Origin of the sequence: Streptomyces sp. (genome assembly GCF_036524955.1) — a bacterium.
In the GTDB taxonomy this organism is placed as follows: Bacteria; Actinomycetota; Actinomycetes; order Streptomycetales; family Streptomycetaceae; genus Actinacidiphila.
This window is the reverse complement of the sequence record NZ_DATDBG010000173.1, coordinates 54,070-100,436: the sequence shown is the minus strand read 5'-3', so window position 1 is coordinate 100,436 and position 46,367 is coordinate 54,070. Positions and strand designations below refer to the sequence as shown.

Annotated in this window: 71 protein-coding genes (1 of these 71 running past the window's edge); 46 read left to right on the top strand and 25 right to left on the bottom strand. The window is 70.9% G+C overall.

From position 1 onward, the window contains the following. The 4 genes from VIW71_RS14270 to VIW71_RS14255 form a co-directional block, all read left to right on the top strand. The coding region (locus tag VIW71_RS14270) for a hypothetical protein (protein ID WP_331622583.1) at positions 1-418 on the top strand (418 nt) is incomplete at its 5' end. Beyond that, positions 415-636 (top strand): hypothetical protein, encoded by a 222-nt coding sequence (locus tag VIW71_RS14265; RefSeq protein ID WP_331622580.1) that lies wholly within the window; start codon positions 415-417, stop codon positions 634-636. The genes VIW71_RS14270 and VIW71_RS14265, both read left to right, overlap by 4 nt. Positions 637-713: 77 nt before the next feature. Further along, positions 714-908 carry a hypothetical protein gene (locus VIW71_RS14260; RefSeq protein ID WP_331622578.1) on the top strand — a complete coding sequence of 65 codons (195 nt, stop codon included), beginning with the start codon at positions 714-716 and terminating at the stop codon, positions 906-908. A gap of 260 nt (positions 909-1,168) precedes the next feature. Beyond that, entirely contained in the window at positions 1,169-1,996 is an 828-nt protein-coding gene (locus VIW71_RS14255) for a Ku protein (RefSeq protein ID WP_331622577.1), read from the top strand. A gap of 93 nt (positions 1,997-2,089) precedes the next feature. Here the strand turns inward: VIW71_RS14255 and VIW71_RS14250 are convergent, their stop codons facing one another. The 14 genes from VIW71_RS14250 to VIW71_RS14185 form a co-directional block, all read right to left on the bottom strand. Further along, a complete protein-coding gene (locus VIW71_RS14250) occupies positions 2,090-2,602 on the bottom strand; it encodes a hypothetical protein (RefSeq protein ID WP_331622576.1) in 513 nt (170 codons plus the stop codon). Next, positions 2,599-3,282 (bottom strand): hypothetical protein, encoded by a 684-nt coding sequence (locus tag VIW71_RS14245; protein WP_331622575.1) that lies wholly within the window; start codon positions 3,280-3,282, stop codon positions 2,599-2,601. Before VIW71_RS14245 ends, VIW71_RS14250 begins: the two co-directional genes overlap by 4 nt. A 103-nt stretch (positions 3,283-3,385) precedes the next feature. Next, a complete protein-coding gene (locus VIW71_RS14240; protein ID WP_331622574.1) occupies positions 3,386-4,075 on the bottom strand; it encodes a hypothetical protein in 690 nt (229 codons plus the stop codon). A 2-nt stretch (positions 4,076-4,077) separates the two neighbouring features. Further along, a complete protein-coding gene (locus VIW71_RS14235) occupies positions 4,078-4,440 on the bottom strand; it encodes a hypothetical protein (RefSeq protein ID WP_331622573.1) in 363 nt (120 codons plus the stop codon). Between the two features lie 43 nt (positions 4,441-4,483). Then, positions 4,484-4,789 (bottom strand): hypothetical protein, encoded by a 306-nt coding sequence (locus VIW71_RS14230; protein ID WP_331622571.1) that lies wholly within the window; start codon positions 4,787-4,789, stop codon positions 4,484-4,486. Then, a complete protein-coding gene (locus VIW71_RS14225; RefSeq protein ID WP_331622570.1) occupies positions 4,786-5,487 on the bottom strand; it encodes a hypothetical protein in 702 nt (233 codons plus the stop codon). Before VIW71_RS14225 ends, VIW71_RS14230 begins: the two co-directional genes overlap by 4 nt. Then, a complete protein-coding gene (locus tag VIW71_RS14220; RefSeq protein ID WP_331622568.1) occupies positions 5,484-6,089 on the bottom strand; it encodes a hypothetical protein in 606 nt (201 codons plus the stop codon). The genes VIW71_RS14225 and VIW71_RS14220 overlap by 4 nt, the downstream gene beginning before the upstream one ends. Continuing rightward, the gene (locus VIW71_RS14215; RefSeq protein WP_331622567.1) at positions 6,086-6,331 is read right to left on the bottom strand and encodes a hypothetical protein; all 246 of its coding nucleotides are present in this window, start codon (positions 6,329-6,331) and stop codon (positions 6,086-6,088) included. The genes VIW71_RS14220 and VIW71_RS14215 overlap by 4 nt, the downstream gene beginning before the upstream one ends. 119 nt (positions 6,332-6,450) lie before the next feature. Then, complete coding sequence (locus VIW71_RS14210) at positions 6,451-6,966, bottom strand: hypothetical protein (RefSeq protein ID WP_331622566.1); 516 nt, start codon at positions 6,964-6,966, stop codon at positions 6,451-6,453. A 20-nt stretch (positions 6,967-6,986) separates the two neighbouring features. Next, positions 6,987-7,373: a hypothetical protein gene (locus VIW71_RS14205; RefSeq protein WP_331622565.1), complete on the bottom strand. Its 387-nt coding sequence runs from the start codon at positions 7,371-7,373 to the stop codon at positions 6,987-6,989. A gap of 173 nt (positions 7,374-7,546) precedes the next feature. Next, positions 7,547-8,929, bottom strand: coding sequence for a 3'-5' exonuclease (locus VIW71_RS14200; RefSeq protein WP_331622563.1), 1,383 nt, complete (start codon positions 8,927-8,929; stop codon positions 7,547-7,549). 51 nt (positions 8,930-8,980) lie between these two features. Beyond that, positions 8,981-10,213, bottom strand: coding sequence for a hypothetical protein (locus tag VIW71_RS14195; RefSeq protein ID WP_331622562.1), 1,233 nt, complete (start codon positions 10,211-10,213; stop codon positions 8,981-8,983). A 236-nt stretch (positions 10,214-10,449) separates the two neighbouring features. Beyond that, a complete protein-coding gene (locus VIW71_RS14190) occupies positions 10,450-11,274 on the bottom strand; it encodes an SAM-dependent methyltransferase (protein WP_331622561.1) in 825 nt (274 codons plus the stop codon). Between the two features lie 14 nt (positions 11,275-11,288). After that, on the bottom strand, positions 11,289-12,137 hold the full coding sequence (locus tag VIW71_RS14185; RefSeq protein WP_331622560.1) for a helix-turn-helix domain-containing protein: 849 nt from the start codon (positions 12,135-12,137) through the stop codon (positions 11,289-11,291). 462 nt (positions 12,138-12,599) lie between these two features. Here VIW71_RS14185 and VIW71_RS14180 point away from each other — a divergent pair, with 462 nt between their 5' ends. Next, positions 12,600-13,280, top strand: coding sequence for a hypothetical protein (locus VIW71_RS14180; protein ID WP_331622559.1), 681 nt, complete (start codon positions 12,600-12,602; stop codon positions 13,278-13,280). 105 nt (positions 13,281-13,385) lie between these two features. Here VIW71_RS14180 and VIW71_RS14175 read toward each other — a convergent pair whose 3' ends face one another. The 10 genes from VIW71_RS14175 to VIW71_RS14130 all read right to left on the bottom strand — a co-directional run bounded on the left by VIW71_RS14175 (position 13,386) and on the right by VIW71_RS14130 (position 20,601). Next, positions 13,386-13,679 carry a hypothetical protein gene (locus tag VIW71_RS14175; protein WP_331622557.1) on the bottom strand — a complete coding sequence of 98 codons (294 nt, stop codon included), beginning with the start codon at positions 13,677-13,679 and terminating at the stop codon, positions 13,386-13,388. Further along, positions 13,676-13,975 carry a hypothetical protein gene (locus tag VIW71_RS14170; RefSeq protein ID WP_331622555.1) on the bottom strand — a complete coding sequence of 100 codons (300 nt, stop codon included), beginning with the start codon at positions 13,973-13,975 and terminating at the stop codon, positions 13,676-13,678. Before VIW71_RS14170 ends, VIW71_RS14175 begins: the two co-directional genes overlap by 4 nt. Continuing rightward, positions 13,972-14,361, bottom strand: a complete 390-nt coding sequence (locus VIW71_RS14165; RefSeq protein WP_331622554.1) for a fic family toxin-antitoxin system, toxin component — start codon at positions 14,359-14,361, stop codon at positions 13,972-13,974. Before VIW71_RS14165 ends, VIW71_RS14170 begins: the two co-directional genes overlap by 4 nt. Next, complete coding sequence (locus VIW71_RS14160) at positions 14,358-14,630, bottom strand: plasmid mobilization protein (RefSeq protein WP_331622553.1); 273 nt, start codon at positions 14,628-14,630, stop codon at positions 14,358-14,360. The genes VIW71_RS14165 and VIW71_RS14160 overlap by 4 nt, the downstream gene beginning before the upstream one ends. A gap of 199 nt (positions 14,631-14,829) precedes the next feature. Beyond that, on the bottom strand, positions 14,830-15,396 hold the full coding sequence (locus tag VIW71_RS14155; RefSeq protein WP_331622551.1) for a hypothetical protein: 567 nt from the start codon (positions 15,394-15,396) through the stop codon (positions 14,830-14,832). Between the two features lie 149 nt (positions 15,397-15,545). After that, positions 15,546-16,580 carry a hypothetical protein gene (locus VIW71_RS14150; protein WP_331622550.1) on the bottom strand — a complete coding sequence of 345 codons (1,035 nt, stop codon included), beginning with the start codon at positions 16,578-16,580 and terminating at the stop codon, positions 15,546-15,548. Positions 16,581-17,241: 661 nt separating this feature from the next. Continuing rightward, entirely contained in the window at positions 17,242-18,555 is a 1,314-nt protein-coding gene (locus VIW71_RS14145; RefSeq protein WP_331622549.1) for a hypothetical protein, read from the bottom strand. A gap of 204 nt (positions 18,556-18,759) precedes the next feature. After that, the gene (locus VIW71_RS14140) at positions 18,760-19,356 is read right to left on the bottom strand and encodes a GIY-YIG nuclease family protein (protein WP_331622548.1); all 597 of its coding nucleotides are present in this window, start codon (positions 19,354-19,356) and stop codon (positions 18,760-18,762) included. Further along, positions 19,353-19,655, bottom strand: a complete 303-nt coding sequence (locus VIW71_RS14135) for a hypothetical protein (protein ID WP_331622547.1) — start codon at positions 19,653-19,655, stop codon at positions 19,353-19,355. The genes VIW71_RS14140 and VIW71_RS14135 overlap by 4 nt, the downstream gene beginning before the upstream one ends. A 157-nt stretch (positions 19,656-19,812) precedes the next feature. Further along, a complete protein-coding gene (locus tag VIW71_RS14130; RefSeq protein ID WP_331622546.1) occupies positions 19,813-20,601 on the bottom strand; it encodes a GntR family transcriptional regulator in 789 nt (262 codons plus the stop codon). 292 nt (positions 20,602-20,893) lie between these two features. Here VIW71_RS14130 and VIW71_RS14125 point away from each other — a divergent pair, with 292 nt between their 5' ends. The 29 genes from VIW71_RS14125 (at position 20,894) to VIW71_RS13985 (ending at position 39,643) form a co-directional block, all read left to right on the top strand. After that, positions 20,894-21,238 (top strand): hypothetical protein, encoded by a 345-nt coding sequence (locus VIW71_RS14125; RefSeq protein WP_331622544.1) that lies wholly within the window; start codon positions 20,894-20,896, stop codon positions 21,236-21,238. Then, entirely contained in the window at positions 21,235-21,381 is a 147-nt protein-coding gene (locus tag VIW71_RS14120; RefSeq protein WP_331622543.1) for a hypothetical protein, read from the top strand. Before VIW71_RS14125 ends, VIW71_RS14120 begins: the two co-directional genes overlap by 4 nt. Positions 21,382-21,410: 29 nt before the next feature. Then, complete coding sequence (locus tag VIW71_RS14115) at positions 21,411-21,800, top strand: hypothetical protein (RefSeq protein ID WP_331622541.1); 390 nt, start codon at positions 21,411-21,413, stop codon at positions 21,798-21,800. 5 nt (positions 21,801-21,805) lie between these two features. Beyond that, the gene (locus VIW71_RS14110) at positions 21,806-21,982 is read left to right on the top strand and encodes a hypothetical protein (protein ID WP_331622540.1); all 177 of its coding nucleotides are present in this window, start codon (positions 21,806-21,808) and stop codon (positions 21,980-21,982) included. 138 nt (positions 21,983-22,120) lie between these two features. Continuing rightward, positions 22,121-22,426, top strand: a complete 306-nt coding sequence (locus tag VIW71_RS14105) for a hypothetical protein (RefSeq protein WP_331622539.1) — start codon at positions 22,121-22,123, stop codon at positions 22,424-22,426. Positions 22,427-22,470: 44 nt separating this feature from the next. Continuing rightward, the gene (locus tag VIW71_RS14100) at positions 22,471-23,019 is read left to right on the top strand and encodes a hypothetical protein (RefSeq protein ID WP_331622538.1); all 549 of its coding nucleotides are present in this window, start codon (positions 22,471-22,473) and stop codon (positions 23,017-23,019) included. Beyond that, positions 23,019-23,396: a RapZ C-terminal domain-containing protein gene (locus VIW71_RS14095; RefSeq protein ID WP_331622537.1), complete on the top strand. Its 378-nt coding sequence runs from the start codon at positions 23,019-23,021 to the stop codon at positions 23,394-23,396. The genes VIW71_RS14100 and VIW71_RS14095 overlap by 1 nt, the downstream gene beginning before the upstream one ends. Next, positions 23,393-23,614 (top strand): hypothetical protein, encoded by a 222-nt coding sequence (locus VIW71_RS14090; protein WP_331622536.1) that lies wholly within the window; start codon positions 23,393-23,395, stop codon positions 23,612-23,614. Before VIW71_RS14095 ends, VIW71_RS14090 begins: the two co-directional genes overlap by 4 nt. A gap of 112 nt (positions 23,615-23,726) precedes the next feature. Then, entirely contained in the window at positions 23,727-25,055 is a 1,329-nt protein-coding gene (locus VIW71_RS14085; protein WP_331622535.1) for a DUF2637 domain-containing protein, read from the top strand. A gap of 11 nt (positions 25,056-25,066) precedes the next feature. Then, complete coding sequence (gene traA / locus VIW71_RS14080; protein WP_331622533.1) at positions 25,067-25,699, top strand: plasmid transfer protein TraA; 633 nt, start codon at positions 25,067-25,069, stop codon at positions 25,697-25,699. 79 nt (positions 25,700-25,778) lie between these two features. Next, a complete protein-coding gene (traB, locus tag VIW71_RS14075; protein WP_331622532.1) occupies positions 25,779-27,755 on the top strand; it encodes a plasmid transfer protein TraB in 1,977 nt (658 codons plus the stop codon). A gap of 189 nt (positions 27,756-27,944) precedes the next feature. Beyond that, the gene (locus VIW71_RS14070) at positions 27,945-28,364 is read left to right on the top strand and encodes a hypothetical protein (protein WP_331622531.1); all 420 of its coding nucleotides are present in this window, start codon (positions 27,945-27,947) and stop codon (positions 28,362-28,364) included. Positions 28,365-28,380: 16 nt separating this feature from the next. Further along, complete coding sequence (locus VIW71_RS14065) at positions 28,381-28,581, top strand: DUF4236 domain-containing protein (protein ID WP_331622530.1); 201 nt, start codon at positions 28,381-28,383, stop codon at positions 28,579-28,581. A gap of 11 nt (positions 28,582-28,592) precedes the next feature. After that, entirely contained in the window at positions 28,593-28,781 is a 189-nt protein-coding gene (locus VIW71_RS14060) for a hypothetical protein (RefSeq protein ID WP_331622529.1), read from the top strand. 6 nt (positions 28,782-28,787) lie between these two features. Continuing rightward, positions 28,788-29,444 carry a DUF6197 family protein gene (locus VIW71_RS14055; protein WP_331622528.1) on the top strand — a complete coding sequence of 219 codons (657 nt, stop codon included), beginning with the start codon at positions 28,788-28,790 and terminating at the stop codon, positions 29,442-29,444. Positions 29,445-30,213: 769 nt separating this feature from the next. Next, on the top strand, positions 30,214-30,564 hold the full coding sequence (locus VIW71_RS14050; RefSeq protein WP_331622527.1) for a hypothetical protein: 351 nt from the start codon (positions 30,214-30,216) through the stop codon (positions 30,562-30,564). 115 nt (positions 30,565-30,679) lie between these two features. Beyond that, the gene (locus VIW71_RS14045; protein WP_331622526.1) at positions 30,680-31,321 is read left to right on the top strand and encodes a hypothetical protein; all 642 of its coding nucleotides are present in this window, start codon (positions 30,680-30,682) and stop codon (positions 31,319-31,321) included. Positions 31,322-31,388: 67 nt separating this feature from the next. Then, entirely contained in the window at positions 31,389-31,610 is a 222-nt protein-coding gene (locus VIW71_RS14040) for a MerR family transcriptional regulator (protein WP_331622525.1), read from the top strand. Between the two features lie 253 nt (positions 31,611-31,863). After that, positions 31,864-32,328 (top strand): hypothetical protein, encoded by a 465-nt coding sequence (locus tag VIW71_RS14035; protein ID WP_331622524.1) that lies wholly within the window; start codon positions 31,864-31,866, stop codon positions 32,326-32,328. 27 nt (positions 32,329-32,355) lie between these two features. Beyond that, a complete protein-coding gene (locus VIW71_RS14030; RefSeq protein WP_331622523.1) occupies positions 32,356-32,616 on the top strand; it encodes a hypothetical protein in 261 nt (86 codons plus the stop codon). 61 nt (positions 32,617-32,677) lie between these two features. Next, positions 32,678-33,061 (top strand): holin, encoded by a 384-nt coding sequence (locus VIW71_RS14025; RefSeq protein WP_331622521.1) that lies wholly within the window; start codon positions 32,678-32,680, stop codon positions 33,059-33,061. After that, positions 33,058-33,630: a 3'-5' exoribonuclease domain-containing protein gene (locus VIW71_RS14020; protein WP_331622520.1), complete on the top strand. Its 573-nt coding sequence runs from the start codon at positions 33,058-33,060 to the stop codon at positions 33,628-33,630. Before VIW71_RS14025 ends, VIW71_RS14020 begins: the two co-directional genes overlap by 4 nt. Continuing rightward, entirely contained in the window at positions 33,627-33,896 is a 270-nt protein-coding gene (locus VIW71_RS14015; protein ID WP_331622519.1) for a hypothetical protein, read from the top strand. Before VIW71_RS14020 ends, VIW71_RS14015 begins: the two co-directional genes overlap by 4 nt. Further along, the gene (locus VIW71_RS14010; protein WP_331622518.1) at positions 33,896-34,111 is read left to right on the top strand and encodes a hypothetical protein; all 216 of its coding nucleotides are present in this window, start codon (positions 33,896-33,898) and stop codon (positions 34,109-34,111) included. The genes VIW71_RS14015 and VIW71_RS14010 overlap by 1 nt, the downstream gene beginning before the upstream one ends. A gap of 148 nt (positions 34,112-34,259) precedes the next feature. After that, a complete protein-coding gene (locus VIW71_RS14005) occupies positions 34,260-34,736 on the top strand; it encodes a hypothetical protein (protein WP_414720745.1) in 477 nt (158 codons plus the stop codon). Continuing rightward, positions 34,723-36,354: a hypothetical protein gene (locus VIW71_RS14000; protein ID WP_331622517.1), complete on the top strand. Its 1,632-nt coding sequence runs from the start codon at positions 34,723-34,725 to the stop codon at positions 36,352-36,354. The genes VIW71_RS14005 and VIW71_RS14000 overlap by 14 nt, the downstream gene beginning before the upstream one ends. 13 nt (positions 36,355-36,367) lie before the next feature. Beyond that, positions 36,368-37,834 carry a phage portal protein gene (locus VIW71_RS13995; RefSeq protein ID WP_331622516.1) on the top strand — a complete coding sequence of 489 codons (1,467 nt, stop codon included), beginning with the start codon at positions 36,368-36,370 and terminating at the stop codon, positions 37,832-37,834. After that, positions 37,831-38,817, top strand: a complete 987-nt coding sequence (locus tag VIW71_RS13990; protein ID WP_331622515.1) for a hypothetical protein — start codon at positions 37,831-37,833, stop codon at positions 38,815-38,817. The genes VIW71_RS13995 and VIW71_RS13990 overlap by 4 nt, the downstream gene beginning before the upstream one ends. A gap of 46 nt (positions 38,818-38,863) precedes the next feature. After that, positions 38,864-39,643 (top strand): hypothetical protein, encoded by a 780-nt coding sequence (locus VIW71_RS13985; protein WP_331622513.1) that lies wholly within the window; start codon positions 38,864-38,866, stop codon positions 39,641-39,643. 32 nt (positions 39,644-39,675) lie between these two features. On the opposite strand, the gene VIW71_RS13980 is transcribed toward VIW71_RS13985, so the two are convergent. Further along, positions 39,676-40,866, bottom strand: a complete 1,191-nt coding sequence (locus tag VIW71_RS13980; RefSeq protein ID WP_331622511.1) for an RNA-guided endonuclease InsQ/TnpB family protein — start codon at positions 40,864-40,866, stop codon at positions 39,676-39,678. 172 nt (positions 40,867-41,038) lie between these two features. Here VIW71_RS13980 and VIW71_RS13975 point away from each other — a divergent pair, with 172 nt between their 5' ends. The 12 genes from VIW71_RS13975 to VIW71_RS13920 all read left to right on the top strand — a co-directional run. Next, complete coding sequence (locus VIW71_RS13975) at positions 41,039-41,893, top strand: P22 coat protein - protein 5 domain protein (protein WP_331622510.1); 855 nt, start codon at positions 41,039-41,041, stop codon at positions 41,891-41,893. A 16-nt stretch (positions 41,894-41,909) separates the two neighbouring features. Further along, a complete protein-coding gene (locus VIW71_RS13970; RefSeq protein WP_331622509.1) occupies positions 41,910-42,299 on the top strand; it encodes a hypothetical protein in 390 nt (129 codons plus the stop codon). A 1-nt stretch (position 42,300) separates the two neighbouring features. After that, positions 42,301-42,660, top strand: a complete 360-nt coding sequence (locus VIW71_RS13965) for a hypothetical protein (RefSeq protein ID WP_331622508.1) — start codon at positions 42,301-42,303, stop codon at positions 42,658-42,660. A gap of 9 nt (positions 42,661-42,669) precedes the next feature. After that, complete coding sequence (locus VIW71_RS13960; RefSeq protein ID WP_331622506.1) at positions 42,670-43,248, top strand: hypothetical protein; 579 nt, start codon at positions 42,670-42,672, stop codon at positions 43,246-43,248. Then, positions 43,241-43,666: a DUF6093 family protein gene (locus tag VIW71_RS13955; protein ID WP_331622505.1), complete on the top strand. Its 426-nt coding sequence runs from the start codon at positions 43,241-43,243 to the stop codon at positions 43,664-43,666. The genes VIW71_RS13960 and VIW71_RS13955 overlap by 8 nt, the downstream gene beginning before the upstream one ends. After that, positions 43,666-44,067 carry a hypothetical protein gene (locus tag VIW71_RS13950; RefSeq protein ID WP_331622504.1) on the top strand — a complete coding sequence of 134 codons (402 nt, stop codon included), beginning with the start codon at positions 43,666-43,668 and terminating at the stop codon, positions 44,065-44,067. Before VIW71_RS13955 ends, VIW71_RS13950 begins: the two co-directional genes overlap by 1 nt. After that, the gene (locus tag VIW71_RS13945) at positions 44,064-44,489 is read left to right on the top strand and encodes a hypothetical protein (RefSeq protein WP_331622503.1); all 426 of its coding nucleotides are present in this window, start codon (positions 44,064-44,066) and stop codon (positions 44,487-44,489) included. Before VIW71_RS13950 ends, VIW71_RS13945 begins: the two co-directional genes overlap by 4 nt. Positions 44,490-44,505: 16 nt before the next feature. Further along, a complete protein-coding gene (locus VIW71_RS13940; protein ID WP_331622501.1) occupies positions 44,506-44,835 on the top strand; it encodes a hypothetical protein in 330 nt (109 codons plus the stop codon). Positions 44,836-44,901: 66 nt separating this feature from the next. Continuing rightward, entirely contained in the window at positions 44,902-45,381 is a 480-nt protein-coding gene (locus VIW71_RS13935) for a hypothetical protein (protein WP_331622499.1), read from the top strand. Next, a complete protein-coding gene (locus VIW71_RS13930) occupies positions 45,381-45,908 on the top strand; it encodes a hypothetical protein (RefSeq protein WP_331622498.1) in 528 nt (175 codons plus the stop codon). The genes VIW71_RS13935 and VIW71_RS13930 overlap by 1 nt, the downstream gene beginning before the upstream one ends. A 20-nt stretch (positions 45,909-45,928) precedes the next feature. Then, complete coding sequence (locus VIW71_RS13925; RefSeq protein WP_331622497.1) at positions 45,929-46,213, top strand: hypothetical protein; 285 nt, start codon at positions 45,929-45,931, stop codon at positions 46,211-46,213. 3 nt (positions 46,214-46,216) lie between these two features. Further along, positions 46,217-46,367, top strand: the 5' portion of a protein-coding gene (locus tag VIW71_RS13920; protein WP_331622495.1) for a phage tail tape measure protein. Its footprint extends 4,550 nt past the window's final position; the window shows 151 of its 4,701 coding nt (coding positions 1-151); it begins with the start codon at positions 46,217-46,219; its stop codon lies beyond the right edge, outside the window.

The following is a 46,367-nucleotide window of genomic DNA, read 5'->3' as shown; positions in this document are numbered from 1 at the left end:
CCCCGGGGCGGCCCCTGCCCGGCCCGCCCATCCGACCACCACCAGCAAGGACACGACCGTGACTACTGAGGACCGCGCCCGCCAGCAGGCCGCGAGTGACACGCTGAGCTTCACCCCGCACTCCGTTTCCGAGACCCACATCCTGCTCATCAGCGACGTGCAAGACATCACCACCGATGCCGGGACCCTGATCGTCACCGAGGCGCACATCACCTACCACCGGTACGAGGACGGCGGCCGCCGCGTCACCGCCCGGATCTGCGGCACGCTGCGCGAGCTGTACGACGCTGGCGCCTCGGACACTTTCGGCGACCACAACTACGGCAACGGCCCCGGCGCGGACTGGCCGGACTGGCTCGCCGGACTCGCGTGGGACTACCACCCCGAGCCGCACCTGATCCCGCCGAGCAGCACGTGAGCGCCAGCATCACCCTCCACTGCGACACCCTGTGGCGGTACGCGGCCTGCGCCGGGCAACTCATTACCGATGCCGCGACGGTGACCGAAGCCCGGGAGGCCGCCAAGAAGCGGGGGTGGCGCATCCATCCAGACGGCAACGACTACTGCCCCAACTGCTCCGGAAATCGCATTCAGCCCACCGTCAACGTCGTTCAACTGCGCCCGGACCCCGCCTGACCCCGCACCCTCTTGGGCCGTGCCGCCGGACACCCGGCCGCACGGCCCACCCATCCAACCCCAGCAAAGGAATCGCAATGTCCTGGAACAAGCTCAGCAAGGCCCAGCAGAACTACGCGCGCCGGCTCCGTGACCGCCTCTGGGAGGCCGGGCTCACTACGTCCGTGTCCCAGATCGCCGCGCGTCTGGACGACGCCGCCGAATGGGACCGCGGTGACCTCACCCTCGAAGAGCTCTGCGCCCGCACCGGGTGGGAAATCCCCGCGAAGTAGCGGCCAGGCTGCTCGCGCGTGCCCGGCGCGGCACGCTATGGTGAGCACATCGCCCCTGCAAGGGGTCGCAATTGTCTGACATCCTGCCGCGGCAGTACACCAGACGGTTGTTCATCGCCCCTCTGAGGGGATGCAAGCATCGGCCCCGCCCGTCGGCGGGGCCGCTTCGCGTTTTCGCCCCTGACAAGCACCCCGACCTGCACGGACACCCGCCCCGTGCCTACGCTGGAATCGGAACCGCGTAGGAAAGGGGCGCCACCATGCCGCCTGTCTGGTCCGGGGCCGTCACGTTCGGCCTGGTCACCATCCCCGTGCAGCTCCAGACCGCGGCCCGCTCTCAGAAGATCCCATTCCGGCAGATCCACCTCGCCGACCACGGGCGCGTCCGGTACCAGAAGACGTGCGAGCTCGACGGACAGCGCCTGGAGCCGGGGGACATCGGCCGCGCCTACGAGACCCCCGACCACCAGCTCGTTCCGCTCACCGATGACGAGCTCGATCAGATGCCGCTGCCGACCGCCAAGACCATCGAGGTGCAGGGCTTCCTCGACACGTCCACCGTCGACTCCATGCAGCTCGACACCCCCTACTTCCTCGCACCCGCCTCCCCGGCGGCGAACAAGCCCTATGTCCTGATGCGCGAGGCGCTGGACCGCTCGGGGAAGGCCGCAGTCGGGAAGGTGGCGCTCCGCGGGTCCGGCGAAGCGCTCGCCATGATCCGGCCCGATGGAGACGTCCTGGTGCTGCACCGACTCAGGTGGCCGGACGAGATCCGCACCCCCGACGACGCGGCGCCCCGCGCCGAGGTGGACATCAGCGACGAGGAGATGGCCGGCGCCCTGGCCCTGATCGAGGCCATCGGCGACGTGGACATGAGCCGAGAGCGCGACGAGTACGCCGCGGCGATGGAGTCCCTCATCGACGCGAAGGCCCAGGGCACCCAGCCGCCGCTGACGGCCGCCGAGCCCGAGCAGGCCGAGGCCGACACCACCGACCTCATGACCACCCTCCAGGCCGCCACCGAGCAAGCCCGCGCCGACCGCGGAGACACCGGGCGGCGCCCGGCCGGGCGGCGCCGCAGCCGGTAGGCGGACCGCCGGGACGGCGCGAGCCGGGGGAGCGGACGACCAGGCCGCCGGGATGACGCCGGACTGCGGCGAGCTCCCGGGAGCGGGACGCACTCAGGTCTCCCAGGGGTAGGTGGTGATGTCGGCGGGGCGGACCGCGGTGGCCCCGGCCCGTACCAGGACGTGTGCGAGGAGCCGGCCGCGTCCGGGAACCGGCGGCGGTACGGGCTGCTGGCCATCTGCCGGGTGGGCGCCGTAGCGGATGGTCAGCTTGTCGTCGGTGGTGAGCAGCACGGTGTCTACACGGTCCCAGGCGTCGCCTTCGCGTACCCGGAGGGCCAGGTCGCCGTGGTCGCCCTTGACGAGCACCGCGAGTTCCGGTGTAGGGCAGGCCAGCACACTGCAGGGCGTCTGCCGTCTGCGGCGCCGCATCTCGGGGTCGATGGCGTCCGCCGCGTCCGCTGCGGTCAGGCCCGGGAAGCCGGGTAGCGCGCGGATCCGGGCCGCTTCCCGGGCTTCGATCAGCTCCTCCAGTTCCAGGAGCGTGGTGTGGCTGACGCCGGGAATCCGGAACAGCTTGGCGTCGACCGCCTCGGATGCCGCCGCGAAATCCCCTGGACTGGTCACTTCGGTCCTTCCACGTCGGGTGCGGCCAGCAGCTCGCCGCCTGCGGCAGCCAGGTGCAGGCGGGGCGGCTCGCCCTCGGCGAGGACGGCGGGTTCCTTGCCGGGCCGGGGCCATCGGTCGGCGCGCAGCCCGTACGACGGCGGCTCCCAACTCCGGTCGTGCTTCCACGCCCGCGCCCACCGGTACAGCTCCACCCACGTCTCGTCCGTCCGGCGGAAGTAGCAGGGGAGCAGGCCACCGGCGTTCGGGATCGGCTCCACGCGCGGCTTGGCCCGCTCAATGCGGTGCTGGGCGCTGCCCCACGCCCGGTGCCGGCTGCACGTCCATACCAGTGTCAGCCAGCCCGTGTCCGGGTCGGTGCGCGCGAAGCTGTCGACGCTGTTCTGGCCGCACTCCCCGGCCCGGCGGATCATCGGGGCCTGGCACGCGCGCCCCTGGTTGGCCGGGGAGTGCCAGTCCATCTCGTAGCGGGGGGCGTCCGAGGCCACCAGGTGGGCCAGGCGGGGCGGCTGGCGGCGGGTGAAGTCGACGCCGAGGATGTCGTTCGCGCGTGCCCATACGCTGCGGGGCTTCCCGACCTGCGGGTTCCGGTCCGGGTCCCTGGCGGCCAGCCACGCCAGCAGCAGGATCAGCTCCCGCGACTCGGGGGTCTGCCGGGGGTCGCGGTAGACCTTCGCCACGATGTAGTCGTACCCGTCCCCGCCGCCTCCCCTTCCGCCGCGTTTCCGTTTCGGTCCGGGCGGGGGCTGGTGTGCGTGTGCGAGGTGCAGCGCGGCGCCCACGTCAGTTCTCCTTCTGGCCGCGTGCGCCCGCCGGTTCCGGGGTGCACACGGTGGCGGATTCGATGACGGCGAGGGTGTCGCGGGCCTGCTCAACAGCCTGGACGCGGACCGAGGCGCGGATGGTCAGGTCGCACAGGCGGCGTACGTCATCCAAGGCCTTCTGCTGGGCCGTGACGCGGCGGGTGATGGCGAGCCAGTCAGCGTCGAGCCGGAGGCCAAGGATGAGGGCCATCCCCCGCCGGTGTTCCTCGTGCGTGGCCCGCTCTCCGTCCCGGTCGGCCGCCAAGGCGCGGATCGCGGGCTCCACGTGCGACCAGTCGGCACCATGCGGGCCGGTCTGCCCGGCCGCATCCAGGGCGTCCCGGGCCGCGGTGAGGAGGGCTTCGCGTTCGGCTGCACCGCCGCGGAGCAGCTCCAGGCCCGCGCGGGTGTCCCGGTCGTGGTGCTCGATGCCGATGATCTGCTCGTAATCGTCCTGTCGGCGTGCGCAGTCGGGGCAGGTGTTGCGGGGCGGTCGGTCGGCGGGCAGTTCCCCCTGGGTGACGGACCTGCCGCAGATCGCCTGCCCGTGCAGCCACGCCCCCATCCGGGCGTTCCATCTGATGACCGCGAGGTGGGTGTCGTCGGGCTCGTCCGGCAGGCCGAGAGGCCCGACGGGCACCAGGTAGCGGCGGGTGGTGTCGCGGTCCACGGTCACGCCTCCTTCCTCGCGGCCCGTCGCTCCTGCGTGGCCAAGGCGTCCGCGACGGTGAAGCCGTTGACGGTGACGAGCGGCGCTTGCTCGACGGCCAGGCGCTTCGCGGTCTCCTCGTCGAAGCGGTGCGCGGCCAGCCACGCCTCACGGCCCTTGTGGTACGAGTCCCACTCGGCGTCGTTCTCGGGCTCGCGGTCGCCGCCCTCCCACTGGTAGCCCCAGGACCACTGGCCGTCGGCGCCGAGGCAGCAGTGCGGGTTGCGGAAGACGCCCCAGCGGCTGGCGCCGCGGTACTCAACGGTGAGTTCGAAGAGGTGGCTGTCGATACCGTCCTCCGGCAGGCAGTTCACGGTGTACTTCACGGACTGGACGTTCGCCTCGGGCGCGCGGGCGCGCGGGCGTCGGTCATCGGTCCTCTCCTTGGGTTGCGGCTTCGTGCTCGGGCTCGGGCGTGCGGCGGAAGGTGGTGGCGGGGGAGCGCTGCGGGGGCTTGGGGTCGTTGCGGCGCCGCCAGATGTCCCACGTGGTGGCAGGCCGAGCGAGGGCGTGCGCGGCCAGCAGGACGACCTGACGCGGCTTGGAGCGAACCCAGGGGCCGCCGAAGGTGAACTGCCGCCACACCCACGTGTCCAGGCGGTCCCACGGGCGTACCCGGCCGAGGACGTAGCCGGCGGCGAGCGCGGCCACCGTGATGGCGATGAGGGCGATCACGCGAACGCTCCCAGCTCTTCGAGGAGGTGCTGCTCCCACAGGCCGCGGGCGGCGCCGTGCCAGTGGATGCCGAGGCCGTCGGTGGACCAGGCGCCGCACGTGCACTCGGCCTGGACGAGCACACCGGGGTTGGTGTTGGTACGGCGCGCTGTGTGGGCGGCGACGGCGTCGGCGTGGGTGGGGCACACGTAGCCGCCAGCGGGGTGGACGCCGCTGCAGTGGAGGAGCCGCCATCCGGTGTACGCCCACTCGGGCCGGGCGGGGGTGCGGCCGTTCATGGAGGCGTTGGTGTCGAATTCGCGGAGGCAGCCAGGGACGACGCACCAGCGCAGGATCGGCTCCAGGAGCCGGGCGTCGTCGATGGCGGCGCCGGTCTGTTCGGCGACGGCGCTGATGAGCCGGTCGATGGTGTCCTGGTCGGCGCCGCCGCGGGTGAGGGTGGCGGCGAGTTCGGCCACGCGGGCCTGGCGGGCGGTGTCGGCGTCGGGGCTGCCGGTAGGGGCCGGGGTGCCATCGAGGCGGTCGGCGCGGTCCCGCAGCAGGTCGGCTGCGGCGTGGACGCCTTCCCGGTACCAGTACGGGCCACGCAGGGCCTCCCCGCCGGGCGGAAGGTTGTCGAGGTAGTCGGCGTGCTCGCGCAGTGCGAGAGCGACGCGCTGGACGACTAGCGGCGGGTCTTGTCGGGGGTCGGGGGTCACCGGGGTTCTCCCAACTGTTCACGTACGGCCTGGACGAGGGACACGGGCGGGCGCCACAGGCCGAGGAAGCCCTTCGCGGGCACGGCCGTGGCGAGCGGTCGGGCGTCGCTGATCTCCCAGTGCCAGGCGTCGGGCTCGCCCCACGCCTCGCAGGCCGGCAGGCATCCGTCACCGGCTCGGTGGCATCCGGTGATGCGGGCGGTGGCGATGACGGCACTGCACGCGAGCGTCGAATGCGGGGTGTAGAAGCGGCTGGGTACGGCGTCGACCGCGTTCCAGAAGTTCCCCGAGCCGCCGAGTTCGTCCAGGCGGCGCGCGGCGTCCCGGCTGTACCGGACGATGCTCACGCCCTTCCGGGGGGCCTTGCTGGCGTGGAGGTAGATCTTGCCGCGGTGGTTGGTGCGGCGGGTCCGGTTCTCGATGGGCTTGAACCCTTCGGCGATAGCGAATGCATAAGGCTGCTTCACCGTCAGGGCCCGCACCGTGCCATCACGCTCGGCGGTCGCCGCGTCGGCGCAGTCCGGGTGCGTGCACGCGGCGAGCGTGTCCTTGTGCTGGGTCTCGCCGGCGGGACCGAGCCCGTAGTGCGTCCCGGCGGTCACTGGGTGACGCCCCGGCCGGTCTGGACGCCTTCGATGACGCGGGCCGCGTCGTCGTCGTGGGCGTGGCCGATCTCGTGGGCGAACTCGGCGACGTCCATGGGCCAGCGGATGTCGTGGTAGCCGATGACGACCTGGTGGCCGTCCTGCCGGACGGTGTGGACGGTGTCGCCGGGCCGGGTGGCCTCGGCGGTGACGGCGGCCGCCGCTTCGGGGCTGATGCAGGTGAGGCGGATCTCGGGCATGGGCTACTGAACTCCGTTCGGGCGGGCGGTGGTCTGGTGGGTGGTCCCCCGCCCGAGGGGGGTGCTCGGGCGGGGGAGCGGTGCCGGCCCACGTCCCCACGAGGCCGGCGGTCTGGGGGTCAGGAGTCGACGCGGGTCCAAGCGCCGCCCGGGGTTTCGCGGTGCAGGACGTGTCCGGTCCACGGCTTCCATCCGTGCTGCACGACGAGGCTTTTACGACCCTCGATCCACTCGTCGACCGCCTCGCGGCTGTCGAACGCGTCGGAGTAGGCGTAGTGGTTCCAGTCGCCGCCGGGGTGGACAGCCCACAGCAGGTGGGCCTCGCGGCGTTCCTTCTCCTCGCGGAGATGCGCGGTCCACAGGCGCTCGACTTCCTCCCAGCCCTTGGCCTGCTGCCACGCCTCGATTGCGGCGCTGTGCTCGCGGTAGAGGTTGCGCAGGGGGCGGGGGTCGGCGTCGTTGGCGATCGCCTGCAGGGCGGGGGTCTCGAATTCCGGGGCGTAGTTCTCGGAGGCGTACTCGTAGCCCTCGTTGTCGATCTTCCAGGTGAAGCCGAGAAGCTCCAGCCAGTCGTACTCGGTGAAACCGTCCGGGATGCCGTTCTGGGTGTCGGCGGGGGCGTTGGTGTCGGGCACGGTGGTGGGCCTGCCTTTCGTCAGCGGAGTTCGCAGGAGTCGCGGTTGCAGGTGCGGCCGATGCCGGCCCAGTAGGTGCGGTGGGCTTCGATGCCAGCCGCGAGCCAGTCGTCTCCGGCGGTGGCGTCGGGGCGGTGCGCGGCCCAGTTGGCGAGCGTCTCGTTCAGGGGCTCGCGGTCGTACCACTCGGAGAACCTGTGGTACTTGACCTTGTCGATCCAGGACTGGCGGGAACTGTTGTAGGCGCGCTGGGAGTAGTCGTAGCCGCTTGCGGGGTCGATGTCGTCCATGTCGGTGCCGGCCGCGAGGCAGAGGGCGATGCGGGCGTCAGCCATGGAGGTGCGCTGGTCGGGGGCGTGACTGCCTGCGTAGTGGCGGATGAGCGCGGCTGCGAAACGCGTGGACATCGGTCCCCCGGGGTGGTTCGTGTGGTGTGGTGCCCACTCTACCGTTAAATAAGTACGCGCGCAATCATTTCATGAGGGGGTGTGGCCCCGAGAGCCCCGGAACGCACTGCGGCCCCCGCCGGAAGGCGGGGGCCGCGAGGTTGGGCGGGCGTACGTACGCCGTGAGACGGAGTCTAGCCACGGACCTCCCCACCCGGGGAGGGTTCCGGGGCGGCTGAAGGCGATCGCGCCCATGGGCCGTCGCCCCCTTCGGGAAACTCGAACCCACGGCCTTCGGCCATCTCCCGGAGCCGCTCAACGACGGCCCGGCAGTCACCCAGCGCCCGGTGCCCGCCATTCAGGGGCTGCCAGGAGTAGTTGCCCCAGTAGTCGTTCCAGTCCCCGACCCAGTCGCTGTAGGGGATCATCACGTCCTCGAAGGCGTGGGCGCCCATCCAGTCGGCCGCAGCCTGTTCCGGAGCCGGGTGACCGGCGGCCCGGTGGTGGAGTGTCAGCTCGTGCCGCAGCCGGCCCTTGTCGTACGGGGCGTTGTAGATCAGGCAGCGCCGCCCGTCGAGGACTTCGGTGAGGCGGGGCAGGATCTCGGAGAAGGCGGGGGCGTCGGCGACCATCGCGTCGGCGATGCCGTGGATGTCGGTGGCCTCACCGATCGGCTCGCCGGGGTTGACCAGAGTGTCCAGCAGGACGTCACCGCGGCCGGTGATGACGGTGATCTCCACGATCCGGGCGTCGTCATGGAGCCCGGTGGTCTCGGTGTCGAGGATGACGACCTGGTCGTCATCGAGGCACCCCCGGGCCCACGCGGTCAGGTCCTCGGCTTGCCGCCGACGGGCCTCCCGTGCATTCTCTGCTGCTTCCCGGGCCTGCTGTTCGTAGGCGGCCCTCCGTTCCTCGCGCACGACCGCGCACGGCGCGCAGCAACGCGGCGTCCACGATCCGGTCTCAGCAAGGGCTGCCGCCGCCTCGTCATCGGTGGCCGTCTGCGCTCCGCACTCCGGACACGAGCGGCGCCACCGTGCCGCTTCCTCTTCCCGGACCTGCGCCTTGAGGGCGACGACGAACCAGCACGGTTCGCAGCGAGGGGCGGCCGGCACGCCGTGGCCCGTCCAGCGCAGCGGCGCCGCCGAGACTCGGCCACAGGACGCGCATGTTCGTCCGCGTCGTTCTTCGGCCTCCTCGCTTGCCTTGCGGCGGCACTCCTGGCACCGCTGGTAGACGATGTAGCCGCGGATTTCCCGGCACTGCGGGCACGTCCTGCGGGCGGTCTTCGCAGCTTGCTGCTTCGTCGACAGGGGCCGCATCTTCACCGCGCCGGCCGGGTCGTACAGCGGGTACGTGCCCCAGCCGACACCGCGCCGCCACGTGCGCAGTTCGGCAACCGGCTCCTGGGCCGGAGCCGGTTTCAGCCGGTCCGCCCGCAGTTGGGTCGCCGTCCGCAGATGTTCCGGCGCTTCCCCGGCCTTGTACACAGGCAGGGCCGCGGCTTCCGCCGCCGGACTGGGCTCCGACGTATCCGCCGCCGCGGGCGGTTCCAGATCAGTCGTCATGGAATCCATGTCCCTTTTGTAGAGGGTGGGTCCGACAACAGGGCGTCCAACAGGCCGAAGTCAGTTGCCGTCGCTCTGCTGGGCCCGGCGGAGCTGCTGCAGTTCGCCCTCGGCGAGCTGGAGCGCGGTCGCAGCCTCCCTGGCCTTCTCGCGCGCCACTTCCAGCTCTTTGCGGAGTTCATCAACCTTGGCGTCCAGTTCGGTGACGCGCCCTCGGAACACGCCGGCGTCGTCTCGCACCCGGGCCATCTCGGCGAGCAGTTCGGTGCGGGAGCGTTCGGCGGTGTCCTGGGCGGCTCGGACGCGGACGTCCGCGTCGTGGGCCGCCCGGCGGGCCGCCTCACCGGCGTCCGCTGCCGCCTGCTTCGCCTCGGCGGCTTCCGCCTTCGCCGCATCGGCCTCCACGCGCGCCTGGCCGGCCGCTTCCTTCGCGGCCCGGACCTCCTGTGCCGCGGCGTCGCGGGCGGCCGCGATCTGCTCGGTAGCTTTCTCCCGGACCCGGCTCGCGGCATCCTCGATAGCCCGGACCTGCTCGGCAGCGGCGGCCTCGACCCGGGAAACCCGCGCGGCGGTCTCGGTGAGCAGTTCCTGTTTGGCATGCTCGGCGACTTCGGTGATGAGTTCGATCTCGCCGGCCGCCTCGCGCCGGGCCGTCTCGACCTCCGCGGCGGCCTCGCCGCGGATGACCTCGACCTGCGCCGTGAACTCGTCCCTGGCCGCGTCCAGTTCGGCGACGGCCTGCTCAGTGGCCTCCTCGGCCAGCGCGGCGGCGGCCTGTGCCGCAGCAGTGGCCTGCTCGGCGCCCAGCCGCAGGCTCCGCTCCCGGCTCAGCTTCTCCTCCGCGCTGCTGACCTGAGTGGTCGCGGCCTTCGTGATGGCCTCGATCTGGGCTTCAGCCGCGTCCGGGTCGCTGATGGTGCGCAGCTCGCCGACATAGCGGGGCAGGTCGGCGGCGAGCTGGGTGAGCGTACGGACCAGATCGTCGCGCAGCACCGCCGCGTTCGCCGCAGCCGTGCTGACCGGCGCATCGGTGACCGCCTCAGCGGTCACCGTGCCCCCGCCCTCCGCCCCCGCCGGGCCGGAGCCCTTGCCACGCCGCTTGGCCCGGTACGCGGTCAGCGCGGTGTGGTCGGCCCGCATGCAGTACTTCGGCGCCGGCCCGGTCTTGGCGGGGTCTTTCGACTCCGCCGGGTTCGTGCACCCCGGGTACTGGCAGACCGGCCGGTCCTCGGCCTCCACCGCCGTGGTGGGGTTTCCCGTTGTTGTGTCTTCGCCGTCGTGCTGATTGCTCATCGTGGCCTCCGCTGGTTCTCTCGCAGGGCCCGGACCTTATCACATCGCATTACATCGCATTGTGTAGCTCAAAAATGCAATGCAATGTGATGCAATGCATTAGAGGTGCTCGCCGGAGGACGACCACCCGTGGCGACCAGCCGGGCCCCACCGTGGCCGCGGGGTAGCGTGGACAGCAGGGAGCCCCCTCCGCATGCGACGTGGAGGGGGCTCCGGGTGGCACTGATGGACCAGGCTTACGGCTTTCGGGCGACGCCGGCGTACATCGAGATCGTGCAGTCCGGGGTATCCAGCGCGATGGTCTGCTCCGCGTCGGGGCGCCAGGTGTGAGAGACCACCACGCCGGGGTCGACCAGCTCCAGGCCGCCGAACAGCGCGGCGACCTCACCCTCGGCGTAGGTCCGCAGGGGGACGCCGCGTTCACGGTAGATCCCCTTGAGCCGGTCCCACAGTTCCGGGTCGAAATCGTGGGTGACGGTGGACAGGGCCAGGTAGCTGCCGGAAGGCAGCGGGTCGAGGAGGCGGCGGACGATGGCCTGGGGGTCGTCCTCGTCGCCGAGGAAGAGGGTGACGCCGAGCAGGCACAGCGCGACCGGGCGGTTCAGGTCCAGCGCGCGCATCTCCTGCGAGCCGTAGATGGTCTCGGGGGCTCGGACGTCGGCCAGGACGAACCCGGTGCTGCCCTCGGGGGTGCCGTGGAGCAGGGCGTGCCCGTAGGCCAGCACGATGGGGTCGTTGTCCACGTAGACCACGCGCGCCGCCGGCTCGGCGGCCTGCGCGACCTGGTGGAGGTTCGGTTCGGTCGGGATGCCGGTGCCCACATCGAGGAACTGGTCGATGCCCGCTTCGCGGGTGAGGTAGTTGGTGGTCCGGCGCATCAGGTCGCGCTGCGCGCGGGCCACCGTCCGGCCCGCCGGGAAGATCTTCAGGACTTCCTCGGCCGCTTCGCGGTCGGCCTCGTAGTTCGTTTTCCCGCCCAGGTAGTGGTCGTACATCCGGGCGGGGTGCGGTCTGGTGGCGTCGATGCGCGTGCGGAGGTCGTCCGTCTCGGGCTCGGGCATGGGTGGGCCTGCTTTCAGGAGGCGCCGGCGCGGATACGGCGCAGGATGTCAGGGGTGTCTCTGGCACCGGCGATGCCGGCGCTCAGGGCGTCCAGAGTGCTCAGGTACACGGTCACCTGGTCCGGGTCGGCGAGCTGGGTGACGCAGGTCAGGGCCGGCAGGTACACGGCATCAGGCCAGTCGGCGGGGGCGAACCGCAGGTAGTGGAACGGCACCAGCTGGGGTCGCAGACCGCGGAGCGGGACGATCTGCAGGGCCACGTGCGGGAGTTCCAGCAGTGCCAGCAGGTGGTCGACCTGGGTGCGCATCAGGTCCGGGTCGAGCGCGGTGAGGGCCTCCTCCGGCATGACCATCCACACGTCCGGGGGCTGATCCCGGGTCAGGAGCCGCTGCCGGGCCGCGAGCGCCCCCAGGTGCCGATCAATCGTGCGCGCGTCCAAACCGGGGCGGGTACGGCGGATCAGCGCCCGGCGGTACTCCGGGGCCTGGTAAAGAGCCGGCACCATCGTGGAATACCCCCGCACCATCGAGGCCGCGGACTCATCGGCCAGCATCAGCGCGTGCCAGTCCGGCACCACGTCCCGGTACTCGTGCCACCAGCCCGGCTCGGTGGCCCGCTCGTACTCGGCATGCCACTGCTCCCGGGCCTCCCCGGTGGTGCCGTACAGGCGCATCATCGCCTCGGCCTTGTCGTACGGGACGGCGCGGTCGCCGTTTTCCCACCGGGCGACGGTGCTGCCCACAACGCGGACCGCAACACCGACTTCGGAACTGGTCATCCCCGCGGCCTCGCGCATCCCCCGCAGGCGCCCGCAGGTGTAGCGCTCGAACATCGACGGGGCGGGACGCGGGGGCCTCGGCACGGATTCCTCCTGTCGGGACTGTCGGGAGCGGCGAGCCATTCTGGCACGGATAAATGGCGTCTTGCCAAAAACCGGTGGGTGGGGGCAGCATGTACCCCAGCCGGTCCGCCGCAAGGGGGGCCCGGCATCCCCGGGGCGGGCCTGCCCAGGGAACGTGCCGACCAGGCGAAAGCCGGGACGGGAAAGCCGAACCGCAGCGCGGCACCCGTCCCGGCCACACCCACTCCCGGCCCCGCGGCCGGTGGAACGCTGCCCCCGTTCTGGCTCCTGTCCAGCGCGCCGGAACCAACGGGGGGCGCCCCGTGGGCTCGCCCCGCTCCTTGCATGAGGGGCGCGGCGAAGCGGGGGCCGGGCGGCGCGCGCCCGAGGTGTTCCACCACCCGGAGCTGTCGCCCGACCCCTGCGCATCGCCCCGAGGCGCGTCCGCCAGAATCCCCCACAAGTAGTAGGAGGGGGAGGACCATGACGCTGACGGATCTCGGGTACGTCGGCCCGGCGCAGAGCGACTACCTGTACCACTTCACCAGCCGGAACGGGGGCCGGCCCACGGGGGTGCCGGAAGAGATCCAGTGGATGAGCCCGGAGCAGCGGCTGGAGCGCATCCTCCACGAGGAGCGGCTCCTGGCCTTCCCTCCGTTCGGCGCGGACGTGCCATGCGTGTGCTTCTCCGAGTGCCCGCCCGAACACCTCGCGTACCTCATCGCCATGCGCTACTTCACCCCCTGGGGCATAGTCGTCACCCGCTCCGCACTCCTCGGGCTCGGGGGAGGCGACGTGGCCTACGTCCCGGACACGGTGGCCGCGATCTTCAGGGGCAAGGGGCTTGGGCACTGGGCGGTCCGCACCGGCCCCGACTCGACCTGGATGCACGAGCGTGAATGGCGCCTGCCCCGGTCGACCGGCGACGTCAGCCTGATCAGCGTCCGCGCCATCCTCGTAGGCGACATCAACTGGCGCCCCGCACCCGTAATGACGGGCTGGTGGGTTCACGGGTCGACCGGCGACGCACTGCCGGGCCCGGACGCCAGCCTGTACGCCCAGCCGCAGACGGAATTGCCCCGCCTCTGGCGGGAGTCACCCATCTGGGTCTGGAACCCCACCAGCCAGGAAGTGGACGAGCACCCGCCCGGCACCCTGCTCTGAGCCACCGACGAAGACACACCCCCAGCGCTCGGCACCGGAGGCCGCGCCCGCCGACCGAGCCAGCCGCGGAGCCCACCACCGCGCGCCAGCCGGAAACGCCTCAAATCAGTGGAACCAGACCAGCCGCGGTATCCGAAGCTCACGCAAGGCCGGGTACGCGACGTACTCCAGGAGCACGGGCTCTCCGGGGACGTGCAGCAGGTACCGGGCGCCGTGATAATCCACCAGGTCGCCGGGCGGCTGTTTGCCGGCGTCGATCGCCGCGCCGGCCTCGATAGCCAGGGCCACGATGAAGTTCGTGACCGCGGTCGATAACGCGGGCGGCATGCCGGCCATGACCTGGGCCGGGACCTCTTCGACATAGGCGGTCCAGCCCCGCCGTGCAGGGCGGTCGGTCACCCGGCGATCCCCTCGATCTCGATGCCGAGCCGCCCGGCGAGGTCCTCGATGGCGACCAGGCGACGGCCGGAAGCCGCATTCGCGCGGCTGCGCTCCGCCCCCGGAACCCGGTTGAGCATCGCCAGCATCCACCAGCGGCGCATCACGGTACTGATCGGCTCGCCTTCCTCGGCGCTGAGGACTTCGGCGTAGAACCGGGCCCGGTCCTCACCGGACAGAGCCTCACCGATCGCGTTGATCGTGTGCGGAATCGCAACGACCCGCGGGTCTTGCGGGTGCTCAGGCTGGGCGCTCACAGTGCTTCTCCCTCTCGGCCGATCCACGTCTTGATCTCGTCCGCGACCGCGCGGACATCCAGGCCCTCCCGGCCGATCCGCTCGGCCAGATCCCCGGCCTCCTTCACATCCGCCGCGACCACCGCCCCGCCCGCCGTCAGATACGCCGCGGCCACCACCGCACCGAACAACTCGTTGCCGTACTCCAGGGCCGGCACACGGATGAGCTGGTGCATCAGCGCCGCCGCCCGGTGATGCGGCTGCGGATACACCTGCCGGTCCATCACCCGGTCGGCATGCCGGGCCACCGCCGCAGCCAGACTCCCGAAATCGACGACGTCCGGATCACCCGGCAGGTACCGGTGCGCGACATCCAGCAGCCACGCCCGGTCGATGTGCACGATCACGCCGCAGCACCCTGCTCGTCGACGAGGTGGCCGCGTCCGCGGCCAGCCGGGCTGCTGGCGTTGGCCGGGTGACCGAACCGCTCCGCGAAGTGCTCGCCCCACTCGGCACCGAAATACGCCGCGGCCGACAGGAACCGGTGCCGCAGGTCGTTCGCCTCATCCGCGACCACCTGCCGCACATAGTCCGGCACACTCATCCCCGCCGCGGCCGCACGCGCCTCGATCTCCGCGTACTGGGCGTCATCCACACGCACATTGATCTGCCTCATACCCGCATCGTAGCGGCCCGCACGCGCCGCTACACCCGTGGCGGGGGATACCGGCCCCCGGCCCACGGGGCTCGACTGGGGACGTCTATCCGGACCATCCGGACCGCCCCACGCGCGCGCGGAACGGCGCTGTCCGGCGGCGACGCGGGCAGGGAGGACGACCGCCGTAACGGCAGTCCCCCGTGCCCGTCCGGCCCGCTCAGCCCAGACCAGCCTTCAGCTCATCCGTCTCCAAGTCGAATTTCAGCGTCAGCGCGCCGATCAGGACCCCCGTCGCGTACCCCTCGCAGGACGAGTCGTCATCCCCCGCCGACGGGTCCCCGGCACAGCCGTCCGCGTCGTACCCCCGCGCATCGGCCACCATCCGCTCGATCTGCTCCACCGAACTCCGGTACCGGTCCCCCGCGTCCGCCTCCGAAATCGCCTCGATGACCCCGGTGTACGCGTTCAGGTGGGCAGTGAGCAGGTTCTGGCACATGAACGAACCGGGCATCTGGCAGGCGTCCGCATCCGGGCGATCCCCCAACGCCAGCAGCTTCGGCCCCCACTCCACCGACACCTTCACCTGCTCACCCACCCCGGCCGTAGCCGTCACCACCGCGGTGGCCGGCGCACTGCTGGCGCTGGTGCTTGGCGACGCGGCCACCGTCGCCGCCGACGCGGACGCCGACGGCGAAGCGACCGGCTCCCCATCAACCGCCCCACAACCAGCGGCCAGAAGACCGGCAGACAGGACTAAAGCGGCCGCAGACGTACGCGTGCGCATGGATCCCCCTCCAGGGTGTCAGGAAGGGGAAGTCTCCCAGTAGGGCCCGACCGCGTCCCCCGAACAGGGACACCGCGACCAGGCCGTGACCTCGGGCGGGGGAAGGCGACCGCTGGGATCTGGAGTTCCGGCCCCGCAACGTGAGCGCATTACCAGGGACGCACGTTGTCCGCTCGTGCGGCGGGGGTGCGGCCGTCCTGGGCCTCTTGGGCGCGTTCCGCCGCCATCCGGGTCAGCTCCTCCAACGTGGCGACCTCGTAGTTGTCATTGTGGCCTTCCTCCGTCACCGTGACGACGATGGTGCCCACGCGAACGAACGCCTCGCCCTTCCCCTCCGACACTTCGAGGGCGAGCGACTGGTCGCCGAAGGCTGGCATGGCCAGCAGCCTGGGTATGGAGCTCTTCTCTTGCTGGGTGATGTCGTCGTAGGCGCGTTGTGCGTCGGCGGCCGAGGCGCAGGCGACTACCTCGAAGAGCGCGCTCTGGTCGTAGGGGCTGCGGAAGGACGCCTGGGCCAGGCTCAGGATCATCTCCTCGCACCGCTTTCGCTGCGGCCCGCGGCAGACGTCGGCGCCCGACTCGACAGATGCTTCGGACTTGCTCCTCCAGCCGGTCGGCATGCTCTGCAGGTCGGGCAGGACGGCCTTGACCATCGCGGGGTCCTTCAGCACGGTGACCCTGTGCCCGGCGTGCGACAACGGCCAGTCGCTGCCGGTAGCGAGCTGAGCGAGACCGTAGACCACCAGAGCCAGCACGACAACCACCGCGACGACGGCCACGAGCGCCCCCGGGTCGCCCTTGCGGATCTTGGTGACCACGTGGTCGCCGAGTACGAAGGTGCCGCGGGCCCGACCGCTTCGGTCGACATTGATGCTGCCCACGATGGTGGGCGGTTCGGTCGGCTTGGGCGGGGCCAGGACGCTCGCCAGATACGCGGCGAATGCCGGATCCTCGGACAGCACCACCGACAACTTCTCGCGCAACCGCGAGCGCGCGTCGGGATCCTCCGGCGTCTGTTCCACCGCCGATACAGCCTCCTCCCCCCCGCTGACGCTCCCCAGCCGACCGCGCACCAGGCCGACGATCGCGTCGGCGACCGCACCGCCCGCCGCGGTCGCCGCACCGCCCGCCGCCAGCGCCACCGCGTCCACCGCCGCAGCCGCCAGATCCACCCCGTCTGCCATACCCGCCCCCAGCCCTCCGATTACCTCAACCATCGCAGGATGCAAGGGAATTGGACCTCCGCGTGCGACAGCAGCCGGGCGGCCACTGCCGCAGTGCTGCCAGCTCCGCCCCCTCTACGGGGGGATAGAGCACGACCACCCCCTGGCCTGCCGGGCGGAGACCCGGCGCCGGACGCCGGAGCGCCCGCGAGCCACCGCCCGGGCACCCCAGAGGGGCACTACCGGCCCGCGCCGGGGCGGACCAGGGAGTCCGCTAGCTGGAGCGCGGACAGGACCTCGCCCGCCGAGCTCTGGTCGAGCTTGAACGCCAGGAGGGCGGCCAGGAACAGCATGAGCCTCGTGGTGGTTGGGTCGGTAGGGATCCGGCCATTGGTGCGCACGATTACGGACGCGAAGATCACTATTATGCCTCTCGGAGTCGGTCAAGCCGTCAGGATTTGGCTTGGCCGCCCGGCCCTAGCAGGGAGCGGCTGCACCAGGCGAGACGGAGCCGTTCGCGCGGCTCCGTCCCCGTCGGTGCGTCCACGACCCTACTCGTTAATCATTACGTACGCAATTATTTCGCGGGTTTCGGGATAGGGAGATGCGCCGGCCGCTGCGTGCCGGGCGGGCCCGCCGTGCGGCGGGAGCGCTGCGGGTCGCGTGCGGAGAAGCCCGGCCATCAGGCACCTCCGCTAGCAGATGAGGCCAGGGTGCCGGTCTCGGCCGCCTCGTGCTCGCAGCGTCGGCACAGGCCGCTCTCGGCGCCCAGCGTCGGCCGCCCGCACATGCCGTCGCGGCCCCAGCACTCCGGTGCCATGCCGGCCGTGTCGTAGACGACCGCCCGTGGCCCCGGGAGCGTCGGACTGGCAGCAGCAGGCACGCTGACGGCCGCACCAGCCGCCTGCGAACGCTCCACCCGCCTGTCCGCCTGCCGCTCGCCACACGCCCGGCATGGCTGGCCCGAGTCCACGTCCACCCGCTCGTCACACCGGTCGTGGTCGGACCGGTCCGCGGCCAGCATGCTCACCAGCGGGCCGACAGGCTGCGTCGGCAGCCTCCCGGCGTAGAACTCCTGCGCCCAGTGCTTGTCCCACCGGTTCAGCACCCGGAACCTGACGAGCTGCTCCGGGGTCCGCTCGGCCGGTGTACCGGCGGCCAGGCCGGCGAGGATCGCGTCCCCCAACGTCCGGGGCGTCGCCGGCGGCAAAGCCCGGGCCAGATCCGGCAGACGCCGCTCCAACTCGTCCCGCACCGTGCGGATCGCCGCGGCGTCACCCTTCGACCGTGCGGGCCTGCTCTTCTCGGCCGCGGCGGAGCCGCCCCCGGCCCGCCCCCTACTACCTGAGCTTTGGCCTCCGGCGTCCAGGGCGGCGCTACGCGCCGAAGGCGCATCCGTCTTCTCTCTCGTCTTCTCTCTCACCGTCTTCTTAAAGACTGCGGGCTCCCCCGACAGTCGGGAATCCCCACACTCGGGGCCGACCTGCGACGATGCGTCGTTTCCGCAGGTCGCACCCGAGTACGGGTTTTCCGGCACTCGGGGAACAGCGACACTCGGTCCCTGCCGGCGCTTCGGCTGAAGCTTCCCCCGGCGTCGCTCAGCGTGCGCCACCGCGGCGGCCGTCGGCTCGATTACCGAGGCTCGCCGGACATCGGGGCTGAGTTCAACCTCGGCCAGCAGAGCGGACACCTCAGCGTCGCTGGCCGGCGTGTCGAAGACGTACATCTCCGTCGACCACTCGTTGCCCTCGACCGACATCATGCGGACCTTCACCACGTACCGGGCCACCTGGAGCAGCCCCATGGCGTTCGCCATCGCATCCCGGCCGTACCCGTACTTCGCCCCGACCTCGGAGAGAGTGATCTCCCAGCCGTCCCGGTGTCGGATCAGCACCGTGAGCAGCGCCAGCGCCATGAAGTCGAGGTTGGCGGCGTCATCGATCGTCTCGTTGGGGACGGCAGCGAACCGCTGCGGACGCCATGAGCGCTTCCTCACCGCGCACCGCCGCCGGGAGCCCCGTGTGTACGACTTGGCGCATCGCAAAGTACAGTCATGCGGCGGGACCGGCTTTCAACAGGTGGGTCTGTGCGTTACAGCAGCGGGGTGCGACCCGCTGGACTTCGAGCGGCCGGACGGGACTCCACTCCCACCGGCCGCTTCGTCGCATGGGGCCGACCCTGGCGGGGCGGCGGGCCCGTGTCATAGCGCCTCGCCCCGCTTCCTGCGGGGCTTCCCGGCGTCCACGGCGGCAGCACTCAGGCTCGCCTGAGACGCGAGATCCAGGCGGATGACCTCTTCCTGCACCTGATGCAGCGCCAGGCTGAACAGTGAGCGCGACGTGCGGTACCGCGCAGCATGAGGAGCCAGCGGCCGGGGCTGGCCTCGTCTGGAGTACGCTCCGCCTTCCACCTCCTCGCGGAGCTGGACCTTCAGGGCAGCTAGCTCCCTGTCCAGGCCCTCGTCACGCCTGCGTTCGCGGAACAGACTGCCGTTGCCCATGCGGTTGGTGCCGCTGAAGCGGGGCTTTTCGGCGTGCTCGATCTCGGCTTCCAACTGCAGCGCGGCCAACCGGCTGTCGCACCAGGCGACGGTCTTGCCCGCTACCCAGTGCCACCATAGTTGGGTCGCCGCGTGCTGCTCCCAGCGGCGCTCTGGGTCGGCGCTTATGCCGACGTAGAGCAGTCGGCCAGCCGTGTCAAAGAGGCGGTACACCGCAGTGAGACCCTCAAGGCGGCTGTTGTAGGCGCTCTGTGGGTTGAACTTTGGGGAGCGCTGCTTCCGCTTCCGCTCGGTCACTTCATCCCCCCTTCGTTCGGGGTCATGCCGATCCTCCGCTTCCGGGGGCCCCTGTCTCGGCCGCGCCCCGTCCTCGGGTGGGTCCGGTAGAAGTCAAGGAACACGCCGGTCTCCATGGTCCGGGCGCCGGCCACCACGATGTAGTCGTGAGCCTTGCCGGGACCGAAGGGCCAATCTGGCGCAGTCCGGGCCATGTACCGCACACCGTCGCCGGTTGCGTGCTCATCAATGCCGAGTTGCACGAGCAGGGCAGCGCCCGTCTCAAAGGTGACGAAGGGCGGGAGGTCGTTGTCGTTCATCGGTGCGACGGCACCGCCGTTCGACTTTTACGGACACTCCGAAATAGGCTCATGGCGAACCCTCTCTTCCAGGGGTGGTTCATGGGGTCGACGCGCTGGGTGCGTTGGCTCGGGACGGCCGGCCGGTCGCTACACCGGTCGGTCGTTCTCTTTCTGGCTACGTCTCTCCTTCCTCCTGCCTTGGCCACGCTGCCGAGGCGTCCCGCTGGACGGCGTACGACACTGCGAACTGCTCCGCGGCCATACGGGTTTCGTTCACCTCGGCGACGATGTCACGACCGTTGTGATTGATGGTCGAGCTGCGCGTCACTACGAGGACGGGCACCTCGGGAGAGATTCCCAGGGCAGTCTGCTCCGCGCGATCAGGACGTCGGGCTGAGATGGTCTCGCGCCATCTCAGCGGAGCATTGAACCGACGCTCCAGGACGTCGTAGATCCCACCAGGGCCGGGTCGCTCGGCCCCAAGTTCGGCGATCTCGCCGACCAGCCTCATCGGTAGGTAGCTCGTGGCGAGCTGGTGCGCGTACTGGGCCCCGGGCGGACCCATGAGGCGTTCACGGGTGAACGCCATCTCGTCCGGCGCCAGTCCAAGTAGTTCCGAGACGTGAGGCGGAGGCACCGTGGCGCCGCGCGTTGGCTTCTTGACCGCTGCCCAGTCCTTAGCGTTCTGGTCGAAGTAGTAGCCGATCTCGTCCCGGTAGACGTTGCGGTCGCGGACCACGGTGACGTGGGTCGGCCGCTCACGGACGACAGGCGGATGTCTGCGAGTGATCGTCAGGTATCCCTCGGCGGCGAGCTGCTTGATGGCCTTGTAGACCGTCCCGCGATGCACGCCGTACTGCTCGGCGAGGGATTCACCAGATGGCAGGGCCGCCCCGGGCTCGTACTCACCCGCCTCGATCGCACGGCGGACCCCGTCCGCTACGCGATGGGCTTCCCCATTCATCTGTCCTCCTCACTGAGGGTCAATTTCCGTCTTCCTTTCGTCGTAGACTATCCTACCGACAGTAGAAGCTGCTAGCGTCGGTACTGTTCGAAGCAAAACGGCCCCGAGCCGGTGATGACGCACCGGCAAGGGGCCTCTCGGAACGATCCGCCCTGCTTGCACAGGAGGAGTGATCCTGATGAGGGATCGTAATGCCGCTACCAGTCGTAGCGCACGCCAGAGGAGCCGCGGCGTCGGCCCCGCCACAATTGCCGCCCCCCGTTCTCAGGCCGATGAGGCGCTTTACCGGGCGTTGCGCGTCCAGCCGTCCGCGACCGCGTCCGCCCCGGTGCCGGGGGAGAACCTGCTGGCCCGTGCGATCGCCGAGTTGGCCGACGCGGCCAGCGGTGCGATGGGCGCCGGCCCGGCCGTGGGGACGCTGACGTACACGTCGGCGGACGGGCACACGGTGTCCGTGCCGGTGGACGTGTACGCGGAGCGGCAGATCGCCCGGGAGTTGTACGAGGCGGCGCAGGACGCGCGGGCGCTGAGGGCGCTTGCGAACGGGCGTGTCGCGGGGAATGTCCGTACCGTCGTCGCCGCCGCCGCGAACTCCTCCCGCCGTCCGCTGACTGTGATTGCCGGGGGTGCGTCGTGAGCAGGGACTGGGCTGAGCAGGCTGCGGCTCAGGTCGCCGATGAGGCGGCGCAGCAGCGCATCGACTCCGCGCAGGAGGCCGGCGAGTTGGCCGAGGCCGCGCGGCAGCTGGCCGAGGAGATCCGGAGCGGGGGCCGGTCGTGACCGGCCGGCCCGCGCCGACCGCCGCGTGGGTGCGCACCGCAGACGCGGTCGTGCCGCCGCTGGACGAGGAGATTGAGGGTCTCCTGGACGATCTCGACGGTATCCACGCCGGGGTTGACCTGATCCGGGCCGGGTTCCGGGTCCTGGGCCTTGCGGCCCTGGACCGGGAACGGACGCAGACGGTCCTCGCCGCGCTCGGCGGGTCGGAGGGCGCCGATGTCATGAGTCTCCTGGCCGCGACGATCCAGCGCCTCACCAGCTACGACGCCAACCCGGCCCTGCGGGGCTTGGGCGACGACACCGCGAAGGACGTGCGCCGGATCGGGGAGGCCGTCGCGTTCGACACCGCGACCAGTTTCCCCCGTGACCTGGTCTCCGAAGCGTGTGCCCGCATCGACCCGTACGCCGACAGGAGTTGATCGCCGTGGCTTTGAAGATGACGAAGTACAAGGTCACCGGCCCCGGCGGTGAGCACTTGGACGAGTTCTCCACCAACGCCCCCGACTTCGCCGAGTGGCGCATCGGCCGGATCCGCAAGTACGTCCCGGACCTGACCGTGACGGAGGCCGACGACACCCTTCCGGACGACGACCGGTACTGACCCCAAAGCCGGGGCCCGGCCCGTGTCGCAGCAGGCCGGGCCCCACCCCCCCCAGATCGCAACCCGACCGACCGGCCAGACCAGCCACCCGAACCCGGACCGGCTGAATCCCTACACACGGATTAGGAACCAACCAGCATGAACAGCAGGAAGGCCCGGCAGATCGCGATCGTGGTCGCCTCCGGGGTCATCGCCGCCGGGAACGGCAACGTCCTGGCCCAGCACCACGTCGGCATCGTCGGCATCGTTGCCAGCGTCGCCGCGATCTTCTTCACCGGCCTGACCCTCGCCGGTCGTGTCGCCGGACGCCCGCAGACCTTCGCCTGCCCCGACCCCGGATGCGACGTGACGATCCGCACCACCGGTTACGACGCCGACGCCAATCACTGGTACCGGACGCTCGCCGAGGACCACACCCGGCACGGCCGCGCCACCACCGTCTGATTCCGCCCCGCCCGCCCCGCACAGAAGAAGGAGGACCAGCCTCGATGAACAGCTACTTCGCGCGTCTCCGGCAGGAGACGGCTGCGTTAGTACCCGGCAGCACGACCCGTGCTGCCCGTGCCGCGTACGTCGCGACCGCTACCCGTGCCGCCGCGGTGTGGGCCGAGCTCGGCTCCCGTACCGCCCGTCACCCGCACACCCGGGCCCTGCTCCTGGGCGACCTCGCCGCTCTCGAGGAGCAGTTGGCCGGCCACTACCGGGCCGGGTGGAACACCACCCGCCTGGACCGGGAGATCGCCGGTGGGCACACCGTGTCGGCCGGGGTGCTGCACCTGGTCGCGTCGACCGAGACCGCCGAGTCCCTCCAGGACCGCACGGACGGTTCCCTCGTATGGGAGGAGGCGTTCGGGTACGTCCTGGACGCCCTCGTCGGCGAGGCCGACCTGGGCCGCCGCGCCGAGCTGATGACCCGCCTGTACCTGGCCGCGTACCCGGTGATCGGTGACGACGCCGGGGTCATCGACCGTGTCGGCGCCGCCTACGTGCGTGTCGCGGTCGCCCAGCACGACTACCTGACCGAGGCGGCCGTCTGATGGATACCGTCGCGATCACCTCGTTCGGCTACCTCCACGGGCAGCCGCCCGCCGCCCATCTCGTGGTGGGCCTGCGGCACCACTTCAGGGACCCGCACGTCAGCCCCGAGCTGCGCTACCTCACCGCCCACGACGAGGCTGTACGGGCGGCGGTCATGGCCACTCCCGGCATCCCCGCCCTGATCGACTCGATCACCGCCGCGGTACACGCCTTCGCCTCCGGGCCCAGCACCGGGCCGGTCACGGTCGCGGTCGGTTGTGCCGGCGGTAGGCACCGCGCCGGGGCAGTGGCCATGGAGCTCGGTCACCGCATCCCCGGAGCGACCGTCGTCCACCGTGACCTCGGCAAGCCCGTCGTGGAACGGGGCGCCCGATGACCACCCCCGCCCGTGAGCCGCTGCCCGCCTACCAGCCGGCCAGCCGCACCGACGCCCTGCTCCACGCCGAACTCACCGGCGCCGACGGGGTGTACGGCGGCGACTGGCACCAGGCACTGCGCGACGCCGCCGCCCAGTGGGCCGCCGAAGGGGCCCTCGCACGCCTGCAGGCCGGGCTCCTCCCGGCCGGCACGAACCCCGCACCGCACACCGCCTGATGCCCGCCGACCCCCAGACCACCCACGACGGCCACACCAACCCCCCGCCCACCCCGAACCCGCCCCAATACCCCACCCCCACGCCCGTACGCGAAGAAACCGAGGACTCGAAGTGACCACCGCCCCGACCGAACCCACGGCCCGGCCCCTCCCGACGGCCGACATGCCGGCCGCCAGAGCACCGCGCCCGGCCGGCTCGGGGCTGCCGGTCATCACAACCCCGTCTGCCAACGGGCCCGAGCCCACCGTGCTGGCCGTGCCCGCCACCAGCACCGCCCAGCGTCTCCGCGCCGCGGGCCTGTGGCTGCGCGACACCGGCCTCGGGGGCTTCGGCTTCGCGCTCGTCCTCGCCGTCGCCTTCTCGGGCTGGGCAGCCTCTTTCATCGGCCTGCACGACTTCGGCCACCAGCACATGGGCCTGACTGACCACACCGCCTGGCTCGTGCCCATCACCTTCGACGGAGCCCCGGCCGGCCTGTCCATCGTCGTCGCCCGCGCGTCCACCCACGGCCGCTCCGCCCCGGTCTGGCGGCTCCTCATCATCGCCTTCACCGCCCTGTCGTCCTGGATCAACTACCAGCACATCGAGGACTCCCTCGGCCGGACCGTCGCCGCGTTCATGCCCCCGTCCGCGGTCATCCTCTTCGAGGGCCTGATGTCCGAAGCGCGCGCCGCCGCGGTCCGCCGCATGGGCCGCGCCGCACCCCGACTCCACCCACTGCGCTGGTGGTTCGACTTCCGCGGCACCAGAGCGATCTACCGTGCGTACGTCCTCGGCCTCGAACTCCCCGAGAACCTTCGGACCGCCACGGTCCACACCGCTGGTGGACCGGACCGCGCCACCCCTGGACCGGACCGGGCGGTGGACCGGACCGCAGCCCGCAACGACGGTCCGGACCGGACCGCGGTCCATGCATGGGCCGCACCGAACATGGACCGGACCGCCGAATGGACCGCGGCCCAGGGTGACGGTCCGGCGGCCCATGGACCGGACCGCCGCGCGGTGGACCGGACCGCGCAGGCACCCACCGGACCGGACCGCCAGCGGACCACCAGCGGACCGTCCCAGGTGGACCGGACCGCCCCCGCGGACAGTGCAGCGGGTGGACCGGGGAACGGACCGGCGGCCCACCCCGAGCGGACCGCGGACCGTGGACCGGACCGCCCGGCTACCCAGAAGACAACGGACCGGACCGCCCGCGCTGGCGCGGCCCACACGCCCGGTCCGGCCCGGTCCATGCCCGCGGCGGACCGGACCGCCACCGGAGACCTGGCCCTCACCGACACCGAGCAGGAAGCGGTGGACCGCCTCCGGTCCGCCGGCCGGTCCATCAGCAAGCGGTCCATCGCCGAAGTGGTCCGGTCCGAACTCGACCGGTCCATCGCCTCGGACCGTGCCGCCGAAATCGCCCGCCACTACCGGACCCTCCGGTCCGCCTGAAGGAGCACCTCGTGACCGCTGAACCCGACTTCGACCTCCGCCCGGGCGGCGCCGCCCGGCCCGGTCCGGTTCCGCCGCGTCCGGCGCAGCCGCCCCGGACCGCACCGGGCCCGCAGCCCGGCAGCGCGCAGCAGCGGCACCAGCAGCGCGGCAAGACCATCAACAAGACCCGCAACCTCGGCGGCATCAACCCGTCCATCAACCCCTCCCTCAGCATCAACATCACCAAGGGCGGCGGGAACGGTGCAGGTCAGGGCACTGGCCCGGCCGGTGCTGGTGCCGGGGGTGCGGGGAACGCGGGCACCCCGGGTTCGGGGTTCATGTCGAACGAGGACATCCACAAGTTCTCCGAGCACATCCGCAAGGAAGGCCGGAAACGCGCAGGTGAGCGGGCCATGGACGCCGAGCAGTTGGAGCAGGTACTGCGGCACATCCCCGACTCCACCGGGTCGATGGCCGGCGCCCGGATGCGGGCCCGGCGTGTGTCCCGGCACCTGAAGCGGATCGCGAAGGCCGAGCAGCTCATCGCGAAGGAGGCCGCAGCCCTGTACGCGCAGTTCGAGCGGGAGTACGAGGCCGAGCTGCGGAAAGTCGGCCGTGGCCGCGCCCAGCAGCCGTCGCGGACCGCGTTCGGCTGGCGCTGACCCCCCGTCCTCCCGACACCCGTACCCCTGACACCCCGTTGACCTGCACTAACACACCCCTGACAGGAGGACTGACACCGTGGCTGACAGCCCCAAGGCCGACCTGTGGAAGGCCGTGAAGCACCCCCGCAGCCGCCCCTGGCTGGCCGTCGCCGCGGAACTCCCCGCGACCGTCGGCGCGCACGCCCTGTGGGGCCACAGCCCCACCGCCGCGGCCGGCCTGACCCTCGCCTCCGGGCTGCTCACCGCCACCACCTGGTGGGTCGGGAAGGGCGCCACCCACGAGCGGCGCCTGCACGCCACCATCACCACCGGCGCCGCCAGCACGTTCCTGCTGGTCGGCACCGTCGGTGACCCGCTTGACCCGGCCGTGCTGTCGACCTGGGGCATCGGCGGCATCGTCCTGGCCGCCGGGTGGAACCTGCGCCAGGTGATGCGCGTCAACCCCGACACCCAGAACGGCGGCCCCAAGGCCATCGAGCAGGGCATCCTCACCAAGGCCATCGGTGCCGCAAAGGTCCAGCTCAGGGGCACACCGAAGGTCGAACCCAACAAGGTCACCGCACCCATCCAGCTCGCCCCCGGCGAGGTCACCACCGACGAACTCGGCAACCGCATCAAGCACATCGCCGCCGAACTCAGCGTCCCCCCGACCGCGATCCGCGTACTGCCCGACCCCGACCGCGGTGACCGCGCCACCCTCATCGTCGTTCCGCAGGACATGCTCAAGCAGCCCAGCGACTGGCCCGGCCCCTCCAGCCCCGGCGGGTCGATCACCGAGGCCATCCACATCGGCGTGTACGAGGACGGCGCGCCCGCTGTCCTGTGGTTCCCGTCCGGCCTTGGGCGCAACGCCACCCACTTCCTGACCGCCGGGATGAACGGCTCCGGGAAGTCCGCAGGTCAGTCCGTTGCCATCACCGAGGCCCTGACCAGGTGCGATGTCGTCGTATGGGGCATCGACCCGTCGAAGGGCATGCAGACGTTCGCGCCGTTCCTGCCCTACCTGGACTGGGTCGAGATGACCCTCAAGGGCGGCGAAGCGATGATCGAGGCGCTCAGCCACGTCATCACCGCCCGCGCCAACGAAATGGGACGCCACGGCTTCAAGAACTGGACACCCGAGGTGTTCGGGCAGCTCGGCATGCCCTACATGATCGTCTGGATCGAGGAAGCCGCGAAGTTCTTCCGCGAAGGCACCGAAATGGAAGGCCTCGTCATGGAGGCCCGCTCCGCCGGGATCTCCGTCATCGTGTCCCTCCAGCGCCCCTCCTCCACCTCGATGCCCACCGACGTGCGCGAACAGCTCGGCGGCGCCCTCGTCTTCGGCGTCAAGGGCTCCACCACCGCCGACATGGCGCTGCCCGACGACGTACGGGACGCCGGCGCCCGCCCCGAAGCCTGGGAGAACCGCCGGCCCGGCTACGCCTACCTCGTCGCCCCCGGCGTCGACGAAGACCGCTACGCCACCCCCCTGCGCACCTACCGCATCGACGACGACGCCATCGCCGGGGCGCTGGCCGTCACTCACCGCCCCACCCTCGACCCGGTCACCGCCGCAGCGGCTGGCGAAGCGTACGAAAACCGCACCATCTACAGCCCCGACACCGACCTGACCAGCACCGACACCCTCCCCGAGGACAGCATGGACGACAGCGAAGACGCCCTGGCCGCCTCCGTGGAACACGCCATCCGCGACGGCGAAGACGACCAGTCCCCGGACCCCGAGGTCGACCCCACCCGGGAAATCCCCGCACCGACCGCCACCTGGACGTTCGGCCAGAACACCGGCAACAACCAGGACTCCGACGAGGTCACCACCGAGCAGGCAGTAGCCGCCGTTCACGCCCTCCTGGAGGAGTTCCGCGACCAAGGCCTGGCAACCATCGGCCCCAAGGACTTCAAGGCCCACCTCGGCCGTGACGGCCGCATCGGCCGCTCCCGCGCCTGGCTGTCCCCGCTCCTCGCCGACCTCGCCGACCAGGGCACCCACCTCGCCGACACCGACGACCCCGGCGTCTACAAGCTCCTGGACCCCGAACTGACACCCGCCTGACCTGCACCGACACCGGCTGACGGGCCGCACGCCCGCCGTACCGCCCGTCAGCCGGTGCCAGCACCCCCGTCAGCCCAGCCGACAGGCCGCCCACCTATAGGCCATGCGCACGCGCACCCGCGCGAGGCCCTGACACCTTCCGCTGACACCCCGCCACCAAGACAACCCGACCCCGGACCGAGGAACCCGATGACCCAGCCCCGCCAACCCCGCCGCGCCGCCGTCCTCGCCGCCGCGCTCAACAGCTGGGCCACCACCACCCGCGACGGCACCGACCCCGTAGCCCGACTCGAACTCCGCCAAGGCCCCGACTGGACGTACGCAGGGAAAACCCCCCTCACCGACACCCAGGTCACCCGCATACTCCACATGCTCCGCGACGACCTCATCCCCGCCCAGCCCAACACCCCCACCCAGGCCGCCGCCGCCGTCGACCAGATCCTCGCCGAATGGCGCGCCGAAGGCCGCACCCGCATCCGCCCCGCCGACCTCATCGAGCAACTCCCGCGCATCGCCCAGACCCGCGCCTGGCTCGCCACCCACCTCGTTCACCTCGTGGACGACGGCTACCTCCACGAAACCCGCCGCCCCGGCACCTACCGCCTCTGACCACAAGGAACCCGCCGTGCCCCTGACCTTCCGCAAGTCCATCAAGATCGCACCCGGTGTGCGCATCAACATCGGCAAGAAGTCCCGGTCCATCACCGTCGGCCCGAAGTGGCTCAAGCGCACGTGGTCCTCCACCGGCCGCACCACCACCTCAAGCGACCTGCCCGGCCCGTTCGGCTGGCGTTCAACCCGAACCCGCCGTCCGCGAAACCGCTGAGGCCCCGGCTCATGGCCGACGCACAGCCGACGCCGCCCGCCCCACCCCCGGGGCGGCGCGTCCTCGCCCGCCTCAACCCCGACCTCACCGACTCGCCGCTGCGCCGAGCCCTGTACGACGCGAACCTCCGCGCCCCCTTCGGCATCGACACCCCGCCCACCGACGACCAGCCCGATCCGCCCACCATCCCGGAGACCTGAACCCCCGTGACCGCCAGCCCCGACCCCGACCTCCTCGACCAGCAGGCCGCCGTGCTCTACGACACGGTGGCCTGGCAGGCCGTGGTCGACGGCTGGCACACCCCCGCACCCGGCCCGGCGCCCGAGAACACCGTCGGCGTACCGGACCGGCACCCGGCCGCCGCACCCCCGGCCGACCTCGTCGGCGCCGTCCCCGGTCTCCTCCTCACCCGCACCACCGAACAGCTCATCGCCGACGCCGGCATCCACCCCGGCCCCGCACCCGCCAGCACCCGCCCCCGCGTCCCCGGACGGATCGCCGCCCTCGTACCCGACCGGCTCCACACCTGGCGCCGCCTCTACCAGTTCGACCTCAAGCCCTCCGTACAACTCGCCTACGCCGCCGCCGTACTGGAGACCTGGGGCTGGCAGAACCAGCCTTACCGGCTCCGGGACGCCCGCGGTGCCCGCTGCGTCTGCGGCGCGATCCTCGCCTGCCAGCGCCTGGGCCTGGGCTCCCGCACCACCGCCGAGCGCTCCGCCGCCTTCGTCCTCGCCGAACTCCGCGCCCGCGGCTGGCACGACCTCATCGGCCCCTGGAACCGCGCCCCCGGCCGCACCGCCGACCAGGCGATCGCCCTCATCGAGGCCGCCGCCCACCGCGCCGTCCACACGGGGCACTGACCGCGAGCCGCCGGGTAAGCCACGGCTGCACCCACACGGACGTCCTTGACGTTGTCATCCCCAGCGGCCCATCGGGGATACAGTGGTTAACGCACAGCCCTGTGTGTACACCGGTCTGTGCGCAAAAAGGGAGGGGCCAGCACATGGCTGGCCCCTGAGACGGACGCCGGGCTAGCGGGCGCCGGTCCGTGTGCTGAGATCCAGTAGGAGCTGGATCAAAGCAATCAGCACGGCCAACAAGCCCCAGTCCGGCGGTTCGTGTCCATCGGCCACGTCGTACTCACCTCCTTCCCATCTTGGTGGAGAGGGAGGCAGACAGTTCCCGAAGGCCCGTCACCGATGAATCTACGCTGAGATCCGCTGGGGTTGTTAATCGTCTCCCTTGCCGTTATGTACGGTCCCTCGAACGGGTGATCTTTGGGATAGGAACGCACCCCTTGGCGCAACCACCCATCCGGCGGTAGCGATCGCTCCATTCGGGGGTTGCCCCGGCATCCAAAGCAGAGCCAGCGTGCGGGACGGATGCTCCTCCATGGTCCGCGCAACGTGGTGGGAGCTGGGGGAGGTCATCCGATACGCTGTCCGCGTCGCACGCGGCATGCTCACACGTCAACGGCTCCACCCGAACACCGGGTTGGGGCCGTTCGCATTTCCCGCCGCGCCGCCTGGCGCGCCCGAGCCGCGCCCTCCCCACCACCCCCGCCGCTGGCCCTTGGCCGGATGCCGCACCCTGCCCGCCCCACAGGCACGAACCACCGGAGAGACGCACATGATCCGCGCCTACATCAACGAACGGCTCGAATTCACCGGGCTCGAGGTCTTCATAGCGAACCACCTCGACGACCAACCCGCCCTGATACTCCAGATCGAACACACCGACGGTGTATCGACCCACCGCTGGGTCCCCTATGACCAGGGCATCACCCCGGCCCCCACGCTCGTCCTCCCCGCAGACTCCGGCCGCGCACTCCTCGACGCACTCACCCGTCACTACAACGGCGCGGAAGACACCCGGGCCCTGCGCCGCGACTACGACGCCGAACGCAAACGCGTCGACGAACAGGCCAAGGTGATCGCCGACATCGCCCGCAGCCTCGCCGCGAAGCCCAGCACGCACTGACCACCGAGACCGACCACCAGGCCGCGGGGCACACACCGGAGTCCGTCACACCGCCGTACCCGCCGGCCCCGGCACCGGCCACACCCGGCCCACCTGCACCGCCACGGAGCGCACGATGACCACCGCACAAGCCGCCGTCTGCGGACACCCCAGCGCCGTACCCGCACAACTCTGCACCGGATGCACCGCCAACCTGCACCTGCGCCTCCAGCGCCTGCCCCGCCTGTACGACGCCCTCGCCGCGTGGCTCCCCCCTGCCGGCCGCCGCCCCGAACTCGGCCACGCCCCCGCCGTCGAAGCACCCCTTCCGCTCCGACAGGAAGTGCTCGACCTCCGCGGCCCCGGCGGCATCGTCGGCATACTCGAAGACTGGCAGGCCGCGATACACGACGCCCGCGGCTTCACCGCCCCCACCCGCTCCGGCGACATCCCCGCGCGCATCACCCACGCCGCCGCCACGGCCGCACGGAACCTCACCTGGATCAGCCTCACCTGGGAACAAGGGCCCGACCTCGCCGCCGAGATCCGCCGCCTCGAAGCCCGCGCCCTGGCCATCATCGAGCCGCCCGAACGCACCGTCCCCCTCGGCAAGTGCCCCACCGACCTCGGCGACGGCACCATCTGCGGCACCACCATCCGCGTCCCCGCAGGCGCCACCACAGTCCGCTGCCAGGGCTGCGGCACGGCATACCCGCCCACCACCTGGCTCAACCTCCGCACCTGGATGGACCACGACCGCAACGCCCCTGCCGCGTGAGCGGCAGAGAGGACAATGACCCCATGACCGCCGACCACCCCGGCTACCGGCAGGAATGGCGGCCCTGATGGAGTACCTGATCCCACCACCCGGCACCCTCACCACCAAACTCGCCGCCCTCTCCTGCGGCGTCGAACCCGCCACCATCCGCGACTGGGTACGGCGCGGCATCCTCGCCCGCTGCGGAGGCACGCCCAAACGCCCCGTCTACCGCATCGAAGACGTCCAAACCGCCCTGGCGACAGCAAAGGCGAACCGCGCCGGACGACGAAAGTCAACAGCCGCTTGACGTGCGAGAACTGATGCGCCACGATTTCCCCGTGTTCGGCATGTCCGGACATACGGACGAACAAGGCCCCGCGCACCCCGCCGGGGCCTTCACCATGTCCGCCCCCAGACGCCCCGCCGGCCGCCCCCGCGGCCGTCGCCGGGGCCCGCGGGCCGACGCCAGAAGGCGACGCCCGCCGCCGTGCGGCCCCCCGCTGGAGGGCCCGGGGCCGCACGGCCCACCCACACCACACTCCCCGCCCCCCGGGAGCAGCATGAAACGCCACGGCAAAGCCCTCATCGCCAGCCTCGAAACCCTCGGCTTCAACCACATCTGGACCAACACCAGCGGCTGGCCCTGCTACGCCCACCCCGGCGACCCCGACCAGACCGAGGTCACCATCAGCCCCTCCATCGACGAACAAGGCGCCCGCAGGGTCCTCCAGCGGGCCCGCAAACTCGCCGGAGCCGCCACGGTCGTCGACAAACGCAAAGGCCAGCAGATCAAGGACCGCGCAGCCGCAGCCCGGCAGCGCCTCCAGGACAGCCGCGACGCCCGCGAGCAACTCCTCCAGCAGCGCGCCGACACCACAGCCATCGCCCACGCCGAACGCCTCGTCACCCAGCGCGAAGCCGAACTCGCCGCGATCGAACGCCTCATGACCCAGCCCGCCCAAGGCGGCAACACCCACCGCGGCCGAGGCCAAGCCCGCCACCGCACCGGCGCCCGGCCCTCCTGACCCCCACAACCCCCGTCGGAGGCCACCATGCCCGGCACGGTGCACGTCTACCCGGCCAACGACCTGATCGCGCACGACGTCTCCACCGAGGAAGCCGACTGCGTCTGCGGCCCCAAGCTCCGCCCGGTGGAGCGGGACGACGGCAGCATCGCGTGGCTCATCGTCCACAACAGCCTCGACGGACGCGAACAGCGCGAAGGCGCGACGGCCATGCCCGAGGAACAGCACGACCGCGCCCCAGACCCCAGCCCCCGGCCCAGGCCCGACATACGCCCATGGAACTGGTGACCTCGTCACCCTCACGCAGGCCCAGCCAGAGCCCCACCGCAAAGCCCAAGAGGTGACCCCCGTGGCCAGACGGCGAGGACTCACCATCTGCACCGTCCCCGGCTGCCCCGCATACACCGACCGCGGCCGATGCGACGAACACCGGCGCGAAGCCGAGCAGGCCCGCGGCAGCGCACGACAACGCGGCTACGGCACCCAGCACGAGAACCGCTTCCGGCCCGGCGTCCTCGCCAAGCACCCCACCTGCGTGTGCACCGAGACCCACCACGGGCACGGCGAACCCTGCGGACAGCCCTCCGTCCACGCCGACCACCACCCGCTCAGCCGACGCGAACTGGTAGCGCAAAGGCTCGACCCCAACGACCCGGCCCGCGGCCGCGGACTCTGCGGCCCTTGCCACGCCAAAGAGACCGCCGCCGCACAACCCGGAGGATGGAACGCGTGAGCGATATCGACTACGACCTGGAGTTCCTGGAGGACGGCCACACGATCGAGCTGATCTCGATCGGCATGGTCGCCGACGACGGCCGCGAGTACTACGCCGTGAACTCCGAGATGCCAGTGGACCGCATCCTCGCGAACCACTGGCTCAAGGCGAACGTGTGGCCGCACCTCCCGCTCCGGGGCTACAAGCCCTGGCCGCAGATCAACGCACTCCAGGTAAGTGACGGCGTGCTGGACCTCTCCGACTCCCGGGTGAAGCCCCGCTTCGTGATCGCCAATGAGGTGCGCGACTTCATCCAGGCCACGGACGCAGTCACACCGAAGCTGTGGGCGGACTACGGGGCCTACGACCACGTCGCCCTGTGTCAACTGTGGGGCACGATGGCGCGGCTCCCGCTCGGCGTGCCCATGTGGACGCACGACCTGCAGCAGGAGATCGAGCGGCTCGGCATCGACTACTCCGAACTGCCGCAGCAGATGGAGGGCGCGCACGACGCGCTTGCCGACGCCCGTCACAACCGGACCGTGCGTCTCTGGCTCGGCGAGCACGAACGGAGCCTTAAAGCATGAGCTGCGCGCGCCGCACCAGCAAGGTCAGCATCACCGGTGAGGGACGGTTCAAGACCCGCGTCATCGTCGACGGCGTCGACCTCAGCCGTGGCCTCACCGGCATCAACCTGACCATCGGCGCCGGCGAGACCCCCAAGCTCACCCTCGACGTCCAACTCATCGACGTCACCGAGATCCAGGACATCGACGCCCAGATCTACCTCAGCCCCGCCTCCCATGACGCCCTGGTCGCTCTCGGCTGGACCCCACCGGCCGAGAACGCCTGATGCGCCTGACCGTCGTCTCCGGCGACCGCCAGGTGGACATCAGGATCAAAGGCCACAGTCGCAAGGCACTCGCCAGGGCCGAGCAAGCAGCCGACCGGCTCCTCGCCGCCGGCCCCGGGCCGCTGAAGCCGGAGCCCGAGCGGCCGTTCGGCTACGCGGTCGGCGCCGACGCCCCTCACTCGGACCAGCACCCGGGCGACTACCACGCTGAGTGACCAAGGGGTGGGGGGTGACCCCTTTCCCGGGATCTCAGGCGGACCGCCGGGGAGGTGGCTCCCAGGTTTGTCAGGTTCAAAACTTTCGTGATCATGGTCGTCGTCACGCAATGTGACAACGCTTCGGCCGCGCAAAGCGGTGCTTGGAGTGATCGACATGGCAAGTGGTGGAGCGCGCTCGCGTTCCGGCCCGGCCCCCGACCCGGATGCGCTGCGGCGCGACCGGGACGCCGGGGAGTGGACGGTCCTGCCCGCCGAAGGCCGCCAGGGTGCAACGCCCGAGTGGCCGCTGGAGGAGCAGACGATTCGCGAGTCCGTCTTGTGGGCGGATCTGTGGCGTAAGCCGCAGGCGTTGATGTGGGAGCGGTATGGCCAGGAGTACGAGGTCGCGCTGTATGCGCGCCGGTTTACCGAGGCCGAGTTGGTCGATGCCCCGGTGGCGCTGTCGACTCTGGTGCGGCAGATGGCGGACAGTCTGGGGCTGACGACTCCGGGGATGCGGGCGAACCGGTGGCGGATCGACCGTGCGGAGGAGACGGGGCCGGCGGTCCCGAAGGCCGCGTCGCCGAGTGCCCCGACCTCGGCGCGGGCCCGCCTGAAGGCGCTGCCCGGTGGTAGCGGCTGATGACGGCACCTGGTCGCTGGATTTCCCGACGCTGTTCGTGGTCCCGGACTGGATCGCGCGGCACTGCCGTCTGGAGTCGGTCGGCGGTCTTGAGGACGGTCCGCAGCCGTTCCAGATGTACGACTGGCAGTTGCGGGCGACGGCGAACTTCTACCGGGTCCGGCCGGGCGCCGAGCTGGGTCAGTTGTCGACGGCGTTCCATTACCGCCGCGGGCAGGTCGTAGCGCCGCAGAAGTCCGGCAAGGGCCCGTGGACGGCTGGTATCACGGCTGCGGAGGCCGTGGGGCCGGTGCTGTTCGCCGGGTGGGCGGACGGCGGCGAGCGCTACGACTGCCGGAGGTTCGGCTGCGGCTGCGGCTGGGTGTACGAGTACGAGCCGGGTGAGCCGATGGGCCGGCGGTGGAACAAGCCGCTGCTGCAGATCACCGCGACCAGCGAGGACCAGACGGACAACGTCTACCGGCCTTTGCAGGCGATGATCCGCAACGGGCCGCTGGGTGAGCTGATGAAGGTCGGTGAGCAGTTCATCCGCCTGCCCAACGATGGCCGGATCGATGTCGTGACCAGCAGTGCGCAGTCCCGGCTGGGTAACCCGATCACCTTCGCGATCCAGGATGAGACCGGGATCTGGACCGAAGGCAACAAGATGACGAAGGTCGCTACCACGCAGCGCCGCGGCCTGGCGGGCATGTCCGGACGCTCCCTGGAGACCACGAACGCGTGGGACCCGACGGAGAACTCGGTGGCGCAGAAGACCGCCGAGACCAAGCAGAAGGACGTGTACCGGTACCACCGGCCGCCGCCGAAGGGCCTGATTTACGCCGACAAGGCCGAGCGGCGGAAGATCCACGCCTACGTGTACGCGGGTTCCGCGCACATCGACCTCGATGCCATCGGGGGCGAAGCGGCGGAGCTGATGGAGAAGGAGCCCGCCGAGGCGGAGCGGTTCTTCGGGAACCGGATCGTGGCCGGCATGGGTACGTGGATGGTCCAGGACGCCTGGGATGCGCGCGCCAAGGCCGTGCAGGTGGGCGAGAGGCCGAGGGTGGTTCTCGGGTTCGACGGGTCGGACGTCGACGACTGGACGGGTATCCGGGCGGAGACCCTGGACGGGCACCAGTTCACGCCGACGTACGGCCCGGACTCGCGGCCGACGATCTGGGACCCGGAGGAGTGGGAGGGGCAGGTGCCGCGGCTGGAGGTCGACGCCGCGGTGGACGAGCTGTTCGCCCGGTACGACGTGGTCCGGATGTATGCCGACCCCCCGTACTGGACCAGTGAGGTCGCCCAGTGGCAGGCGAGGTACGGCGAGAAGCGCGTCAGCGGCTGGCACACCAATGGCCCGGTGCAGATGCACGCCGCGTGCGAGGCGCTCCTCACCGACGTACTGAAGAAAGACTCCACGTTCACTCACGACGGCTGCGAGACCACGTCCATTCACGTCCGCAACGCCCGCAAGGCCGCGCGGCCCGCGAACCGGTACGTGCTCCGCAAGGCCGCAGTGCACCAGAAGATCGACCTCGCTGTCTGCTCGATCCTCGCGCACGAGGCGGCCCGTGACGCGATCAAAGCGGGCGAAGCGAACCCGCGTCCGACGTACTACGCCTACACGGCCTGACAAGGGGGTGCTTGTGGCGACGATCGAGCAGGCCCGGCGTCTGGTGGACGTGCTGGCGGCGGAGCTGTCCGCGCGCTCGGGCATGGTACTGCGGCACGACCACTACTACCGGGGCAAGCAGCCGCTGCGGTTCGCGTCGGATGAGTTCCGGAAGTACTGCGCGGATCGGTACCAGGGATTCTCCGACAACTGGGTGCAGCCCGTGGCGGATTCCCCGGTGGAGCGGCTGACGGTGACCGGTGTGAAGGCGGCCGGCGCGGACAAGGCGGACGCCGACCTGTGGGGGGTGTGGCAGCGCAACGGCCTGGACGCCGACAGCCAACTGGGGTTCCTCGGGGCGGGCAATGCCGCCCGGTGCTTCGTGCTGGTGTGGGGTGACCCGGACGACGAGGAAACCCCGTGTGTGACGTTCGAGGACGCCAGCACGGCGATCGTGCTCTACGAGCCGGGGTCACGCCGCAAGCGGCGGGCGGCGCTGAAGTCGTGGCAGGACGGGTTCAGCGAGTACGCGACGCTCTACCTGCCCGAGGAGGTGTGGAAGTTCGAGCGCCCCCTGTCCCGGGGGGACGGGAAGTCTCCGCAGATGGCCGAGGCCGATGCGGTGATGGACTCCTGGGAGCCGCGGGACATCGAGGAGGAGCCGAACCCGCAGCCGAACCCCATGGGTGTCGTGCCGATGGTGGAACTGCCGAACAGGCCGCTCCTCGCGTCGGACCCGATCTCGGACATCGCGGGGACGATCGCCATGCAGGACGCGATCAACCTGCTGTGGGCCCAGCTCTTCACAGCGGCGGACTACGCCTCGCTGGCGCAGAGGATCGTCATCGGCGCAGAGCTCCCGAAGATCCCGATCCTGGACGCGCAGGGCCAGAAGGTCGGCGAGAAGCCGGTCGACATGGCGAAGTTCGTGCAGGAGCGCATCCTGTGGTTTGAGAACCCGGCCACGAAGGTGGAGTCGTGGCCAGCGGCCACGCTGACGGCGTACACGGACATCATCGAGGTCGCTGTCGGGCACATCGCGGCGCAGACCCGCACACCGCAGCACTACCTGATCGGGAGGATGGCGAACCTCAGCGGGGACGCGCTGATCGCGGCAGAGACGGGCCTGGTCAAGCGCTGCCAAGAGAAGCAGCTGTGGTTCGGGCAGGCGCTGCGCGAGGTGTTCGAGCTGATCGCCCTGGCCCGCGACGAGAACGGCAAGGCGCGGGCGCTGCGCGGCGGCGAGATGCTGTGGGCCGACACCCAGTCGAGGAACATCGCCCAACTCACGGACAGCCTGCTCAAGCTCAAGCAGATCGGTTTCCCCTTCGAGTTCCTCGCGCTCCGGTTCGGGCTGACACCGACCGAGGTCGCCGACCTGATGCTGATGCGCGAGCGGGAAGCCGAGCTCGATCCGGTCTCGGCCATCATGAACGCCGCCGGCCCCGGCGGCGCCATCCCCGCCGCCCCCACCGAGCCCGTGGGCGAGCCGGCGGCATGACCGACGTCATGGACATCGCCCTGGCGTACGAGGTACGCCAGCGGCGCCTGGCCGCGCGGGCGGTGCGGGCGGGGCTGCGGGAGTGGGCGGCGCTCGACCCCGACGACCTGTCCGCGTCCTGGCGCACGGTCGGCCCCCGCCTCGTGGCGGTCCTGGCCGCCGCCCAGACCGCGGCCGCGGGCGAGGCCGGCGGGTACGTGGACCGCGCGGTGCGCGCCCAGGGTGTGGACCCGGACCCCCAGGGCCGCATCGTGCCCGAGGCGTTCGCCGGGTGGGCCGCCGACGGCCGGCCGCTGGACACGCTGATGCTGCGCACCCTGATCACCACGAAGGAGAGCCTCGGCCGGGGCCTGGCGGTCCAGGATGCCCTGGGTGTTGGGGGCCGCCTGATGTCGATGTACATGGCCACGGAGATCGGGGATGCGGGGCGGGGCGCCGAAGGCGTGGGCATGCATGCCTCGCGGCGGGTGACCACCTACACCCGGGTGATGGGCGGCCGGGGGTGCGCGCGCTGCGCGATCCTGGCAGGCGGGATCTACCACATCGAGACGGCGTTCCTGCGGCACCCGTGCTGCCAGTGCCGCAACGTGCCCATCGCCGACGGAGGCCGGAATCCGCCCACAACCACCGACGCGGCCGCGTACTTCCGCGGCCTGTCCCGGGCGGAGCAGGACCGGCTGTTCACCGTCGGCGGCGCCAGAGCGATCCGGGACGGCGCGGACATCACCTCGATTGTCAACGCCCGCCGCAGCGTCTACACCGCGACCGCATACGGGCGGCGCGTGCAGGCGACCCGCGACAGCACGACCCGCCGCGGCCTGTTCTACCAGGCCGAACGGCGCCGGGCCCTCGCCCGCGGCGACACCACCCCGGGCGGCTTCCGGCTACGCACACCACGACTGCTGCCGGAGGAGATCTACCGGCAGGCCGAAACCGCCGAGCAGGCGCTGGAAATGCTGCGCCGCTTCGGCTACCTGACCTGACCGCGCGCAAGGCGCTGGTCACCGATCCCGCAACGGGAGAGCACACATGACCATCCAGACCCTGCCCCGCCACGCCCGCACGGGCGTGCTCGCTGTCGGCTGGCGCAAAGCCCGCACCGGCGAGGATCCGCACGAGCTGCACCCGATCTGGCCCATCCTCGGCGGCGCCGAGGATGAGGACAGCCAGGAGCAGGGCGAGGACGACGCAGGGAAGGACGAGTCCGCCGAGGAGGACGAGTCCGGCCAGGACGACGCAGCCGAGGAGGAGTCCGGCCAGGACGAGGACGACGGCGCCGACAAGCTGGGCGACGCGGGCAAGCAGGCCCTCGACCGCATGAAGGCCAAGCTGAGGGACGAGCGGGGTAAGAGGCGCGCCGCCGAGTCCGAGCGTGACCAACTCAAGGCGAAGTCCGTCGACGACAAGCCGGACCAGGACCAGATCCGCGCCGAGGCCGACAAGGCGGCAACCGCCAAGGCCAACAAGCGGATCATCCGGTCGGAGGTCAAGGCTGCGGCCACCGGCAAGCTCGCCAAGCCCGCAGACGCCCTGGTGTTCCTCGATCTCGATCAGTTCGAGGTCGATGGGGACGGCCAGGTCGACGAGGACGAGGTGGCCGAGGCCATCGAGAACCTCCTCACCGACCGGCCCTATCTGGCGGTCACCGTACCGAAGCAGCCCAGGTTCCAGGGCACAGGGGACGGCGGCGCCCGCAAGGGGACCGGCGGCCCGAAGCAGCTCAGCGAGCAGGAAGTCAAGAAACTAACTCCCGAGCAGATCGACGACGCTCACCGCAAGGGTCAGCTGCGCGACTACCTCGGCGGTTGACTTCCTCCACCCGCCTGAAGGCGGGGGATTCCTCACTTCGCAGTGAGGACTTCCTGCTTCGCAGACAGTTGCCCCGTCCGGGAGTTCTCCCGTTGAGGTCTCACACTGTCTCCACAGGCGGAGACGGCCAGTCCGGCCGCCTTGATGTTGCGTGCCGCGTTGACGTCGCGGTCATGCGTGATGCCGCAGCCGCACGTCCACTCGCGGACGTTCAGCGGCATCTTCGCCGCGATGGTTCCGCAGGTGCCGCACAGCTTGCTGCTGGGGAACCAGCGGTCCACGGTCACGAGTTCACGCCCGTACCAGGCGCACTTGTACTCCAGCATCGACCGCATCTCACGCCACGAGGCGTCGGATATGGCGCGGGCGAGGGAGTGGTTCTTGACCATGTTGCGGACGGTCAGGTCCTCGATCACGACCGTTTGGTTCTCACGGACGAGTCGAGTGGTGAGCTTGTGCAGGTGGTCGCGGCGACGGTCGGCGATCCGGGCATGGATGCGGGCGACCTTCCGGCAGGCCTTGGCCCGGTTGGCCGAGCCCTTCTCCTTGCGGGACAGTTCCCGCTGAACCTTGGCGAGCCGGGCTCGGTCCTTGCGCTCGTGCCGGGGGTTGGTGATCTTCTCCCCGGTGGAGAGGGTCAGCAGGGAGGTAATGCCCGCGTCGATGCCGACGGCCGCCGTGGTGGCCGGGGCGGGGGTGATGGTGTCGTCGCAGAGCATCGACACGTGCCAGCGTCCGGCCACGTCCTGCGACACCGTGACGGTGGTCGGTTCGCTGCCTTCTGACAGGGGGCGCGACCAGCGGATATCCAGCGGCTCGGCCATCTTCGCCAGGGTGAGTTTGCCGTCGCGGAACTTGAAACCGGAGCGGGTGTACTCGGCAGACTTGCGGGACTTCTTCTTCGACTTGTACGTCGGGTATTTCGCGCGCTTGGCGAAGAAGTTGGCGAACGCGCCCTGTAGGTGCCGCAGCGCTTGCTGGAGCGGAACCGAGGACACCTCGGTGAGGAACGCGAGTTCCTCGGTCTTCTTCCACTCTGTCAGACCGGCGGAGGACTGCACGTAGGAAATGCGGCGCTGTTCGCCGTGCCATGCCCGGGTGCGCTCTTCGAGGGCCCGGTTGTAGACGAGGCGGACGCAGCCGAACGTGCGGGACAGCTCGGCTGCCTGCTCGTCCGTGGGGTAGAAGCGGTACTTGAAAGCCCGCTTGACCTGCTGCGTCATGCCTCACATTCTACCAGACTCCATGTGAGACACACGTCCTGTCCGGGCGTCAGGCAGCAGGCAGCGCGCTCGGCCGCTGCGCGGCTCCCGTCCGAGGATGCGTTTCCTCCCCCGGCTGAAGCCAGGGGTATCCACGCAAGGAGATTTCGATAACCCACCGAGAGGAATCACTATGGCAATCACCCGTTTCCGGCCGGAGTTTTGGTCCGCCAAGCTCCTGGTCGCACTCCGCAAGTCCCTGATCTACGCAGGGCCCGGCATGGTCAACCGGGACTACGAGGGCGAGATCGCTGAGGCGGGCGACACCGTCCGGATCACCTCGATCTCCCGGCCGACCGTCGGCACCTACGTGCCGGGCAGCACGGTCATCGTGCCCGAGGAGCTGAACGACGCCCAGCGCACGCTGGTCGTCGACCAGTCGAAGTACTGGGCTTTCAAGGTCGACGACGTCGACAAGCGGCAGGCCAAGGGCGATGTGATGCCCCAGGCCATGTCCGAGGCCGCGTACGCGCTGCGGGACGTCGTCGACCAGTACGTGGCCAGCCTGTACACGCAGGCGCAGTCCGCGAACCAGCTCGGCACCGTCGCGGTGCCGACCTCCAACCCGGAGTACTTCTACAGCAGGATCGTCGTGCCCATGGGTGTCGCCCTGGACAACGCGAACGTTCCCTCAGAGGGCCGCTGGATGGTCGTCCCGCCGTGGCTGTACGGACGCGCGCTGCTGGACCCGAACTTCATCAACGCTGAGAAGTCCGCCGATGGCGGCACGGCTTTCCGCAACGGCATCGTGGGCACTTCCGGCGGCTTCACGATCATGCGGTCCAACAACGCCCCCAACCCGACCGGCGACGACTACGTCGTGACCGCGGGCAACGGTTCGGCGATCTCCTTCGCGGAGCAGATCAACAAGACCGAGGCGTACCGCCCCGAGAGCTCGTTCTCGGACGCCGTTAAGGGCCTGGCCCTGTACGGCGCGAAGGTCATCCGTCCCGAGGCGCTGGCCACCGCCATCGCCTCCCAGACCTGACAGGAGGGCCTGAGACATGGCACGCACCGCTGTCGCCTACAGCAACCTCGTCCCCAACGGGTCCCTGGCCGACCCGGCCGGCACCGCCACCAACGCCGGATCCGGCAACGGCCACGTCATCCCCGCCGCCGGCCCGAGCGCGAAGGCATTCCCCGAGCTCACGGTCCTGCGCGTCGTGGCCGGCGCCACCGGCGGCAACGTCACCGTCAAGGCCGGCACCCTGCCGCTGGCGATCGCCTCCGGGCAGGGCGACCTCGTCGTGGCCGTCGCCAACTCCGCGACCGTGTGGATCGGCCCGTTCGAGTCCGGCCGTTTCCTGCAGAACGACGGCTCGATGCTGGTCGACATCGCCGCCGGTTTCGTCGCCGGCGCCATCACCGCCTTCAAGGTCCCGAGGAACACCTGACATGGCCAAGACGATCTACCTGCGCGGTGAGGGCGGCGGCATCCACGCGATGGACCTGCCGCTGCCCGAGCCGATCCAGGAACGCCTGACCAAGGGGATGCTGCAGCGCGTCAACGAGGACGGCACCCCCTACGCCGGGCCCCAGGAGTCCTCCGCCCCGGAGCAGGAGGAGACGCCTCCCCTGGTCCCCGAGCCGGGCCAGCAGGTCCCCGGGCCGCCGCTCACCCAGCCCGCCAAGGCCGCATCCAAGGCGGACTGGGTCGGCTGGGCCGTCGTGTGCGGCGCCGATTCCGAGGAAGCCGACGGCATGACGAAGGCCGACCTCATCGAGAAGTACGGGACGCCCACACCCGGTGAGTAGGAGGCGGCCGTGACGACTCCTCTCGCCACCGTGGCGGACGCCGAGGAGTACGGATACGCCCTGCCCGCAGGGTCGGCGGACTCCCTGCTGCTCCGCGCCTCGGTGAGGGTCCGGCGCGCGGCCGGGCAGCCCATCACGCCGAGCGTCGTAACCATCGAGATCACCCCGGAATCCCGCCGGGTGCAACTCCCGGCGCCACCGGTCATCGAGGTGCAGTCCGTCGAGGAGGTCGCCGACGACGGCACCACCACCGCCCTGACCGGATGGCGCTGGGACGGCACCCACCTGCAACTCCCGCACGGCTGCCCCAGCCGCATCCGCGTCACCTACCGGCGCGGATGGGCCCCCCTCCCGGCCGGCGTCGTCGAACTCGTCTGCCAGGTCGCCGACCGCCTGGCCAACACCCCCAAGGGCATGGACGTCGGCATCCGCTCGCAGTCCCAGACGATCGACGACTACTCCACCTCCACGACGTTCGCGGCCGAGCAGGTGGAGGTCTCCGGGGACCTGCTGCCCGGCGAACTCGCCGCCCTGCGACGGGAACTCGGCTCCGTGCCGGGCGTGTGGGTGGTGAAGACCGGTGGGTGACATCGCCGCACTGCTCGCCCAGGCCCGGGCGGCGCACGAGGACCTGATGGCCGCGGCCGGCGACCAGGTCCGCATCCACCGCCCCGGCGAGCCCGTCTTCGACCAGGAGACGGGCGAGGACACGCCAGGGCCGGACCTGGTGCTGTACGAGGGGCCGGCGCGGGTCAAACCGCTCGCACAGTCGACCGGCACGGAAGTGCAGGCGGGCGAGCAGGAGGTGCGGCTGCGGGACTACGAGGTCGCGGTGCCGTGGTCGACGACCGTCCCGCCGGGCGAGGTGATCCGGCCGGGCGACCGGGTGCTGGTGCTCGCCGCATCCGACCCCCGAATGGCCGGCACGACGCTGTACGTCACCGGCCGCCAGTTCAGCTCGACCGCGACCGCGTGGCGGATCTACGCGGAAGACAGGGAGGCGTGATGGGCATCGACCTGACCGAGCTGCAGGCGTTGACCGGCCAGATCGCGGCCAGCGGCGGCGTGCTGCACGCCGAGGCCCGCGCGGTCGTGAGCAGGGGCGCGCTGAATATCAAGAACGGCTGGCGGGACCGGGCCCGGGTCACGGCTGGCGAGCACGCCAAGCTCTACCCCAACTCGATCTCCTACGACATCCACGAGGCGCCCGGCGTCATCGAGGCGGAGATCGGACCGGTAACCCAGCATCGCCGTCGCGGGCAGCAGCAGGGGGCCCTCGGCAACATCCTCGAATACGGCACCTCGACGCAGGCCGGGCACAACGACGGCGGGCAGGCGCTCGATGAGGAGGAGCCGCGGTTCCTCGCGCAGGTCGAGGCGCTGGCGGACCGGGCGGTGGGGCTGTGACCGCGGTCCCGCTGGCGGTGCCGCACCGCAACGCGATCCTCGCCGCCCTGGCCCCGCTCGCTGCCCGGTCCACGGGCCCGATCGCCGTCAGCGAGGGGGTCGCCCCCGACCCGGTGCCGGAGAACGGGCTGTACGCGGTGCTGTACGTCTCCCCGGGCAGCACATCGTCCGCATCGCTCGCCGACGAGCGCACCACCCTCAGCCTCTCCTTCCAGGTCACCAGCGTCGGCCCCACCGCCGAGAAAGCGCTGTGGGTGGCCGACCGGGTCCGCGAGGTCTTGGCCGTACCCCTGGCCGTGGACGGCCGGGTCGCCTGGCGTGTCGAGGAGCAGGGCGGGCCGCCCGTGCAGCGGGACACCGACCTGACTCCGCCCGTGTACTACCTGCCGGTGCAGTACCGGCTGCAATCCATCCCTGCCTGACCAGGAGGAACCGTCCATGGCAACACTGACCGCGAACTCGATCGCGTCCGGTGGGACGCTCAACAACCCCGTAGCGGCGTCCGCCGGAGGCGACAAGGTCCAGCCGGTCGGCGACCGGGTGTTCATCGAGGTCACCAACGGAGGCGGCAGCTCGATCACCGTCACCGTCCCCTCGTACGCCACGGTCCGCGGGCAGGCCGCCGCCGACCGCACGGTGACCATTGCCGCCTCGGCGACGAAGAAGATCCCGATTTACGCCGACCTGAACACGAACCCCGCTGACGGCCTCGCCTCGATCACCTACAGCGGTGTCACGACTGTCACGGTCGGCGCCTACCGCGTCTGACGCCCGCCCCAGACCCCTATCCGCGGCCCCTGCCCGGGGCTTTTTTCACGCCCCGAGGAGGGCCAGATGTCTGACCTGATCAGCGACGGCAACACAAAGGTGTGCTGGGCATCGTCCCTGTCCAGCCTGACCGCTCCGCCGGCCACGGAGCTGAACGCCGCGGCGGACTGGACCAGCCGCGTCACCCCGGACGGCCTGACAACCACACCGACGACCGCGGACGTGCCGACCGGTTCGCTGGCGTCCCGGCAGGACACCAACACCGTGGGCCGGGTCGGCTGGGACGTGTCGGTGACGTTCAAGAAGGGCACCACGGTCCAGGAACTGGCCCCGTACACCACCCTCAAGTACGGGGTGACCGGCATCCTGATCGTCCGGCGCGGGATCGCCTACGAGACCGCGTTCGCTGCCGGGCAGGAGGTCGAGATCTACCCGGTGACCTGCGGGGAGCGGATGAACATCGCCCCTGCGGCGAACGAAGTGGCGAAGTTCACCAGCCCGATGAAGCTCTCCACCCCGGCCGTTCCGGATGCGGTGGCCGCCTGATGCCCAAGGACATCGAGGCCATCCTCAAGCAGGCCAAGCCCAGGGAGACCACAGTCCCCGTCTACATGGCCGGGGACCTGGTCGCCGAGATCGAGCGCCTGGAGCGCCAGCTCGCGGAGGCCGGGGCCGGGGCGTGGAAGGCGGACAGCCTCGCTGACACGAACCCGACCCGGGCGATCGCGGAGAAGATCGAGGCCGTCCGCGAGAAGCTCAAGAAGTCCGAGGTCGAGTTCAGATTCCGGGCGCTCCCGGACGACCAGTGGTCGGATCTGCTGGCCGCGCACCCGCCGAAGGACTCCGAGCAGCACCTGTTCAACCCGGACACCTTCCCGCGGGCCCTGATCGCGGCCTGCGCTGTCGATCCGATCATGGAGGTCGAGCAGGTCGACCGCCTGTTCGGCGTCCTCAACCAGGCACAGCGGAACGCGCTCTTCGACGGCGCCTACGGCGTGAACACGGAGGGCACGAGCGTCCCTTTTTCCGTGAGCGCCTCCGCGATCCTCGGGGCCCTTGGCGACGGGAAGTAGAGGCGGCGCGGGCGTGGGGCGTGCCGCGCAGCATCTTCATGGGCCGCGGCACGCCGGCGCCCGGTGAGCCGCTGTGGCTGCCGGAAGACCGCGCGTGGGCGCTCGCCCTTCTCCAAGTGGAGGCGGAGTCCTGCCCGGAGTGCGGCCAGCCGTGGGCCGAGTCGGCGGCGCCGGAGAACGAAGAGGCGTACAGAGCCGAGATCCATCGCTGCTGGGCCTGCTCGGCCGGCGCGCAGGCCGTCGAACAGCACCAGCAGGGCCGCGGTTCGTTGGCCGGCGCCCACGTCATGATCCGAAAGAGGTGAACCGTGGCGGACCGTACCGTGACCGTCCGGCTCCGGCTGGACTCCACCCAGTGGGCCGCCGGGCAGAACGCCGCGGTCCGCGCGAACGACCGGATGTCGGCCAGCGCGCGCGCTGCTGCGACCCGGGCCGAGCGGGACGCCCAGCGGACCGCCA

Coding starts and splice junctions, on each gene's coding strand:
- VIW71_RS13935 (WP_331622499.1), top strand. CDS start 44,902: ATGTCTGACCTGATCAGCGACGGCAACACAAAGGTGTGCTGGGCATCG.
- VIW71_RS13990 (WP_331622515.1), top strand. CDS start 37,831: ATGACCGACGTCATGGACATCGCCCTGGCGTACGAGGTACGCCAGCGG.
- VIW71_RS14040 (WP_331622525.1), top strand. CDS start 31,389: ATGGAGTACCTGATCCCACCACCCGGCACCCTCACCACCAAACTCGCC.
- VIW71_RS14160 (WP_331622553.1), bottom strand. CDS start 14,630: ATGAGGCAGATCAATGTGCGTGTGGATGACGCCCAGTACGCGGAGATC.
- VIW71_RS14060 (WP_331622529.1), top strand. CDS start 28,593: ATGGCCGACGCACAGCCGACGCCGCCCGCCCCACCCCCGGGGCGGCGC.
- VIW71_RS14030 (WP_331622523.1), top strand. CDS start 32,356: ATGCCCGGCACGGTGCACGTCTACCCGGCCAACGACCTGATCGCGCAC.
- VIW71_RS14205 (WP_331622565.1), bottom strand. CDS start 7,373: ATGTCCACGCGTTTCGCAGCCGCGCTCATCCGCCACTACGCAGGCAGT.
- VIW71_RS13950 (WP_331622504.1), top strand. CDS start 43,666: ATGGGCATCGACCTGACCGAGCTGCAGGCGTTGACCGGCCAGATCGCG.
- VIW71_RS14035 (WP_331622524.1), top strand. CDS start 31,864: ATGAAACGCCACGGCAAAGCCCTCATCGCCAGCCTCGAAACCCTCGGC.
- VIW71_RS13965 (WP_331622508.1), top strand. CDS start 42,301: ATGGCCAAGACGATCTACCTGCGCGGTGAGGGCGGCGGCATCCACGCG.
- VIW71_RS14100 (WP_331622538.1), top strand. CDS start 22,471: ATGAACAGCTACTTCGCGCGTCTCCGGCAGGAGACGGCTGCGTTAGTA.
- VIW71_RS14105 (WP_331622539.1), top strand. CDS start 22,121: ATGAACAGCAGGAAGGCCCGGCAGATCGCGATCGTGGTCGCCTCCGGG.
- VIW71_RS14135 (WP_331622547.1), bottom strand. CDS start 19,655: ATGAACGACAACGACCTCCCGCCCTTCGTCACCTTTGAGACGGGCGCT.
- VIW71_RS13980 (WP_331622511.1), bottom strand. CDS start 40,866: ATGACGCAGCAGGTCAAGCGGGCTTTCAAGTACCGCTTCTACCCCACG.
- VIW71_RS14010 (WP_331622518.1), top strand. CDS start 33,896: ATGCGCCTGACCGTCGTCTCCGGCGACCGCCAGGTGGACATCAGGATC.
- VIW71_RS13930 (WP_331622498.1), top strand. CDS start 45,381: ATGCCCAAGGACATCGAGGCCATCCTCAAGCAGGCCAAGCCCAGGGAG.
- VIW71_RS13940 (WP_331622501.1), top strand. CDS start 44,506: ATGGCAACACTGACCGCGAACTCGATCGCGTCCGGTGGGACGCTCAAC.
- VIW71_RS13975 (WP_331622510.1), top strand. CDS start 41,039: ATGGCAATCACCCGTTTCCGGCCGGAGTTTTGGTCCGCCAAGCTCCTG.
- VIW71_RS14200 (WP_331622563.1), bottom strand. CDS start 8,929: ATGGATTCCATGACGACTGATCTGGAACCGCCCGCGGCGGCGGATACG.
- VIW71_RS14180 (WP_331622559.1), top strand. CDS start 12,600: ATGACGCTGACGGATCTCGGGTACGTCGGCCCGGCGCAGAGCGACTAC.
- VIW71_RS14215 (WP_331622567.1), bottom strand. CDS start 6,331: ATGCCCGAGATCCGCCTCACCTGCATCAGCCCCGAAGCGGCGGCCGCC.
- VIW71_RS13985 (WP_331622513.1), top strand. CDS start 38,864: ATGACCATCCAGACCCTGCCCCGCCACGCCCGCACGGGCGTGCTCGCT.
- VIW71_RS14050 (WP_331622527.1), top strand. CDS start 30,214: ATGATCCGCGCCTACATCAACGAACGGCTCGAATTCACCGGGCTCGAG.
- VIW71_RS14015 (WP_331622519.1), top strand. CDS start 33,627: ATGAGCTGCGCGCGCCGCACCAGCAAGGTCAGCATCACCGGTGAGGGA.
- VIW71_RS14095 (WP_331622537.1), top strand. CDS start 23,019: ATGGATACCGTCGCGATCACCTCGTTCGGCTACCTCCACGGGCAGCCG.
- VIW71_RS14255 (WP_331622577.1), top strand. CDS start 1,169: ATGCCGCCTGTCTGGTCCGGGGCCGTCACGTTCGGCCTGGTCACCATC.
- VIW71_RS14090 (WP_331622536.1), top strand. CDS start 23,393: ATGACCACCCCCGCCCGTGAGCCGCTGCCCGCCTACCAGCCGGCCAGC.
- VIW71_RS14155 (WP_331622551.1), bottom strand. CDS start 15,396: ATGCGCACGCGTACGTCTGCGGCCGCTTTAGTCCTGTCTGCCGGTCTT.
- VIW71_RS14130 (WP_331622546.1), bottom strand. CDS start 20,601: ATGAATGGGGAAGCCCATCGCGTAGCGGACGGGGTCCGCCGTGCGATC.
- VIW71_RS14190 (WP_331622561.1), bottom strand. CDS start 11,274: ATGCCCGAGCCCGAGACGGACGACCTCCGCACGCGCATCGACGCCACC.
- VIW71_RS14195 (WP_331622562.1), bottom strand. CDS start 10,213: ATGAGCAATCAGCACGACGGCGAAGACACAACAACGGGAAACCCCACC.
- VIW71_RS14070 (WP_331622531.1), top strand. CDS start 27,945: ATGACCCAGCCCCGCCAACCCCGCCGCGCCGCCGTCCTCGCCGCCGCG.
- VIW71_RS14150 (WP_331622550.1), bottom strand. CDS start 16,580: ATGGCAGACGGGGTGGATCTGGCGGCTGCGGCGGTGGACGCGGTGGCG.
- VIW71_RS13970 (WP_331622509.1), top strand. CDS start 41,910: ATGGCACGCACCGCTGTCGCCTACAGCAACCTCGTCCCCAACGGGTCC.
- VIW71_RS14045 (WP_331622526.1), top strand. CDS start 30,680: ATGACCACCGCACAAGCCGCCGTCTGCGGACACCCCAGCGCCGTACCC.
- VIW71_RS14260 (WP_331622578.1), top strand. CDS start 714: ATGTCCTGGAACAAGCTCAGCAAGGCCCAGCAGAACTACGCGCGCCGG.